The organism is Leuconostoc sp. S50, assembly GCF_016624925.1.
Lineage (GTDB): Bacteria > Bacillota > Bacilli > Lactobacillales > Lactobacillaceae > Leuconostoc > Leuconostoc pseudomesenteroides.
The window spans coordinates 1-57,671 of sequence record NZ_JACVUE010000011.1 but is presented as its reverse complement, the minus strand read 5'-3'; the positions used below and the strand labels follow the sequence as shown (position 1 = coordinate 57,671).

64 protein-coding genes and 2 tRNA genes (1 of these 66 running past the window's edge) are annotated in these 57,671 nt (G+C 39.4%); 57 read left to right on the top strand and 9 right to left on the bottom strand.

Annotation, left to right across the window (positions count from 1 at the left end; genetic code table 11):
• A protein-coding gene (locus tag IAE53_RS09125) for a Cna B-type domain-containing protein (protein ID WP_188353179.1) crosses the window boundary here: on the bottom strand, window positions 1–123 show its 5' end (the start). Its footprint begins 1,830 nt before the window's first position; the window shows 123 of its 1,953 coding nt (coding positions 1–123); the start codon lies at window positions 121–123; the stop codon falls past the left edge of the window.
• A gap of 608 nt (window positions 124–731) precedes the next feature.
• Between IAE53_RS09125 and tgt the strand changes: the two genes are divergently transcribed.
• From tgt to IAE53_RS09005, 24 genes are all read left to right on the top strand, one after another.
• Complete coding sequence (gene tgt / locus IAE53_RS09120) at window positions 732–1,952, top strand: tRNA guanosine(34) transglycosylase Tgt (RefSeq protein WP_010279975.1); 1,221 nt, start codon at window positions 732–734, stop codon at window positions 1,950–1,952.
• Between the two features lie 80 nt (window positions 1,953–2,032).
• The gene (yajC, locus tag IAE53_RS09115) at window positions 2,033–2,398 is read left to right on the top strand and encodes a preprotein translocase subunit YajC (protein WP_188353177.1); all 366 of its coding nucleotides are present in this window, start codon (window positions 2,033–2,035) and stop codon (window positions 2,396–2,398) included.
• Window positions 2,399–2,455: 57 nt separating this feature from the next.
• Entirely contained in the window at window positions 2,456–3,190 is a 735-nt protein-coding gene (locus tag IAE53_RS09110) for an alpha/beta fold hydrolase (RefSeq protein ID WP_188353176.1), read from the top strand.
• Window positions 3,177–5,729, top strand: a complete 2,553-nt coding sequence (gene mprF, locus IAE53_RS09105; RefSeq protein ID WP_200136328.1) for a bifunctional lysylphosphatidylglycerol flippase/synthetase MprF — start codon at window positions 3,177–3,179, stop codon at window positions 5,727–5,729. Before IAE53_RS09110 ends, mprF begins: the two co-directional genes overlap by 14 nt.
• A 3-nt stretch (window positions 5,730–5,732) precedes the next feature.
• On the top strand, window positions 5,733–6,395 hold the full coding sequence (locus IAE53_RS09100; protein WP_010279964.1) for a YfbR-like 5'-deoxynucleotidase: 663 nt from the start codon (window positions 5,733–5,735) through the stop codon (window positions 6,393–6,395).
• Window positions 6,396–6,422: 27 nt separating this feature from the next.
• Complete coding sequence (locus IAE53_RS09095) at window positions 6,423–7,082, top strand: histidine phosphatase family protein (RefSeq protein WP_188353173.1); 660 nt, start codon at window positions 6,423–6,425, stop codon at window positions 7,080–7,082.
• 192 nt (window positions 7,083–7,274) lie between these two features.
• A complete protein-coding gene (locus IAE53_RS09090; RefSeq protein WP_010279955.1) occupies window positions 7,275–8,465 on the top strand; it encodes an MFS transporter in 1,191 nt (396 codons plus the stop codon).
• Window positions 8,466–8,467: 2 nt separating this feature from the next.
• Window positions 8,468–9,940 carry a sucrose phosphorylase gene (gtfA, locus tag IAE53_RS09085; protein ID WP_188353172.1) on the top strand — a complete coding sequence of 491 codons (1,473 nt, stop codon included), beginning with the start codon at window positions 8,468–8,470 and terminating at the stop codon, window positions 9,938–9,940.
• Between the two features lie 172 nt (window positions 9,941–10,112).
• Complete coding sequence (locus IAE53_RS09080; RefSeq protein WP_188353171.1) at window positions 10,113–11,834, top strand: ABC transporter ATP-binding protein; 1,722 nt, start codon at window positions 10,113–10,115, stop codon at window positions 11,832–11,834.
• Window positions 11,831–13,612 (top strand): ABC transporter ATP-binding protein, encoded by a 1,782-nt coding sequence (locus IAE53_RS09075; protein ID WP_010279942.1) that lies wholly within the window; start codon window positions 11,831–11,833, stop codon window positions 13,610–13,612. Before IAE53_RS09080 ends, IAE53_RS09075 begins: the two co-directional genes overlap by 4 nt.
• Window positions 13,613–13,785: 173 nt before the next feature.
• Window positions 13,786–15,012 (top strand): glycosyltransferase family 4 protein, encoded by a 1,227-nt coding sequence (locus IAE53_RS09070; RefSeq protein ID WP_148423590.1) that lies wholly within the window; start codon window positions 13,786–13,788, stop codon window positions 15,010–15,012.
• Complete coding sequence (locus IAE53_RS09065) at window positions 15,013–16,020, top strand: glycosyltransferase family 4 protein (RefSeq protein ID WP_188353170.1); 1,008 nt, start codon at window positions 15,013–15,015, stop codon at window positions 16,018–16,020. It abuts the gene before it with no gap.
• Between the two features lie 9 nt (window positions 16,021–16,029).
• Window positions 16,030–17,055: a lysylphosphatidylglycerol synthase transmembrane domain-containing protein gene (locus tag IAE53_RS09060; protein WP_188353169.1), complete on the top strand. Its 1,026-nt coding sequence runs from the start codon at window positions 16,030–16,032 to the stop codon at window positions 17,053–17,055.
• Window positions 17,056–17,059: 4 nt separating this feature from the next.
• Window positions 17,060–17,323: a YkuJ family protein gene (locus IAE53_RS09055; RefSeq protein WP_010279928.1), complete on the top strand. Its 264-nt coding sequence runs from the start codon at window positions 17,060–17,062 to the stop codon at window positions 17,321–17,323.
• A 49-nt stretch (window positions 17,324–17,372) separates the two neighbouring features.
• Complete coding sequence (locus IAE53_RS09050) at window positions 17,373–19,505, top strand: LTA synthase family protein (RefSeq protein WP_200136329.1); 2,133 nt, start codon at window positions 17,373–17,375, stop codon at window positions 19,503–19,505.
• Between the two features lie 103 nt (window positions 19,506–19,608).
• Window positions 19,609–21,621, top strand: coding sequence for an excinuclease ABC subunit UvrB (gene uvrB / locus IAE53_RS09045; RefSeq protein ID WP_148423593.1), 2,013 nt, complete (start codon window positions 19,609–19,611; stop codon window positions 21,619–21,621).
• 35 nt (window positions 21,622–21,656) lie between these two features.
• Window positions 21,657–24,518 (top strand): excinuclease ABC subunit UvrA, encoded by a 2,862-nt coding sequence (gene uvrA / locus IAE53_RS09040; protein WP_200136330.1) that lies wholly within the window; start codon window positions 21,657–21,659, stop codon window positions 24,516–24,518.
• Window positions 24,519–24,640: 122 nt separating this feature from the next.
• The gene (locus IAE53_RS09035) at window positions 24,641–24,763 is read left to right on the top strand and encodes a putative metal homeostasis protein (RefSeq protein WP_004911390.1); all 123 of its coding nucleotides are present in this window, start codon (window positions 24,641–24,643) and stop codon (window positions 24,761–24,763) included.
• A gap of 76 nt (window positions 24,764–24,839) precedes the next feature.
• Window positions 24,840–25,808, top strand: coding sequence for a gluconeogenesis factor YvcK family protein (yvcK, locus tag IAE53_RS09030; protein WP_148423595.1), 969 nt, complete (start codon window positions 24,840–24,842; stop codon window positions 25,806–25,808).
• Window positions 25,809–26,753, top strand: a complete 945-nt coding sequence (whiA, locus tag IAE53_RS09025) for a DNA-binding protein WhiA (protein WP_010279917.1) — start codon at window positions 25,809–25,811, stop codon at window positions 26,751–26,753.
• Between the two features lie 86 nt (window positions 26,754–26,839).
• On the top strand, window positions 26,840–27,442 hold the full coding sequence (locus IAE53_RS09020; RefSeq protein ID WP_139968114.1) for an ATP-dependent Clp protease proteolytic subunit: 603 nt from the start codon (window positions 26,840–26,842) through the stop codon (window positions 27,440–27,442).
• Window positions 27,443–27,760: 318 nt separating this feature from the next.
• On the top strand, window positions 27,761–28,756 hold the full coding sequence (locus tag IAE53_RS09015) for a D-2-hydroxyacid dehydrogenase (protein ID WP_148423596.1): 996 nt from the start codon (window positions 27,761–27,763) through the stop codon (window positions 28,754–28,756).
• 177 nt (window positions 28,757–28,933) lie between these two features.
• The gene (locus IAE53_RS09010) at window positions 28,934–30,172 is read left to right on the top strand and encodes a PTS sugar transporter subunit IIC (RefSeq protein ID WP_148423597.1); all 1,239 of its coding nucleotides are present in this window, start codon (window positions 28,934–28,936) and stop codon (window positions 30,170–30,172) included.
• A gap of 45 nt (window positions 30,173–30,217) precedes the next feature.
• Window positions 30,218–30,288 (top strand) — tRNA-Ala (locus IAE53_RS09005).
• Between the two features lie 125 nt (window positions 30,289–30,413).
• Here IAE53_RS09005 and IAE53_RS09000 read toward each other — a convergent pair.
• The gene (locus IAE53_RS09000; protein WP_148423625.1) at window positions 30,414–31,256 is read right to left on the bottom strand and encodes a VOC family protein; all 843 of its coding nucleotides are present in this window, start codon (window positions 31,254–31,256) and stop codon (window positions 30,414–30,416) included.
• 403 nt (window positions 31,257–31,659) lie between these two features.
• On the opposite strand from IAE53_RS09000, the gene IAE53_RS08995 reads away from it, so the two are divergent.
• The 21 genes from IAE53_RS08995 (at window position 31,660) to IAE53_RS08895 (ending at window position 48,461) form a co-directional block, all read left to right on the top strand.
• Window positions 31,660–32,301 carry a peptidoglycan-binding protein gene (locus tag IAE53_RS08995; RefSeq protein ID WP_233610722.1) on the top strand — a complete coding sequence of 214 codons (642 nt, stop codon included), beginning with the start codon at window positions 31,660–31,662 and terminating at the stop codon, window positions 32,299–32,301.
• Between the two features lie 74 nt (window positions 32,302–32,375).
• On the top strand, window positions 32,376–32,912 hold the full coding sequence (locus IAE53_RS08990) for a YqeG family HAD IIIA-type phosphatase (RefSeq protein ID WP_031941039.1): 537 nt from the start codon (window positions 32,376–32,378) through the stop codon (window positions 32,910–32,912).
• Window positions 32,902–34,047, top strand: a complete 1,146-nt coding sequence (gene yqeH / locus IAE53_RS08985) for a ribosome biogenesis GTPase YqeH (RefSeq protein WP_148423626.1) — start codon at window positions 32,902–32,904, stop codon at window positions 34,045–34,047. The genes IAE53_RS08990 and yqeH overlap by 11 nt, the downstream gene beginning before the upstream one ends.
• Window positions 34,047–34,358 carry a ribosome assembly RNA-binding protein YhbY gene (yhbY, locus tag IAE53_RS08980; protein WP_148423627.1) on the top strand — a complete coding sequence of 104 codons (312 nt, stop codon included), beginning with the start codon at window positions 34,047–34,049 and terminating at the stop codon, window positions 34,356–34,358. The genes yqeH and yhbY overlap by 1 nt, the downstream gene beginning before the upstream one ends.
• Window positions 34,359–34,368: 10 nt before the next feature.
• Complete coding sequence (locus IAE53_RS08975) at window positions 34,369–35,007, top strand: nicotinate-nucleotide adenylyltransferase (protein WP_139968279.1); 639 nt, start codon at window positions 34,369–34,371, stop codon at window positions 35,005–35,007.
• Complete coding sequence (gene yqeK / locus IAE53_RS08970; RefSeq protein WP_148423628.1) at window positions 35,000–35,584, top strand: bis(5'-nucleosyl)-tetraphosphatase (symmetrical) YqeK; 585 nt, start codon at window positions 35,000–35,002, stop codon at window positions 35,582–35,584. Before IAE53_RS08975 ends, yqeK begins: the two co-directional genes overlap by 8 nt.
• A 3-nt stretch (window positions 35,585–35,587) precedes the next feature.
• A complete protein-coding gene (gene rsfS, locus IAE53_RS08965; RefSeq protein ID WP_148423629.1) occupies window positions 35,588–35,959 on the top strand; it encodes a ribosome silencing factor in 372 nt (123 codons plus the stop codon).
• 48 nt (window positions 35,960–36,007) lie between these two features.
• Entirely contained in the window at window positions 36,008–36,763 is a 756-nt protein-coding gene (locus IAE53_RS08960) for a class I SAM-dependent methyltransferase (protein ID WP_148423630.1), read from the top strand.
• Window positions 36,760–37,932, top strand: a complete 1,173-nt coding sequence (locus tag IAE53_RS08955) for a nucleotidyltransferase (RefSeq protein ID WP_188353166.1) — start codon at window positions 36,760–36,762, stop codon at window positions 37,930–37,932. Before IAE53_RS08960 ends, IAE53_RS08955 begins: the two co-directional genes overlap by 4 nt.
• 1 nt (window position 37,933) lies before the next feature.
• Complete coding sequence (locus IAE53_RS08950; protein WP_148423632.1) at window positions 37,934–38,479, top strand: DUF177 domain-containing protein; 546 nt, start codon at window positions 37,934–37,936, stop codon at window positions 38,477–38,479.
• Window positions 38,480–38,580: 101 nt separating this feature from the next.
• Entirely contained in the window at window positions 38,581–39,270 is a 690-nt protein-coding gene (locus IAE53_RS08945; RefSeq protein ID WP_004911968.1) for a response regulator transcription factor, read from the top strand.
• 16 nt (window positions 39,271–39,286) lie between these two features.
• Window positions 39,287–40,390 carry a cell wall metabolism sensor histidine kinase WalK gene (locus IAE53_RS08940; RefSeq protein WP_148423633.1) on the top strand — a complete coding sequence of 368 codons (1,104 nt, stop codon included), beginning with the start codon at window positions 39,287–39,289 and terminating at the stop codon, window positions 40,388–40,390.
• Entirely contained in the window at window positions 40,371–40,643 is a 273-nt protein-coding gene (locus IAE53_RS08935) for an acylphosphatase (protein WP_148423634.1), read from the top strand. The genes IAE53_RS08940 and IAE53_RS08935 overlap by 20 nt, the downstream gene beginning before the upstream one ends.
• A gap of 71 nt (window positions 40,644–40,714) precedes the next feature.
• The gene (gene yidC / locus IAE53_RS08930; RefSeq protein WP_148423635.1) at window positions 40,715–41,635 is read left to right on the top strand and encodes a membrane protein insertase YidC; all 921 of its coding nucleotides are present in this window, start codon (window positions 40,715–40,717) and stop codon (window positions 41,633–41,635) included.
• Between the two features lie 47 nt (window positions 41,636–41,682).
• The gene (locus tag IAE53_RS08925) at window positions 41,683–42,459 is read left to right on the top strand and encodes an RNA methyltransferase (protein ID WP_148423636.1); all 777 of its coding nucleotides are present in this window, start codon (window positions 41,683–41,685) and stop codon (window positions 42,457–42,459) included.
• Between the two features lie 79 nt (window positions 42,460–42,538).
• Window positions 42,539–42,775, top strand: coding sequence for a preprotein translocase subunit SecG (secG, locus tag IAE53_RS08920; protein ID WP_277873067.1), 237 nt, complete (start codon window positions 42,539–42,541; stop codon window positions 42,773–42,775).
• A 100-nt stretch (window positions 42,776–42,875) separates the two neighbouring features.
• The gene (gene rnr / locus IAE53_RS08915) at window positions 42,876–45,200 is read left to right on the top strand and encodes a ribonuclease R (protein ID WP_148423637.1); all 2,325 of its coding nucleotides are present in this window, start codon (window positions 42,876–42,878) and stop codon (window positions 45,198–45,200) included.
• A gap of 11 nt (window positions 45,201–45,211) precedes the next feature.
• Entirely contained in the window at window positions 45,212–45,673 is a 462-nt protein-coding gene (gene smpB / locus IAE53_RS08910; RefSeq protein WP_148423638.1) for an SsrA-binding protein SmpB, read from the top strand.
• 118 nt (window positions 45,674–45,791) lie between these two features.
• Window positions 45,792–47,348 carry a ribonuclease Y gene (gene rny / locus IAE53_RS08905; protein ID WP_148423639.1) on the top strand — a complete coding sequence of 519 codons (1,557 nt, stop codon included), beginning with the start codon at window positions 45,792–45,794 and terminating at the stop codon, window positions 47,346–47,348.
• 147 nt (window positions 47,349–47,495) lie between these two features.
• Window positions 47,496–47,897 (top strand): DUF948 domain-containing protein, encoded by a 402-nt coding sequence (locus tag IAE53_RS08900; RefSeq protein ID WP_010279847.1) that lies wholly within the window; start codon window positions 47,496–47,498, stop codon window positions 47,895–47,897.
• Window positions 47,898–47,900: 3 nt separating this feature from the next.
• Window positions 47,901–48,461, top strand: coding sequence for a hypothetical protein (locus IAE53_RS08895; protein ID WP_200136332.1), 561 nt, complete (start codon window positions 47,901–47,903; stop codon window positions 48,459–48,461).
• A gap of 18 nt (window positions 48,462–48,479) precedes the next feature.
• Here IAE53_RS08895 and rnhC read toward each other — a convergent pair whose 3' ends face one another.
• Window positions 48,480–49,385 carry a ribonuclease HIII gene (gene rnhC, locus IAE53_RS08890; RefSeq protein ID WP_148423641.1) on the bottom strand — a complete coding sequence of 302 codons (906 nt, stop codon included), beginning with the start codon at window positions 49,383–49,385 and terminating at the stop codon, window positions 48,480–48,482.
• 140 nt (window positions 49,386–49,525) lie between these two features.
• Between rnhC and IAE53_RS08885 the strand changes: the two genes are divergently transcribed.
• Window positions 49,526–49,597 (top strand) — tRNA-Glu (locus tag IAE53_RS08885).
• Window positions 49,598–49,748: 151 nt separating this feature from the next.
• Here IAE53_RS08885 and IAE53_RS08880 read toward each other — a convergent pair.
• The 6 genes from IAE53_RS08880 to IAE53_RS08855 all read right to left on the bottom strand — a co-directional run bounded on the left by IAE53_RS08880 (window position 49,749) and on the right by IAE53_RS08855 (window position 53,455).
• Entirely contained in the window at window positions 49,749–50,816 is a 1,068-nt protein-coding gene (locus tag IAE53_RS08880) for a site-specific integrase (RefSeq protein WP_200136333.1), read from the bottom strand.
• Window positions 50,817–50,952: 136 nt separating this feature from the next.
• The gene (locus IAE53_RS08875) at window positions 50,953–51,645 is read right to left on the bottom strand and encodes a hypothetical protein (protein ID WP_200136334.1); all 693 of its coding nucleotides are present in this window, start codon (window positions 51,643–51,645) and stop codon (window positions 50,953–50,955) included.
• 64 nt (window positions 51,646–51,709) lie between these two features.
• On the bottom strand, window positions 51,710–51,889 hold the full coding sequence (locus tag IAE53_RS08870) for a hypothetical protein (RefSeq protein ID WP_200136335.1): 180 nt from the start codon (window positions 51,887–51,889) through the stop codon (window positions 51,710–51,712).
• A 32-nt stretch (window positions 51,890–51,921) separates the two neighbouring features.
• Window positions 51,922–52,623, bottom strand: a complete 702-nt coding sequence (locus tag IAE53_RS08865) for a potassium channel family protein (RefSeq protein WP_200136336.1) — start codon at window positions 52,621–52,623, stop codon at window positions 51,922–51,924.
• Between the two features lie 47 nt (window positions 52,624–52,670).
• Window positions 52,671–53,105 (bottom strand): ImmA/IrrE family metallo-endopeptidase, encoded by a 435-nt coding sequence (locus IAE53_RS08860; protein WP_200136337.1) that lies wholly within the window; start codon window positions 53,103–53,105, stop codon window positions 52,671–52,673.
• Window positions 53,102–53,455, bottom strand: coding sequence for a helix-turn-helix domain-containing protein (locus IAE53_RS08855; protein WP_200136338.1), 354 nt, complete (start codon window positions 53,453–53,455; stop codon window positions 53,102–53,104). Before IAE53_RS08855 ends, IAE53_RS08860 begins: the two co-directional genes overlap by 4 nt.
• Before the next feature lie 266 nt (window positions 53,456–53,721).
• On the opposite strand from IAE53_RS08855, the gene IAE53_RS08850 reads away from it, so the two are divergent.
• The 11 genes from IAE53_RS08850 (at window position 53,722) to IAE53_RS08800 (ending at window position 57,586) form a co-directional block, all read left to right on the top strand.
• Window positions 53,722–53,946, top strand: a complete 225-nt coding sequence (locus IAE53_RS08850) for a hypothetical protein (RefSeq protein WP_010276515.1) — start codon at window positions 53,722–53,724, stop codon at window positions 53,944–53,946.
• Window positions 53,947–53,961: 15 nt separating this feature from the next.
• Window positions 53,962–54,156 carry a hypothetical protein gene (locus IAE53_RS08845; RefSeq protein ID WP_148423648.1) on the top strand — a complete coding sequence of 65 codons (195 nt, stop codon included), beginning with the start codon at window positions 53,962–53,964 and terminating at the stop codon, window positions 54,154–54,156.
• Between the two features lie 5 nt (window positions 54,157–54,161).
• A complete protein-coding gene (locus IAE53_RS08840) occupies window positions 54,162–54,317 on the top strand; it encodes a hypothetical protein (RefSeq protein ID WP_200136339.1) in 156 nt (51 codons plus the stop codon).
• Window positions 54,318–54,319: 2 nt separating this feature from the next.
• Entirely contained in the window at window positions 54,320–54,463 is a 144-nt protein-coding gene (locus tag IAE53_RS08835; protein ID WP_200136340.1) for a hypothetical protein, read from the top strand.
• On the top strand, window positions 54,460–54,684 hold the full coding sequence (locus IAE53_RS08830) for a hypothetical protein (RefSeq protein WP_200136341.1): 225 nt from the start codon (window positions 54,460–54,462) through the stop codon (window positions 54,682–54,684). The genes IAE53_RS08835 and IAE53_RS08830 overlap by 4 nt, the downstream gene beginning before the upstream one ends.
• Window positions 54,677–54,844, top strand: coding sequence for a hypothetical protein (locus IAE53_RS08825; protein ID WP_200136342.1), 168 nt, complete (start codon window positions 54,677–54,679; stop codon window positions 54,842–54,844). The genes IAE53_RS08830 and IAE53_RS08825 overlap by 8 nt, the downstream gene beginning before the upstream one ends.
• The gene (locus IAE53_RS08820) at window positions 54,834–55,031 is read left to right on the top strand and encodes a hypothetical protein (protein ID WP_234456356.1); all 198 of its coding nucleotides are present in this window, start codon (window positions 54,834–54,836) and stop codon (window positions 55,029–55,031) included. Before IAE53_RS08825 ends, IAE53_RS08820 begins: the two co-directional genes overlap by 11 nt.
• A gap of 51 nt (window positions 55,032–55,082) precedes the next feature.
• Window positions 55,083–55,385, top strand: a complete 303-nt coding sequence (locus tag IAE53_RS08815; protein WP_200136344.1) for a VRR-NUC domain-containing protein — start codon at window positions 55,083–55,085, stop codon at window positions 55,383–55,385.
• Window positions 55,366–56,523, top strand: coding sequence for a DEAD/DEAH box helicase family protein (locus IAE53_RS08810; RefSeq protein WP_200136345.1), 1,158 nt, complete (start codon window positions 55,366–55,368; stop codon window positions 56,521–56,523). Before IAE53_RS08815 ends, IAE53_RS08810 begins: the two co-directional genes overlap by 20 nt.
• A gap of 180 nt (window positions 56,524–56,703) precedes the next feature.
• Window positions 56,704–57,444 carry a PD-(D/E)XK nuclease-like domain-containing protein gene (locus IAE53_RS08805; RefSeq protein WP_200554215.1) on the top strand — a complete coding sequence of 247 codons (741 nt, stop codon included), beginning with the start codon at window positions 56,704–56,706 and terminating at the stop codon, window positions 57,442–57,444.
• Complete coding sequence (locus IAE53_RS08800) at window positions 57,437–57,586, top strand: hypothetical protein (RefSeq protein ID WP_200136525.1); 150 nt, start codon at window positions 57,437–57,439, stop codon at window positions 57,584–57,586. The genes IAE53_RS08805 and IAE53_RS08800 overlap by 8 nt, the downstream gene beginning before the upstream one ends.
• Window positions 57,587–57,671: the final 85 nt, after the last annotated feature.

The window sequence follows — 57,671 nt, the reverse complement described above, 5'->3', positions numbered from 1 at the left end:
GGTGCTTGATTGGGCAACTGGTGTTTCAGTTGTCGCACTTTGTGCGGCTGCAGCTATTGGGGTTGCAGCAAAAGTGCTCATCATGACCACTAAACTAAACAGCGTGGTAAATTTTTTGAACATGCTTTCTCTCCTTCTGTTATTCATTCGTTCATCAGACATTCTAACAGGAAACAACTTTATTTCATTCTCAAAATTTTAATTCAAAATCAAAAAAAAAAAAACACGACGATATACGTTATGGTCAAGGCGCTTGAGAGGATATATAGATTGTAGTAATAGGTTCAAAAAAGTCATAATCTCGCTGTTTTGTTCACAGTCAGTTCATTAGTTCTTCCGCAAAGCTTCACAACTTTTAGAGATAATAATTATGTGAATGAAATTCACATCTACATGGGAGGAATTTGGCTCATAGGCGTTTTAAAAGCTAAAAACACCTAGATTATAGGCCATTCTGAAAGCAATGGCGGTTGTGTTAAGATATAGGTATAAAATGTCTGCACAATCCCAACTTATTGCTAGTAGTGAAACAGCAAAACGGGGACATGCTTACCACAAGATATTTTGTGTGGTCTAGGTAGGAAAAAATGACGATTTCGTCGTTTTTTTTTAAAGCCTAAAATGAGCTTAGTTTGACAATGTTCGGATTTTTCACGTACAATAGTAAAGTAACTAATTAACTGAAAAGATTGATTTCTAGCAAGTTAACTTGCTAAATATGGAGAAATAACATGGCAAAATCAGAACATCCGGCAGTGTGGTATGAGCATCTGCATACCGAGAAGTACACTGGCGCAAGACGAGGCCGCATTCACACGCCGCACGGCACATTTGAGACGCCAATGTTCATGCCAGTTGGTACACAAGGAGCCGTCAAAGGCGTTGGCACGCGTGAATTAAAGGATATTGGGGCCCAATTTATTTTGAGCAATACTTATCACTTATGGGTTCGTCCTGGGGATGAGCTAATCGCGCAAGCTGGTGGTTTACACAAATATATGGGTTGGGACCAAGCCATTTTGACTGATTCAGGTGGCTTCCAAGTCTTCTCACTGGCTGACGCTCGTAAGCTCAAAGAAGAAGGCGTCACTTTCCAAAACCACGTCAATGGTGACAAGATGTTTCTATCACCTGAAGTGGCAATGAGAATTCAGAATAATTTGGGTTCAGATGTTATGATGCAACTGGACGAAGCCATTCCGTATTTTGAGACTTATGAATACATCAAGGAATCAATGCAACGGTCATTACGCTGGGCCGAACGCGCGCAAGTTGCTCACAAAAATCCTGACACTCAAGCTCTGTTTGGTATTGTACAGGGCGCTGGTTTTAAAGCATTACGTACGGAGTCTGCTAATGGCTTAGTTGGCATGGACTTGCCCGGTTATGCAGTCGGCGGCTTATCAGTTGGTGAATCTAAAAAAGAAATGAACCGCGTGCTTGATTTCACTATGCCACTGTTGCCAGAAGACAAGCCGCGCTATCTTATGGGCGTGGCAGCACCTGATTCATTGATTGACGGCGTTATTCGTGGAGTTGATATGTTTGACTCGGTCTTGCCCACTCGAATTGGCCGTAAAGGTACCTTAATGACACGCTTTGGTCGTGTCGTCATCAAAAATTCAAAGTACAAAAATGATTTCACGCCATTGGATCCAGATTTGAGCTATTACTCACCTAATCCAATTCGCCGTGATCAATTTGGCAACTTAGCACAATATGATTTGCCAGACTACAACCCATTCCAAAATCTGACACGCTCATACTTGCATCACTTGTTTAATGCCAATGAGTTATTGGGAGCGCAATTAGCTTCAGAGCACAATTTGCGCTTTCTGCTACAATTCATGGAAGATATGCGCACAGCGATTGAAAACGATGAGTTATTGGCTTTCCGTGAGACAGTCATGGAAGAATACGGTTACAACAAACCAAATGCACGTCTTTTTTAAATTTGGTACAATAGAGATACTAGTGAAATTGTGGGTTTTAGACAAAATATGCTCACAGAATGAAGAAAGTAGGATATAACATGTCTTGGAATTTGATTTTGCCATTGATAATTATTGTGGCAATGTTTTGGTTTATGTCACGTCAACAAAAAAAGCAACGTGAACAACAACAAACTATGCAAAATAGTTTGCAAAAAGGTAGTGAAGTTGTCACAATTGGTGGCTTACATGCCGTTGTTGACAGCGTCGACAACGCTGCAAAAACTGTTGATTTAGACGCTGAAGGCGTTATTTTGACATTTGAATTATCAGCAATTCGTACGATCAAGAACCCTGTTGCGCCTGTGGCAGACAAGCCAACAGTTGATGACTTGAAGCCAGCCGAAACAGTTGAAGAAACAGAAAAGATTACTGACGATACTGACAAGCCATCAGATAGCAAGTAAATTTTCTTAACGGTATAATAAAAGGGAGCGAAAGCTTCCTTTTATTTTGGAGAAAATATGAAAACACATGCATTAACCATGTCGGATGGTACAAAAATTGTTTATGATGAATATGGCGATGACACACTAACAACTGTTTTGTTGTTGCATGGTAACGGTAGTTCTGCGCGTCATTTTAAGCGACAATTGCCAACCTATGCCGCACACTTACATGTCATTGCGATTGATTCAAGAGGGCATGGTCGTTCTAATAATACACAAACGGATATTAAGATTACTGATTTAATTAGTGACATTGAACAAATTCGTATGACGTTACACGTTGATCAAGTCGTCATTTTGGGTTACAGTGATGGTGCCAACATCGCTATGAAATATGCCATAAAATATCCGCAACATGTGTCGCGTTTGGTACTTAATGCGCCTAATTTGACTTCAGAAGGCGTCTACAAAATTCTTTGGTGGGGAGATAATGTTGCACAAGTCGCGACTGCGGCAATGGCACCTTTCAGTGCTTATGCTAAGCGGCGCCATGAGCAATTGCATGTAATGAGCGAACCGCTCAATATTACTTGCCAGCAATTGTCAGATTTAATCATTCCTACTTTGCTAGTCATCGGTGAGTTTGATTTAGTCAAGCGGCGCCATATCGAGCATATTGCTGAAATAATGCCACATGCGCAAGTCATGATTTTAAAGGGACATGGGCATTTTGTTACTTACACCAACCCGCGCAAGTTTGCGCAATTGGTGGCACCATTTTTAATAGGGGGAAATGATGCAAAAATTTAAACACTTATTATTACGATTGGTTATTCCAACCATTACCTTGATTTTGGTGACACAACTAATCCTTATGACACGTGAAATTACCTGGCAGGCAATTTGGTCAAGTATTAACGACGTGGCATGCTGGCAAGCTGCTATCTTGATTTTGCTGGGTTTGTTGGCGGTGCTGCCAACTTTATATAATGACCAAATATTAAGTCGCTGGCAGGGGTATCAGCTGAGTAATAGCGAGTTATTACAACGTTCATGGCTCATTAATGTGATTAACCTTAACGTTGGTTTTTTTGGTGTCTTGAGCGTGTTGTTACGGCGCATTTTTTATAGTGACCAAGCGCGTAAGAATGGCGTGAAACCCTTCTTACAAATGTATTTTTTGGGACAAACTGGTTTACTGTTATCGGCAGTATTAGTTTTATTTGATTTGTTAGTTTGGCATAGTCACTATTTTTCCGATGAAATCGGTTGGTTGGCCATATTAATCATTGTTGGGATTACCGCTTTGGCAGTATCATTGAGTTCACGTTTGAAAGCTTGGGATGGACTGACTTGGCCAGTTGCTGGCAAATTAATGTTAAATGCTGTGGTTACTGTTAGTGCGCAAATGATTTTGTTTTTAATCATCGGCATTATCATTAATGTTAAATTAAGCTGGTTAAATATTTTAATTGTCTTCGTTATTGCTAGCACAATTGCCCTGATTTCAATGGCGCCGGGTACTTGGGGCGCGTTTGAAGTGGCGGTTTTATTGCTGATTAGTTTGTTTGGTATATCTCGTGTTGACGGTGTCATTTGGCTCATTTTGTATCGTGTGACCTTTAATTTAGTACCATTATTGAGTGCGCTGGGTTTGCTATTTTTCCGGCTATCAAAACAAATTAATCATAATTTTCGTGGCGTGCCACATTATGTTGCGCAAGCCGTGGTACATCGTTTGGTGACGATCGCGCTTTATTTATCTGGTATTTTACTGGTGTTATCTGGTACGATGCCTCAAATCGTTGAGCGAATACCATTATTTAACCAACTTAGATTGTGGCCGATTACTTATGCATTGGCTAATCAATTGCCTAGTATTCTATTAGGATTCTTAATTTTGATGAACGCACGTGGTGTGGCTAATCGTGTAGCGCGTGCTTATCAATCAACTATTATTGTTTTAAGTCTGACAGTCGTATATGTGCTATTTTTCTATCGCCATCTATTGCCACTGATTTTGATTGGCTTAGTATTAATGGCAGTTATTTTTAGCAAAAAAACATTATACCGCTCACAGTTTATACACGCTTGGGAAGAACAAACCATTGATGGTGTGATATGGGGCGCCCTGATTGCTGGTTACTTAATGTTAGGCTTCATACATGTGCCAAGTATTCATCGTCACTTCACACATGTTGGTCATTTACCATCTATTCATTGGTGGTGGCTAGGAGCCATTACGATAGCGATTGTCGCGATTTCTGTTTGGCTGTTAGCACAATTTTTGCATGCCAAACAACGGCCATTAGGCACTGAATTTGATGAAAAGCGTGTACAAGATATCTTATCAATTGGTGACAACCATTATACCAGCTTGATTTTTTTGGGCGATAAACGACTTTATTTTTATCAAGTTGAGGAACATGATGTTGTTGGTTTACAGTTTAGATTAGTCAATAATAAGGCTATGGTGATGGGTGATCCATTTGGGGAATCACGTTATTTTGCTGAAGCCATGCAAGATTTTGTTGAGGCGGCTGATCGACTCGGCTACGTACCTGTATTTTATGAGGTCAGTGAGCGTGTAGCGATGCTAGCTCATGAGTTTGGTTATGACTTTTTCAAACTAGGTGAAGAGGCGCATGTTAATCTTGCTGATTTTTCAACGGCTGGTAAAAAAATGCAGAATATTCGTTCAGAAATGAATCAAGCTGGTCGCGCTGGCTTTGAATTCAAAGTTTTGACACCACCATTCAGTCCAGACGTCATTGCGCAAATGCAGGCAATTAGTGATGAATGGTTAGCTGGTCGCGATGAAAAAGGTTACTCATTAGGTTTTTTTGACCCTAATTATTTGCAACGTGGCGAGGTGGCCATTTTGGAAAAAGATGATCGCATTGAGGCGTTTGCTTCATTGGTGGTTTCACACACAGAAAAGCAGATGGCAGTTGACTTAATGCGCTTCACCGCCTCAGCACCTAATGGGGTGATGGATGTTCTCTTTGTTAATGTCTTCAAGTATGCAAAGTCGCAAAACTATGAAACTTTTAATTTAGGCATGTCACCCTTAGCCAATGTTGGACTTCATCGGCAAAGCTTTGGACGCGAGCGATTAGCTAACTTAGTCTATCAATTCGGATCCAAAGTTTATTCCTTTGAAGGCTTACATCACTACAAAAATAAATTTTCTCCTAAGTGGCAGGCAATGTACATTGCCTATTCGAGAAAAAGCAGCATTATTGCTGTGATGATTGGACTACTGAAGGTTGATAATAAGGGAGTGGCTCATGCACCAGAAATAGATTTGCGTTATACTAAAGACAATTTGGATGAGGAGGGCAATTAAACAATGCCAATGCATGAATATTTTATGGGCATGACACAACTAGAGCTCATTAATCGCGCGCCGGGATTTTTCAAATATCAACCCCACAACGTAGCGGCGCACTCTTGGAAAGTGACGCAAATCGCGCAGTTTTTAGCGGATGTTGAGGAACAAAATGGTGCCAAAATTAATTGGCAATCGGTTTATGAAAAAGCCTTGAATCATGATTACACAGAACGATTTATCGGTGATATCAAAACACCCGTGAAATATGCGACCTCAACCTTACGGTCGATGTTAGCTGACGTAGAAGATTCAATGACCGAAAATTTTATCAAAACAGAAATCCCAACACAATTTCAAGCGGCCTACACACGAAGGCTTGGTGAAGGTAAAGACGACAGCATTGAAGGACAAATTTTGTCCATTGCAGATAAAATTGACCTGATGTATGAAGCGTATGGCGAACTTGAAAAGTTTAATCCAGAACCAGTCTATGTTTCAATTTTCCAAAGCAGTTTAGAAGCACTTTCTGAGTATCAATCGATGGCGAGTGTTAAGTATTTAGCCACTGAAATTTTACCAGACATTTTCCACGAAACTTTCATCCACAAAGCATTGTTATATGATCTAGCGAAAAGTCTACTACCTGATTTCGCTGCGAAAGTTAATAAGCCAACACAGTAAAATTTACCATTTAGAAAGGCAAATATAATGAAATTATATGTTGTACGTCACGGGCAAACCATCTTTAATCAACTCAACAAAGTACAAGGGTGGGCTGATACACCACTTACTAAAAAAGGTGAAGAAGATGGGAAAATGGCTGGTCAACGACTAAAAAATGTCAAATTCAATGCTGCTTATTCTTCAGATACGTCGCGTGCTATCCACACGGCTGAGTTTGTCTTGGCTGAAAACAATAATCCCACGCCACAGTTGAAGTTTATGCCTGAATGGCGTGAATATTTTTTCGGGAGCTTTGAAGGTGGTAGCAACGATATTATGTGGGGTGCTGTCGCTGATGCATTCGATGTTAGCGAAAAAACGCCTGATGCGATTGCTGAGTCAATACATGATATGACGGCTATCATGAACAAAATTCATGAAGTAGATCCGCAACATATTGGCGAAACTGCCGCTGATTTTTGGCAACGTATGTCGGGGGCATTGGACCACTTGAAAGCCAAGCATCAACCCAACGATAATATTCTAATTGTGACTCATGGACAACTGATCGGTAACTTGGCGCAACACTATGCTCATCTTAATGACGCCCAGCGTCCTCGTAATGGTGCTGTTGCCGTGTTTGATTTGGATGACAGTGGTTTGAGAGTGACTCATTTTAATGATTTGGAAACTAATTTCATCTAAAAATAGATGTATTTAAAAATTCTTTACTTTTACTAGCAAATAAAATAAACCTTTTAGCCATGATGTTTTCACAATTGTTTCTGAAAACATCATTGTTATTTTCTTCACAAAAATTTGATAAACGATTGACATTTTAGAGTGGAACCGGTTACAATATTATGGTAAGTGATTATCATAATTGAAGGAGATAACATGGTTAAACAAGATAGCCTGCTCACTAAGATTGCGTTTTTGGGCATTTCATTTGTCTTGACAAGTGCGTATGCTATTAACGGGGCATTGCCACAAATGACTGAGGCATTGCACATTTCATCGACAGAGGCGCAGGTTTTGGCAACAACACCATCCATTACGGTGACAGTTTTTGTCCTATTGAGCAGCTTTATAGCTGCAAAGCTAGGTGACAAGAACACTATCATTTTAGGTGTGACGTTAGTAGGGTTAGCTGGTATTGTGCCAATGTTCACTGACTCATACGTGATCATATTAGCATCACGGACAATACTGGGTGCTGGGTTAGGTATTTTTAATTCATTGGCAGTTTCTATGATTGCAGTGATGTACAATGGTAAAACACGTGCGGCGATGCTAGGATATCGCGCAGCTGCTGAACAAGTGGGGCAAGCCGTTTTGACTTTGCTAGCCGGCTTGTTACTGGCGTTTGGATGGCGCGCAACATTTTTGGTCTATTTGATTGCCTTTCCAATCTTATTCTTATTCATCAAACGCGTGCCTGATACCTCAGAGATGACGCCGTTACAATCGTCAAAATCTGAAAAGACAACAGTTGAAAAAATAACGCGAATTAGTCCCTTAGTGCTTGTCTTTACACTATTTGCTGCATTTTTAGTGATTGATTACATGGCCATCCAATTGAGCTTCCCTTTTATGGCAACTGAATTAAAAGGTGAAGGGTATAATACATCCCCAATCTTATCAGCGATGCTAATTGCTGCAACAGTTGGTGGCGTAACTTATGGCTGGTTTGTGGCGACTTTTGGTCGCTTCACACTGCAAATTGGTTTGGTATTGATGGCAGTCTCTAACTTCTTAGTGGCCTTTTCACATGGCAATTTCATCATGTTGATTGCAGGGGTACTACTGATTGGTTTCCCACTACAATTAATTTCACCATTCATTTTTAATCAATTACCAAAATTGGGACCAGTTGCGCGTCAATCGTTGATTACTTCAATCATTTTGATTGGGTTTAATGTTGGGGTCTTCGTTGAACCAATGTTTGTGGCGACTTTTGCCAGCTTGATTGGTCACGGTGGTGGCAGTGCTGCCGCATCAGCGTATGCTACAATTCCTTATTTGGGATTAGTACTGCTCATTATCGCAATCGTTACAGTTATTACTAGCAGAAAACAGGAGAAATAATAATGGAAATTCAAAACAAAGCAATGTTGATCACTTATGCTGATTCGTTGGGAAAAAACTTAAAAGATGTTCATCAAGTCTTGAAAGAAGATATTGGAGATGCGATTGGTGGGGTTCATTTGTTGCCTTTCTTCCCTTCAACAGGTGATCGCGGTTTTGCGCCAGCCGATTATACTCGTGTTGATGCCGCATTTGGTGATTGGGCAGATGTCGAAGCATTGGGTGAAGAATACTATTTGATGTTTGACTTCATGATTAACCATATTTCTCGTGAATCAGTGATGTATCAAGATTTTAAGAAGAACCATGACGATTCAAAGTATAAAGATTTCTTTATTCGTTGGGAAAAGTTCTGGGCAAAGGCCGGCGAAAACCGTCCAACACAAGCCGATGTTGACTTAATTTACAAGCGTAAAGATAAGGCACCAACACAAGAAATCACATTTGATGATGGCACAACAGAAAACTTGTGGAATACTTTTGGTGAAGAACAAATTGATATTGATGTTAATTCAGCGATTGCCAAAGAGTTTATTAAGACAACCCTTGAAGACATGGTAAAACATGGTGCTAACTTGATTCGTTTGGATGCCTTTGCGTATGCAGTTAAAAAAGTTGACACCAATGACTTCTTCGTTGAACCAGAAATTTGGGACACTTTGAATGAAGTACGTGAAATTTTGACACCATTAAAGGCTGAAATTTTGCCAGAAATTCATGAACATTACTCAATCCCTAAAAAGATCAATGATCATGGTTACTTCACCTATGACTTTGCATTACCAATGACAACGCTTTACACATTGTATTCAGGTAAGACAAATCAATTGGCAAAGTGGTTGAAGATGTCACCAATGAAGCAATTCACAACATTGGACACGCATGATGGTATTGGTGTCGTTGATGCCCGTGATATTCTAACTGATGATGAGATTGACTACGCTTCTGAACAACTTTACAAGGTTGGCGCGAATGTCAAAAAGACATATTCATCTGCTTCATATAACAACCTTGATATTTACCAAATTAACTCAACTTATTATTCAGCATTAGGGAATGATGATGCAGCCTACTTGTTGAGTCGTGTCTTCCAAGTCTTTGCGCCTGGAATTCCACAAATTTATTACGTTGGTTTGTTGGCAGGTGAAAATGATATCGCGCTTTTGGAGTCAACTAAAGAAGGTCGTAATATTAACCGTCATTACTATACACGTGAAGAAGTTAAGTCAGAAGTTAAGCGACCAGTTGTTGCTAACTTATTGAAGCTATTGTCATGGCGTAATGAAAGCCCTGCATTTGATTTGGCTGGCTCAATCACAGTCGACACGCCAACTGATACAACAATTGTGGTGACACGTCAAGATGAAAGCGGTCAAAACAAAGCTGTATTAACAGCCGATGCGGCCAACAAAACTTTTGAAATCGTTGAAAATGGTCAAACTGTTATGAGCAGTGATAATTTGACTCAGAACTAAACTATATTTGAATTAATTGCTAAGAACTGTTTCCTGAGGGAAGCAGTTTTTTTGCTGATAGTGGGAAATATTATATTGACAGACAAAGTAATTTATTTTATACTAAACTCACTGTTCAAAAGCTTTAAAAATTGTGCGCTGTCAATTACAGTGTGTTGAAAGAGGGAATGACATGCAAATTTTAAAAGAACATGCGAAACCATATTGGCGTGATATTACGTTTTCAATATTGGCGGTGATTGTCATGGCAGGTGCGTCGCTATGGCAACCGCGACTATTGCAGAATATCATGAAGGCAATTATTGCAGATAATCAAAGTCAAGTGATGCAATATGGTATTCAATTATTGGTACTAGCAGTGATTGGATTAGTTGCTGGTGTTATCAATACGATTTTCGCCGCAAAAGTCTCACAATCAATTGCAGCGGACGTTCGAGCAAACGAATACAAAAAAATTCAATCGTTTTCATTTGGTAATATCGAAAAATTCTCAGCAGGAAACTTGGTTGTTCGGATGACTAATGATGTCAACCAAGTGCAACAACTTGTCATGATGTTTTTACAATCATTGACGCGTATTCCTATTTTGTTTGTTGGGGCTTTCATCCTTGCGCTGATGACGTTACCACGTTTGTGGTGGATTGTGGTGTTGATGGTCATCTTGATTGCGCTATCATCACAAATTGTGTTCAAGCAGATGGGTAAATTTTTTACACGTATTCAAAAGTTGATTGACAAAACGAATACATTGGCTAAAGAAAACCTGCAGGGCGTTCGAGTAGTAAAATCGTTTAATCAAGAGCAAAATGAAACAACGCGTTTTACTGAAAATTCTGATGAATTAACACATGTTAACACGACGATTGGGTATTTATTTTCAACAATGATTCCCATGTTTATGTTAATTTCTTATGTGGCTATTGGTGCTGCTGTGTTATTTGTTGGTCGCGGCATTATCCAGCATCCAAGTGATTTAGCTGCAATTACATCATTTATTTCATATCTCATGCAGATTTTCTTTGCCATTATGATTGGTGGCATGATGTCAACATTTGCTTCGCGTGGATTTGTCTCGTTAGCGCGTATCAAAGAAGTGCTCGATACTGAACCTGATTTGACCTACGATGCTAATGCGGAAGAGCTTGACTTGAGCGGGGATGTCTCATTCAAAAATGTTGCCTTTACTTATCCCGGTGATCAAAAACCTGCCTTAGAAAATATTTCGTTTGATGTTAAGTCTGGTGAAATGATTGGTATCGTTGGTGCAACTGGTTCTGGAAAAACAACTTTAGCACAATTGATTGCTCGTTTGTATGATCCATCAGTAGGTGAAGTGACCGTTGGTGGTGTGAATTTGAAGCACGTGAATGAAAAATCACTGCGCCGTGCTGTTTCGTACGTACTGCAACGCGCTATCTTATTTAGTGGTACAATCGCTGGTAATTTAAGACAAGGTAATCAGGGCGCAAGCGAAACAGAATTACAAAAAGCTGCTGAAATTGCACAAGCTGCGGAGTTCGTTAACCGTTACGATGATAACTTTGAACACGAGGTTGAAGAACGTTCAGCCAATTTCTCCGGTGGTCAAAAACAACGACTCTCAATTGCGCGTGGCGTGGTCGGAAATCCTAAAATTTTGATTCTAGATGATTCAACATCCGCCTTGGATGCGCGATCTGAAAAACTAGTGCAAGAAGCGCTTGACCGTGATTTGAAAGGTACCACAACTTTTGTGATTGCTGAAAAAATTAGCTCCGTATTACACGCAGATCGGATTTTGGTGCTTGATGAAGGGCAACTTGTTGGTATTGGGTCACATCAAGAATTATTGCAAACATCTCCTATTTATACTGAAATCTACGAGACACAGAAAGCGAAAGGAGCGAACGCATGACTGATATTAAACGCGCGATTGTCTATTTCGCAAAATATCTTAAACGCTATTGGCTTAGTTTATCTTTTGTGACGGTTGTAACAGTTATTTCTATTTACTTTGAAGTGAAAGCGCCAGTTTATATGGGTCAAGCAATCACTGAATTGGCTAATTATGTTGGTCAATATATGAATCCACAGACCCAGCAAACTGCCAGTATGACGCCGTTTTACAAAGCGCTTGGCTTGATGATGTTGTTCTTCGTTGTGACTGCAATTACTATGTTCATTTCAAGTTTTATTTCCAGTCGTATTAGTGCGGAAGCTTCTGGGCGTATGCGAATTGGTTTGTTTGCCAAATTACAACGGATGACAATTAAGTATTTTGATACGCATCGAGACGGTGAAATTTTGTCATTGTTTACGTCTGACTTGGATAATATTTTCAACGCGATGAACCAAGCTATTTTCCAGTTATTGTCACAATTTGCCTTGTTTGTCGGTGTTATCTTGATGATGTTTAATCAAAATGTGAAACTTGCATTAGTGACGATGGCTTCAACGCCTGTTGCAATTATTGTTGCGTGGTTTGTCATTAGTCGTGCACGTCATTATATTGATCAACAACAAGATGCCACTGGTAAAATGAATGGTTACATCAACGAGCAAATTAACGGTGAAAAAATCATTATTACGCAAGGCCTGCAAAAGGAGTCGATTGCTGGATTTGCCCCACATAATGAAACTGTCAAACAAGCAACTTTTAGGGGTCAAGTATACTCAGGTATGTTGTTTCCTTTGATGCAAGGACTATCTTTGCTTAACTTGGCAATCGTGATATTCTTTGGCTCGTGGTTGGTTGTGCATGATGGTATGGATAAGTCGGTGGGCTTAGGCTTGATTGTAGTCTTCGTTAATTATTCACAGCAATATTATCAACCGATTACACAAATTACGTCGATTTACAACATGCTTCAATTGGCTGTTACTGGTGCCCGCCGTTTGAGTGATGTTGATGAACAAGTAGAAGAAATCTCACCAGTCAATGGTCAAAAACTGACTGGTGTATCATCAAACGTGACATTAAAAGATATTCATTTTGCCTATCAAGAAAATAAAGAAATCTTGCACGGTGTCTCAATTGATGTTCAAAAAGGTGAAATGGTTGCACTAGTTGGACCAACTGGTTCTGGTAAGACAACAGTGATGAATTTATTAAATCGCTTTTATGATGTGACAGGAGGTGCTGTTACATTTGATGGTGTTGATGTCCGTGACCTAGATCTCAAATCGTTGCGGGAGCATGTTGGCATTGTGTTACAAGATTCTGTGTTATTTAGTGGCACAATTGCTGATAATATTAAATTTGGGGATCCTGAAGCTAGTGATGAAGCGATGATTGATGCAGCTAAGCAAGCCAACATTCACGATTTTATTATGACCTTGCCTGATGCTTATCAAACCAAAGTAGACGACGAAAACTCGATATTTTCAACGGGTCAAAAACAGTTATTATCAATCGCAAGAACAATTTTGACAAATCCATCATTTTTAATTTTGGATGAAGCGACCTCAAACGTTGATACAGTTACAGAAGCAAGAATTCAAGCAGCAATGGATAATGTCATTGCTGGACGGACCAGTTTTGTGATTGCACATCGCTTGAAAACAATTTTGGGTGCAGATAAGATTGTGGTTTTGAAGGATGGTCAAGTTATTGAAGAAGGTTCCCACGAAGCACTAGTTGCTGAAGGTGGTTTTTACGCCGAACTGTATCATAATCAAATGGTATTTGAATAAATAATTTTAGCCACTAATTTCGAAAAATTAGTGGCTTTTCATTAGAAGAAAAAATGATAATAATCACTGCTAAAAAGCGGGCCGCTATTGGAAGGAAAACGCTTAAAATGTTATACTATTACTATTGCGTTTCGTATGCACGTTTAACGTGCGTTTAATTTTTGGAGGAGACAATGAACATTGGTTTGTTTACGGACACGTATTTCCCACAAGTCAGTGGGGTTGCGACCTCAATCAAAACTTTAAAAGAGGCATTAGAAGCTCAAGGACATCAGGTATACATATTTACTTCGACGGATCCAAAAGTGCCCAAAAATAAATTTGAACCACACATTTATCGTTTTTCAAGTGTGCCATATCTTGGCTTTAAAGACCGACGCTTGGCTTTTCGTGGCCTAATTCAAGCGGTTGAAATAGCTAAGTCAGTCCAGCTTGATATTGTACACACACAAACTGAATTTTCACTCGGTTTATTAGGTAAATTTGTGGCGCGACAACTCAAAATTCCGGCTGTTCATACGTATCATACGATGTATGAAGATTACACGCATTATTTTGCTAAAGGTATGCTGATTGGACCAAATGGTGTGGGTCGCATTATGAAGGCTTATATGATTGGTATGGCTGGTGTCATTGCGCCTTCTAAATTAGTGCAAGATACACTCATTCGTTATGGTATTACAGCGCCAATGCGTATCATACCAACAGGAGTATCCTTACCAAAACACCGTGCCACGCAGATTAATTTACGTCAAAACTATCATTTTTATGACACACAGCCAATTATTCTGTCTTTGGGTCGATTGGCTTTTGAAAAAAATGTTGCTATGACGATTTCGATGTTTTCGGAGTTGCTGCAAGTGATGCCGGATGCGCGTTTGGTCATTGCCGGTGATGGACCGGCTAGAAAATCTTTGTTTGAGCAAGTTGCGGAGCTTGAATTAGATGACAAAGTTATTTTTACAGGAATGGTTAATCACGAAGATATTGGTGATTATTACCAAATGGCAGATGTATTCGTCAGTTCATCGGACACAGAAACGCAAGGTTTGACATTTATTGAAGCCATGGCAGCCAATCGTCCTTTTGTGGCGATTCATTCCCCATATCTGGATAATTTAGTTGATAATGAAGCGATTGGAACCTTAGTCAGTGATTATGATGAATTGTTAGCAGCGGTTCAAAAATATCTTGAACGCCCGAATTCGTCGGCAGATGAGCAAGTACGTCAAGCCAAAATGAAAGATGTTGATGCGACAAAATTTGCGGAACGTGTTTTAGCGTTTTATCAAGATATTTTGGCCGACTACCATGCTGATGATGTCGATGATGAGTATCCCAATGATGAAGAGGTGGGATATATGAAGCGTATCTTACGCAATCCATTTAGGAGAAATTAATTGAAAGTTTTACTTTACTTTGAAAATCAAAAGTTAATTGCAAAATCTGGTATTGGTCGTGCCTTAAAGTTGCAACAAGAGGCGCTGTCACATACTGACGTGGTTGTCACAACTGACCCTAAATCAACAGATTATGATATTTTGCACATTAACACTTATGGTGTTGAGAGCCATCACATGGTTAATAAAGCGCATAAGTCAGGGAAAAAAGTGGTTTATCATGGTCACTCTACCTATGAAGATTTTCGTAATTCATTTATTGGCTCTAATATGATTGCGCCTCTGTTTAAGCGTTATCTTGTCTCGTTGTATTCCAAAGCTGATGCGATCATCACGCCAACACCTTATTCTAAGCAACTTTTGCGCGGCTATCGTCTGAGTCAACCCATTATGCCAATATCAAATGGCATAGCTCTTGAAAAATATGCACACGATGACGAAAAAATCCGTCAATTCAGAGATTACTTTGATCTATCGGATGAACAGAAAGTTGTCATGAGTGTTGGACTATTTTTTGAGCGAAAAGGTATTTTGGATTTTGTTGAATTAGCAAAGCGTCACCCTGAATATGTGTTCATTTGGTTTGGTTATACTGATTTGAGATTAGTCCCGGGCAAAATTAGTCGCCTCATTAAAGGCGATCATCCACGAAATTTAATTTTTCCAGGTTATATTACTGGTGATGTGATTCGTGGTGCCTTTCAAGGTGCTGATTTATTTTTATATCCATCCTATGAAGAAACTGAAGGCATTGTTGTGCTCGAAGCATTAGCTTCAAAGCAAAACGTATTGGTGCGCGACATTCCGGTTTATCACAATTGGCTACAAGATGGCAAAAATAGTTACAAAGCCCGCAATTTTGATGAGTTTGAATATAAAATGCAACAAATTTTAAATGGTGAATTAGCAGATTTGCGAGATGAGGGGTATCAATTAGCAAAAGCTCGTAATTTACCGGAAATTGGTCAACAGTTAAAAGCTGTTTACACGAGTTTATTGGGGAAGTGAGTCTTAACAATGTTAAAACGCGATAGATTATCAATCATTATTGTGACCGTTTTAACCGCGGGTGTCATCTATTTTTTAACGCGGGAATTACGTGGCAGAGGAAAGCAACTTGAAGAAGCATTGAAACATCTTGATTGGCGTTGGTTAGTGGGTGGTCTCTTGATGATGATCGTTTCAATTGCCTTTGAAGCCGCGGCAACAAGAGTGCTATTGAACAAAACAGACCGAAAAAACACTTCCTTTTTTGCTTTATTACGAGTGCCTTTATTGAACTTATTGGGTACAGGCGTGACGCCTTTTGCAACTGGTGGACAACCAGCACAATTGTATGGTTTAGCAAGAGCTGGTGTTGAATCTGGTCGGGCAATGTCTGTCATTTTGATGAAATTTTTAGTCTATCAAGTTGTTGTCGTGCTATTCTTTATAGTGGGTTATGTTGCAGCAGATACATTTATCTATTCACAAGTTGCGCCAACCTTTGCGACTTTCATTCCATTTGCGATTGCTATTCACGCGGTTGTTATTATGGGCATTGCCTTGGTGATGTTTTGGCCATCTTTGACTTTACGTCTAGTTGATTTTGTAGCTCCACTATTTAAGCGCATTATGTCAAAGCAACGGTTTGAGAGTGTTATTGCAACGACAAAACAAAAAATTGATAACTTTCATGAAGAGTCACGACGAGTTATTAGTAGTTGGCAATCATTAGTTGGTTCATCAATACTGACAATGATGCAGTTGATTGTTTTTTATTTAATTCCTTATTTTGTTATCCGTGCCTTTGGTTATGCGTCGGTAAATCCTTGGTTGATAGTCACTATGAACATCATGATTGTTATGGTGATTTCGTTGTTTCCTATTCCCGGTGGCGTTGGCGGCGCGGAATTGAGTTTTCAGTTATTGTTTTCACCATTCGTTAAAAATTCAGCAACATTGATTCTAGTCATTTTAATTTGGCGATTAATTACGTATTATTTTGGCATATTTGCTGGTATCATTGCATATATAATACCAGCACGAAAAAATGTGAGGTAAGAACATGGACAATGACGGACGTCATACAAGTGATTTGAAGCAAATCTTAAGTCGACTGCGAGCGATGATTGATTCAACCGATAATGCTGTTCAAATTCGTCGTTTTGACGCATTTGGCATTGAAGCGTTACAGGTCACTTATGACCAGTTAACACAAATATGGACAGTTCGAGAGCATCGAGAGGTGCGACAATTCCAATTTGATGATATTGATCTCGTAGCGATTGAAGTTTATGATGTGCTACATGATTTTAAACTAATTTATTAGGAGAGCACCAAGCAATTTTCTTAATTTAGCAAGGAGTGCGTTGACGACAATGAAACGTTTATTAAAATTAATTTCTAGTCCTAAAACATGGTGGCGACAAATAAAACGTACGATGGATACATCGGCACCCATCGTTTGGTTTTTTATTCTGAATGTGATGTTGGTTTGGCTGAAAATGTTTGCCGAGTATCATATGAACTTTAACTTGGGTGCGGAAGGCGCAACGCAGCAATTTTTGTTGTTTTTAAATCCAATTCCAACGGCTATTATCTTTATTAGTATCGCTCTCTATTTTCGTGGCGCATTGAGTTACTGGTTGGCGATTATTTTCAATTTAATTCAATCTGCTTGGCTGTTTGCAAACATGTTGTATTATCGAGAATTTTCTGACTTTCTATCGATGGGAATTTTAGGGTCGGGCAGTTCAACCGGGAATAATCTTGGTAAATCTATCGCTGCAATTATTCATTGGACGGATTATTTAGTTTTTATAGATATCATTATTTTGATTGCGCTGGTCATCTTTAAGCAGTTAACAATTGATCGAAAGGGTGTTCAGAAAAAATTTGCCATTTTGACAACACTTTTCGGTGTGATCTTAATGTTTGTTGACTATGGTATTGCGTCAACGAATCGTTCAGGATTATTGACGCGTTCGTTTGATAATAATTACATTGTTAAATATCTTGGGTTGAATGAATACGCTGTGTTCAATGCCGTTCAAACTTATAATCAGACAGAAAGTCGAAAGCGTGCTAAGCCAACCGATTTGGCAAAAGTTAAAAAGTTCGTTGCAACGCAAAAATTACCAGACAATATTCAATATTATGGCACGCAAAAAGGCAAAAATGTCTTTATGATTCATTTGGAGTCATTCCAACAATTTTTGATTGATTATAAAGTTGACGGTCAAGAAGTAACGCCTAATTTGAATAAGTTTTATCATGACCAAAATACGTTGAGTTTTGATAACTTTTATAATCAAGTGGGACAAGGTAAAACTTCTGATGCCGAAATGATGCAAGAGAATTCATTGTTTGGTTTGGCAACTGGTTCCGCAATGGTTAAATATGGTACTAATAATACGTTTGAGTCACTGCCAGCTATTTTGGGGCAACGTGGTTATACGACGGCTGCTTTCCATGGGGATGTTGCTAGTTTTTGGAACCGAGACAATACCTACAAGTCATTTGGCTATGATTATTTCTTTTCAAAATCTTATTACCCTAACGCCAACAAAGCAAATTATAATGTTGGTTACGGTATGAAGGATAAGATATTCTTAAGGGACAGTGCGCAATATATTGAACAATTACCACAACCATTTTATGCAAAGTTAATCACAGTTACTAATCATTATCCATACGATCTAGATAAGCAAAATATTGATTTTCCAGCTACCAAAACAGGAGATAACACGGTTGATGGTTATGTTCAAACCGCGCATTATTTGGATCAGTCCTTTGGTGAGTTAATGGCATACCTTAAGAAAGTTGGTCTCTACAATAATTCAGTGTTTGTGCTTTATGGTGATCACTATGGTATTTCCGAGAACCATCAGCCAGCAATTGCACAATTACTTGGCAAAGATAAGGTGACAAATTACGATTTAGCTAATTTCCAAAAGGTGCCATTTATGATTCATGCAACAGGTTTGAAAGGTGGCATTGATCATACCTATGGTGGTGAAATTGATATGATGCCAACTTTGCTGGACTTATTGGGTGTGCCAGATGATGGCATGACCATGTTTGGACAAGATATGTTATCGAATGATTATAAAGGCAAGGTTGTTTTCCGAGATGGTGATTGGATCACGCCAACTTATACCAAGTTTAATAATCAATATTTCAACACCCAAACAGGCCAGCAGGTGACAGAGAGTTCGGATAAGCAACTCAAAAAAGTTGCTAAAACAATGTCCGATTATGCTACGAAAGTGCTTGGCTATTCAGATGATGTTATTACTGGTGATTTGTTGCGATTTGATACATCGCGGTCAGACTTCCATGCGGTAAACAAAAAGGATTATAATTACAAGAAGTCTGCTGGTCTAGCAGCGTTGAAAAAGGCGCAAAAGAGTAATCCATCAAGTATTTTGGCCCAAAATAAGGGAAAATCAACATTAAGCGATTATGTCACAGATGCTCCTGAGTTAAAAAATGAGAGTTCAGATAAGTAAGAATGGCGAACAAGGTTCAACTAGAACATTTGTTCGTTTTTTGATATAATGAAACAAGATTGTCTCAAAAAATAGTGACAAGGTGACGAAAAGAGAAAATAATATGATTGAACACCAAACAGATCATGAATTTGAAGTGGTCTCAAAATATAAACCAACCGGTGATCAGCCGCAAGCCATCGAGCAGCTAGTCAGTGGCTTACATAATAATGTAAAGGAACAAATTCTACTTGGCGCTACGGGAACCGGTAAAACCTTTACTATTTCCAATGTTATTAAGGATGCGCAAAGACCAACATTAGTGCTCAGCCATAATAAAACATTGGCAGGACAACTTTATAGCGAATTAAAAGAATTTTTTCCAAATAATGCTGTTGAATATTTCGTATCCTACTATGATTATTATCAGCCGGAAGCTTATGTACCAAGTTCTGATACTTTTATTGAGAAAGATTCCGCTGTCAATGATGAGATTGATAAATTGCGTAACTCAGCAACAAGCGCACTGTTGGAACGACGCGATACCATTGTGGTGGCTTCTGTCAGTTCAATTTTCGGATTGGGAGATCCACATCAATATAAAGATCATGTGATTAGTTTACGGGTGGGCTATGAGTATGGTCGCGACCAGCTGATGCGTGACCTGATTGACGTTCAATTTACTCGTAATGATATTGATTTTCATCGTGGTACTTTCCGAGTGCGGGGTGATGTTGTCGAGATTTTCCCAGCCTCACAAGATGAGATGGCGTTACGCGTAGAATTTTTTGGGGATGAAGTTGATCGTATTCGAGAAATTAATTCCTTAACGGGTGAAACAGTGTCAGAACGTGAACATGTTGCTATTTTTCCTGCTAAGCACTTTATGACAGACGACGATCAAATGCGTGTCGCGCTTGAAGGCATTCGCCAAGAAATGAATGAACAAGTGACAAAATTTGAAAAAGAAGGCAAATTAATCGAGGCACAACGGATTAAACAGCGCACGGAATATGATTTAGCAATGCTTGAAGAAATGGGATTTGTTGGTGGTATTGAAAACTATTCACGTTGGATGGATGGTCGACAAGCTGGAGAACCGCCATTTACACTCCTAGATTTTTTCCCAGATGATTTTCTCATCGTAGTGGATGAAAGCCATGTGACAATGCCACAGGTGAGAGGCATGTTTAATGGTGACAAGGCACGTAAGGAGACATTGGTTAACTATGGTTTTCGATTGCCAAGTGCTTTAGATAATCGACCATTGACACTACCGGAATTTGAGCAACATGTTAATCAAATCATTTACATGTCAGCCACACCGGGTGATTATGAAATGAACCGTGTAGCACCAGAGCATATTGCACAGCAGATTATTCGCCCAACTGGTCTGCTCGATCCCGAGGTTGAAGTACGCCCAGTTATGGGTCAAATTGATGACTTAGTAGGCGAAATTAATTTGCGATCGAAACGTGATGAACGTGTTTTTATTACGACACTTACTAAGCGAATGGCAGAAGATTTAACTGATTACTTGAAAGATTTGGGCATTAAAGTTGCATACTTACATGCCGACATCAAGACGTTAGAGAGAACAGAAATTATTCGTGATTTGCGTTTAGGAAAGTACGATGTTTTAATTGGTATTAACTTGTTACGTGAAGGTATTGACGTGCCTGAAGTGTCCTTGGTGGCCATTTTAGATGCGGATAAGGAAGGCTTTTTGCGTAATCCACGCTCATTGATTCAAACTATTGGTCGTGCAGCACGTAACGAAAATGGTCATGTCATCATGTATGCCGATAAAACCACCGCGTCGATGGCAGAGGCAATGGCAGAAACAAGTCGACGTCGTGAGATACAGATGGCATATAATGAAGCGCATGGTATTACGCCAAAGACCATTAAAAAGGAAATTAGGGATCTGATTTCGATTACGCATGCTGCTGTTTCGGATGACAAAGCAGTTGATTTGACGCAAGTGGCATTTGATGATTTGCCAGCAGATGAGCAACAGGCTATTATTGATAATTTGACGGCACAAATGAAAGCAGCTGCTAAAGCGCTGGACTTTGAAGAAGCCGCACAATTGCGTGATAGTGTCATGACATTAAAAACACGTGCTGGTCATTAACCAACACCATTTAAATGAATTTAAAGAGAAAAAGAATGGCAAAAACACAAATAGAAATTCGCGGTGCACGGGCACACAATCTAAAAAACATTGATGTTGATATACCAAAAGATCGTTTGACTGTTGTCACGGGTTTGTCGGGATCTGGCAAATCATCGTTGGCATTTGATACTTTATATGCCGAAGGGCAGCGTCGTTATGTGGAAAGTCTAAGCTCTTATGCTCGCCAGTTTTTAGGTCAAATGGATAAACCAGATGTTGACTCAATTGATGGGCTATCACCTGCGATTTCAATCGATCAAAAAACAACCTCCAATAATCCAAGATCAACGGTTGGCACTGTTACAGAAATTAATGATTATTTTAGATTGTTATATGCGCGAGTTGGTCGCCCGGGTGATCCGGATGATGGCACAAAAATTATGTATACAATTGATCAAATGGTCAATGACGTACTCGAGCGGCTGCCGGAGGGGAGCCGATTACAGGTGTTTGCACCAATCATTCAGCAGCAGCGCGGCTCCCATGCTTCAGCATTTGATGTGATGCGAAAACAAGGCTACATTCGCGCCCGTGTTGATGGTGATTTGATTGAGTTAGACTCAGACAATGAGACATTAGATAAAAATGAAGCACACGATATTGATGTTATGGTTGACCGCATTGTTTTACGTGATAATTCTCGATCACGTTTATATGATTCAATTGAGTCAGCAGTACGTCTCGCGGCTGGGCGCGTGACAATTGAGGTCGTGTCACGAGATGACAAATCAGAATCAATTGTTTTAAGGTATTCTGATCATTACCTTGGCGAATTAAAAGATTTTCGTGTTGGTCGGCTAGAACCACGACTGTTTAGTTTTAATGCACCACTAGGTGCTTGTGAATTTTGCCAAGGATTAGGCGTTACCCGTGAGGTTGATATCGATTTGGTTATTCCAGATCGGCACAAATCGCTTAACGAAGGGGTCATCGTACCGTGGAATCCTATTTCATCTAACTATTATCCTGAAATGCTAAAGCAGTTTGCCGAACAATTCAAAATTGATATGGACAAACCGTTTGAGAAACTAACTGCTAAACAACAAACACTCATCTTAAATGGCTCTGGCGATAAAGATTTTCATTTCCATTATGAAAATGATTTTGGTGGTGTTCGTGATGTTGACATACCATTCGAAGGTGTGATTAACAACATTTCTCGTCGTTTTAACGAAACTAATTCTGACTTTACACGGGATCAGATGGCCAACTATATGACAGAGTTAACTTGTAAAGCATGTGGTGGATATCGTTTGAACCCGGCAGCCTTATCAGTGAAAATTTCGGGTAAGCATATTGGTGAAGTTTCTGAAATGCCTGTTGACCAAGAACTTAATTTTTTTAATGGTATCAGCTTGGGTCAACAAGATACAGAAATCGCGGCGCCAATTATTAAAGAAATTAAAGATCGTTTGGGATTTTTGGAAAGTGTTGGATTGAAATATTTAACACTTTCTCGTTCTGCTCGGACACTTTCTGGCGGTGAATCTCAGCGTATTCGACTAGCTACACAAATTGGTTCCAACTTGTCTGGCGTGCTTTACGTTTTAGATGAACCTTCTATTGGGTTGCATCAAAGAGATAATGACATGCTTTTGGCATCATTGCAACGTATGCGTGATTTAGGCAATACGTTAGTCGTTGTCGAACACGATGAAGACACGATGCGCGCTGCTGATTACTTAATTGATGTTGGTCCTGGTGCCGGTGCCCTTGGTGGGAAAATTGTTGCTAGTGGTACACCAGCTGTCGTTGAAGCTAACCCTAACTCCTTAACAGGGCAATATTTATCTGGTAAAAAGTATATTCCTGTGCCTACTAAACGGCGATCAGGAAATGGTGAATTTATTACCATTAAGGGTGGTAAGGAAAACAACCTTAAAAATGTGACTGTGAAGTTTCCTTTGGGGAAGTTTATCGCTGTCACTGGTGTTTCGGGTTCAGGGAAATCAACGTTAGTTAACGCGATTTTAAAACGAGCCCTCAAGCAAAAATTAAACAATAATTCTGAAAAACCTGGTCGTTTTCGTGCCATTGAAGGTGTTGACAATATCGAACAAGTTGTTGACATTGATCAATCACCAATCGGACGAACACCACGTTCAAATCCTGCCACTTATACTGGTGTATTTGATGACATTCGTGATTTATTTGCACAGACAAATGAAGCCAAAATGCGTGGCTATAATAAGGGAAGGTTTTCATTTAATACTAAAGGCGGTCGCTGTGAAAATTGTCGTGGTGATGGTGTCATCAAAATTGAAATGAACTTTTTGCCAGATGTTTATGTGGCATGTGAGGTATGTGGTGGCACACGTTATAATTCTGAGACACTTGAAGTGAGCTACAAAGGCAAAAATATTTCACAAGTACTGAATATGACAGCAACTGAAGCCCTTGATTTTTTTGCGCCAATTCCTAAAATAGCCCGAAAGTTGCAAACTATTAACGATGTTGGATTAGGGTATGTCAAATTAGGTCAATCAGCCACAACACTTTCTGGTGGTGAGGCCCAGAGAATGAAGCTGGCATCTGAATTGCATCGTCGTACTAATGGTAAAACAATGTATATTTTGGATGAACCAACCACGGGACTTCATACAGATGATATTGCGCGTCTACTGCAAGTTCTTGAACGATTGGTTGATGCTGGTAATACAGTGGTTGTGATTGAGCATAATTTGGACGTGATTAAATCTGCTGATTGGCTGATTGATATGGGACCTGAAGGTGGTGCAGGCGGCGGTGAAGTATTAGTCACGGGCACACCCGAAAAAGTCATGAAAACAGAGCAGTCCTATACTGGACGTTATCTCAAAACAATTATTGAACGTGACTTAGATCGCGCTAAATAGTTGCATTTCCATTAAAACGTGGTATAGTTATTAAATGTAAGTAAGATTGCTAGAGTAATTAATTGAAAAATATTGATTACCCCGTCCCTATTTGCAAAAAAACAAATTGGAGATCTCATACAATGACAGAAAAATTAGACATTGCCTCAGCGGCTCGCAAGTTGAAAAGTCCTAATATTAAGACACGTAAGCGTGCTCTAAAGGCAATTCATGACCTTGCCCGTCAAAAAACAGTTTCTAAGTAACAGTTAGTCGTCCTACAAAATTGTGGGGCGACTTTTTGTGTTAAAATGAAGTTAGTTTTTGGAAAGGTTGAAAAATATGAACCCTAAAATCGTGATTATTGGTGGCGGTTCCGGTTTGCCAGTTATCATTAAGCCTCTAGTCAGAGAAGCGGTTGATTTATCGGCCGTGGTGACTGTTGCTGATGATGGTGGATCGAGCGGACTGCTAAGAGATTACATTAATATCGTGCCACCAGGTGATATTCGTAATATTTTGGTGGCAATGGCCGATGTCGATCCAGAAATATTAAAGCTCCTGCAATATCGTTTTCATGCAGAAGATGAATTCTTCGCTGAACATGCTGTGGGTAATTTAATTATTGCTGCGATGACGGAAATGCAGGGTAACATTTTTGATGCTGTGCAACGGTTAGCGACGTTTTTGAACGTCTGTGGTCACGTCTATCCTGTTTCAAATGAGCCATTAGTTTTACATGCAGAATTTAAAAATGGATCGACTTTGGCGGGTGAGTCTGAAATTACGCATGCGCATCAAACAATTGATCATGTGTGGGTCACTGGTGATGAACCAGGCGAGGAACCGAAAGCAGCACCGGAGGTTGTGACAGCAATTATGAACGCTGACATGGTAGTGTACGGGCCGGGTAGCTTGTTTACTTCGATTTTACCAAATGTCGTGGTGCCAGAAGTGAGACAAGCTCTCCAGCAAACGTCAGCCAAACAAGTCTATATTGCTAATATCATGACGCAAAAAGGCGAAACAGATGCCTATACAGATGCACAACATTTGCTAGCCCTTAATGCACATATTGGTGCACCCGTTGTTAATTATGTTGTTTCAAATAGTAAAAAGGTACCAGACGATTTCGTTGATTTTCAGAAGTGGAATGAGATTTCAAAACAAGTTAAACTTGATGAATCAGCTGTAAAGGTTCAGGGCGCTCAGCAAATTGCTGGTGATTTTTTGCAATTACGTGATGCTGGGGCCTTTCATGATGGTCAAAAGATTGCTGATAAGTTGATGGAAATTTTAGGAAAAAAATAGATGTCTTACGCTGCTGAAGTAAAAAAGGAACTAACTGGTTTGATTGTTCATGGCGGTAATGCCAAGGCAGAGTTATCGGCACTTATGCGCATGAATGGCGTCAGCACACTCGGGTTAGATCAAAGCATTCGCGTTCAGACCGAAAATGCGGCAATTGCTAGACGCATTTACACGCTTTTAAAACAAAGTTATGATAATGTTGAGGTCGAAGTGACAGTCAGTGATCACAACCATTTGTCTCGACATAAGTCATACGGTGTATTGTTGAAAAGCCAGATCGATGATGTGCTAAATGACCTTGGGGTTGATCCTTTTGGTCTTCATCCAGAGATTCCGTCGCGCCTTCTAAATCAAGTCGATAAAAAAAGATCGTTTTTACGTGGCGCTTTTTTGGCGACGGGTTCTGTCAATTCGCCCGAAAAAGCAAATTATCATTTAGAAATCTATACGACACATGAAGAACTAGGCGAGCAACTTTTGATCATGATGTCTGGGTTTGATTTACCAGCCAAAATGACCGATCGCGGTAATGGTTTCATTGTCTATTTAAAACGTGCTGAGAAAATTGTTGATTTTTTACAAACTATCGGTGCAACGCAATCCATGCTGAGATTTGAAGACATTAGAATGATGCGTGATATGAGAAATTCGGTGAATCGGTTAGTCAATGCTGAAACGGCCAACATGCAAAAAACGGCGATTGCCGCTAATAAGCAGGTGTCCCAAATTCAGACGATTGCAAAGCAAATCGGTGGTTTGGATTTTCTGCCACAAAAGCTTCGAGAAGTGGCACAGGCGAGACTAGATAATCCGGATGAATCATTGGCAGAGCTAGGTGAAATGTTAGAAATTAGTAAATCAGGTGTTAATCATCGTATGCGAAAATTAAAACAATTGGCAGAAATGATTGAAGCTGGTGAAGCGTATGATTTGACTAAATTGTAAATTTTTAGCACTCACGCTATTAATGTGCTAAAATAATAATAAGTTAATTATTTGAATTAACCAAGCTAGGATACGAGGTAAAATTTATGTGGCCCGGAGTTATTGAACAAACTGCAAATGGACGTGAAAACTATGATTTACCATCACGTTTATTAAAAGATCGTATTATTTTGGTTCAAGGAGAAGTCGAAGATAGTATGGCAACCTCTATTGTTGCTCAGTTACTATTTTTGGAAGCTCAAGATCCAAACAAAGAAATTTCAATGTATATCAACTCACCAGGTGGTTCTGTTACAGCGGGATTATCAATTACTGACACAATGAACTTTATTAAAGCACCTGTCACAACAATTGTGATGGGCCTTGCGGCATCAATGGGTACTATTATTGCTGCTTCAGGTGAAAAAGGTCATCGTTATATGTTGCCAAACGCCGAGTATTTAATTCATCAGCCAATGGGCGGTGCTGCCGGTGGGACGCAACAGACAGATATGGCAATTATTGCTGAACAATTGACCAAAACACGTGCAAAGTTGAACAAAATTTTGGCGGATGCTTCAGATAAGGACTTGGACCAAATTGCACACGACACTGAACGTGATAACTGGATGAGTGCTGAAGAGACCTTGGAATATGGTTTCATTGATGGTATTTTGACTAAATCTGGCGATAAGCCTATCTCAAAATAAAAGCAACCGAATGGTTGCTTTTTTACTACAGAAAAAAAGCAGCTTCATCACGGCTGCTTTCATGAATTTAGATGTTGCGGGCATCTAAAAAATTCGAAGGAGAGTCATCTAGCGATGACGTTATTTAGGAGAGTTTCCAGCGCGTGTTGCTCTGGAATATCTATAATATTACAGCCTAATTGTGAATAATGTGTGTTTTTAGTTTAAGCATTTTGAGAACAAATTATGAGAAAAATGTTGATTACTGATAATTAAATGTCGTGCTTTCATTAGTGAAATAGGGTACAATGTAAATGTAATAAAATTTTGGAGGAACTCATGAAGATTTTTGCTTACGGTATTCGTGATGATGAAAAGCCATCACTTGAAGAATGGAAGGCTGCCAACCCAGAGGTTGAAGTTGACTATACACAAGATTTGTTGACGCCTGAAACAGCTAAATTAGCTGAAGGGGCTGATTCAGCTGTTGTTTATCAACAATTGGATTACACTCGTGAAACATTGACTGCTTTAGCCAATGTTGGGGTTACTAACTTGTCTTTGCGTAACGTTGGTACAGATAATATTGATTTTGATGCTGCGCGTGAATTTAATTTTAACATTTCAAATGTCCCAGTTTATTCACCAAATGCAATTGCTGAACATTCAATGATCCAATTGTCACGTTTGCTACGTCGCACAAAGGCTTTGGATGCAAAAATTGCCAAGCATGACTTGCGTTGGGCACCAACAATTGGGCGCGAAATGCGTATGCAAACGGTTGGTGTTATTGGTACAGGTCATATTGGTCGTGTTGCCATTAACATTTTGAAGGGATTTGGCGCAAAAGTAATTGCTTATGACAAGTTCCCAAACGCTGAATTGCAAGCTGAAGGTTTGTATGTTGACACGCTGGACGAATTGTATGCGCAAGCAGATGCTATCTCACTCTACGTGCCAGGTGTTCCTGAAAACCACCATTTGATTAACGCTGATGCGATTTCAAAGATGAAGGATGGTGTCGTTATCATGAACGCTGCTCGTGGTAACTTGATGGACATTGATGCTGTGATTGATGGCTTGAATTCTGGTAAAATTTCCGACTTTGGGATGGATGTTTACGAAAATGAAGTTGGTTTGTTCAACGAAGACTGGTCAGATAAGGAATTTCCAGATCCAAAGATTGCCGATTTGATTGCCCGTGAAAATGTTTTGGTTACACCACACACGGCTTTTTATACAACAAAGGCTGTCTTAGAAATGGTTCACCAATCATTTGATGCCGCTGTTGCGTTTGCTAATGGTGAAACGCCAGCTATTGCAGTTAAATATTAATTGAGCATTTTTTTACAAATACAACTATTAAATTCCCAGACTAGACCTCTGGGAATTTTTATGCGGAGTACTTGTGAAATAATAATCAAGTGATATAATTGTTAGTGTAATATATTTATGTGCTGTGATGTTGAGATAGTGGGAGACATCACAAGCGTTGGAAAGAGGAAGTTTGATATGACTATCAAAGCAGACGGCCAGAAATGGTCATCGAAAGCGTCGCAGGAAGTTCGGAATGAAGCTTATGCACGCAAAGCCAAAGAAAATGCGCCCGTAGCATTTAGCGGCCAAACAAATTTACATTTAAAGGATTTTTTCTTTAAAGTACTATCTGGATCAGCCCAAGGAATTTTGATTGGTGTTTTGCCATCAGCTGTGATGAAGTACATTATTCAGTATTCAGGTTTAGGGACAACTGCTTTTGGTGCTAACTTGAGTGCTATTCTAACTTTGTTTACATCGTTGATTCCGTTCTTAATTGGTATGGCTGTTGCTTTACAATTTAAGATGAAGAGTTTGGATGTTGGTGTTGTGGCTATTGCAACGGCGGTGGCATCTGGTTCAATCAAGTGGGCAGTTGCACCAACAGGGTTTGTTAATCCAGTCACTGGCTTGAAATCGGTTGCACCGGCAAACGTATACATCGCCAGTGGTGCTGGTGATGTTATCAATGCTATGATTGTGTCTGCGATTGCTGTTTTTGTGACATGGTTGGTAGCCCGCTATTTGAAAGGATTTGGTTCAGTCGCCATCATTTTGAGCCCAATTATTGTTGGCGGTGGTGTTGGATTAATTGGAAAATCAATTGCACCATACGTTGGTGATATTACGACTTGGATTGGTAACTTGGTTGAAACATTTACCAAGTTAGCCCCAATCCCAATGGCGATGTTAATTGCAATGGCGTTCGCCATTATCATCATCACACCTGTGTCAACTGTTGGTATTGCTTTGGCAATTAGTTTGTCTGGTATTGGTTCTGGTGCCGCTGCAATGGGAGTTGTTGCTACGACTATTGTCTTGCTAATTAATTCTTGGAAGGTGAACAAGCCTGGTGTGACGGTTGCAATTGCTTTGGGTGCTATGAAAGGTATGATGCCTTCTGTATTTGCTAAGCCTGTGACAATGTTGCCATTCTTATTGACGGCGGCAATTTCAGGTATTCCAGTAGCGCTATTTAATATTCAAGGCACACCAACAACCGCTGGATTTGGTTACATTGGTTTGGTTTCACCAATTCAATCAATGGTTAAAGATGCTGCAGTGCCATCATCAGTGATGAATAACTTTATCAATCCGTTTGTGGCAATTATTGCATGGTTAGTCATTCCAGTGATTGCAGGGTTCATTGCACAATTTGTCTTCAGTAAGTTATTGAAATTATATACACCTATGGATTTCCAACAAGATTTATAATTTACAATAAAAAAATACAATGATTTAGCAAAGTCATTGTATTTTGGGGCTATAGTATAGAGGGAGTACGGCTGGTTCGCAATCAGCAAACACGGGTTCGATTCCCGTTAGCTCCAATTAAATTAGGCTGTTTTACCGCAATTGTCGGTAAGCAGCTTTTTTGATTGTCAAACATTGATTCGATTGAAATCCAATACTGTAGTATTAATCTTGCTAAAAAAAGGAATGGCACTGCTTGATTTCACATCTGTTTGGCATAGTCTTCATTGATCAATAATCGGCTACCAAAAGGATCTACCAAACAAATCTGACTTGGTTGCGTTGAGTGATTTTGGTCGTGGAGCGAATGTTGTAATATTGTAAAAAGTTGTTTGTCAACTAAAATTGTCCAATCGACTAAACCATTTTCATCAGAGCGTCGTCGTGCCACGTTGGGTCCAAACCATGTATTATAGGCGTGGTGATGGTGATAGGCATTGTGAGCGTAAAAGTGTGCGCTCTCCGTTATTTTTGCAGTTAATGACATTTGCAACATAGTGATAAAAAACGCATCACCTTTATGAACACTATCTCCCACGAAGTGTAGGTGACCAATTGTCATACCAACAGGAAATTCCGACCAAGCGCCTTGTTTAGTCTGTAATAGGCTGAAGACATCTACTGCTTTCGTACCCATTTTGACGAACCCTTGGTCCCATTCCCACAGTTCTGTCGGTCTATCGTGATAGAGTTCAATGCCGTTGCCATTGGGATCATTTAAATAGAATGCTTCACTAACATCGTGGTCTCCCGTGCCTAACGGATATTCAGACAAAATTAACCGTTCTATCAAACTTGCTAAACTCGCTTTATCTGGGAAAAGCAACGCAAAATGATACAATCCTTGTCGTTGCTGTGATGGCTTACGTCCGGTAAATGTTAAGGTTAGGAAAGGCTGATCTTGACTGGTGAAGGCATAAGAAAACTGATTTTGCGCTTTCTTTCGTTCGACAAGTCCTAACATGTCACGATAAAAGCTACGCATATGTTGTTCATCATCTGCCAATAGGGTGATGTGAGCAATTTTATAATTTACGTTAAACATATAATCTCCTGCCACTTACTATTTATTAGTATAATAATATAACTAATTAATTTTGTCTAGGTTTTAAGAGATTTAACCATTAACCTGCGAACAAATAAAAAATTAAATTAGGTCTTGACGGAAATAAAATGACTGTTATAATAATATTGTAAGCGTTTTCATGTGTGATTCGTTTATAGTCTGATACCGTACAATCAGATTACTCCTTAAACAGCACAATACTGTGCAAATAGATCAACAATGAGACTGACAAAGTCATTGTTGATTTTTTATTTTTAAAATAATCGTTATTTTTTCTTTTTAATATACAAATCATTGTTTGTTGTTTATTATGTATTTTTGGTCTACGTTTTTGTTAATTTTCGTAACGTCCATGTAACATAAACAAGGCACAATGGAAGACATGATAAAGAGAATATTGATTGCAAGCGCTACAATGACGGGAGTTGCATTGGGTGCATTGGGAACACAACTACAAACAGAAAATCAGCCAACTGATGCTGCAAGTCTTGACCAAAAAGTCGACGTCAAAGCAGTTGATGCAGCTGCTGAATCATTGGCTGATGTTAAGATGATTTCATTGCCTAAGGCACAAGTGCCAAAGTCTTCAGAAAAAGTTGACGACAAGACTGAAGATCAGCCAGTGGCTGCATCTGAAACAGCAACGGCTCAAAGTGACGCTAATCAGGCACCAACAGTAACTGAGGTTAGCACTAATGCTAATACAAACAACACGGATAATGTCTCATCAGTCGCTAATAGTCAAGCCACAGTGACAGCGGTATCGCAACCCGCTACGCCAGCAGTATCCGCCGACATTCAGTGGTTGATTCAACGCGAAAGTGGCGGCAATCCAAATGCTCAAAACGGTCCATATTATGGTATTGGTCAATTAACTGAAGCATATTACGCGCAATATGTTCCTGGTCAAGATTACCGTGGTAATTACGCTGTTCAGTTAGAAGCTATGCAAAAATACATTGCCGATCGATATGGTTTAGTAGCTAATGCAATTGCACATTGGCAAGCCAATAATTGGTATTAATAAACGTGTAACCCGTCTTACGGGTTTTTTTGTTATAATAGATAAAGAAACAAACGAGATGAAAGATGGATACGATGCGCTTAGAACACTTTACACCGACATATATGGTCGAACGAATATATGATTTAACAGTCGATGATTTAAAGGCGCATGGGATTAAAACTGTGCTCGCAGATTTAGACAATACATTGCTGGCATGGAACAATCCTGAGGGTACGCCCGAATTACGTCAATGGTTACAGGACCTACGTGATGGCGGTATTGAACTAATTGTAGTATCAAACAATACAACAAAACGAGTGGCTAAAGCAGTTGCACCATTGAACGTAAATTTTGTTTCATGGTCGCTAAAGCCATTGCCGCGTGGCATACTACACATACTAAGAACTCATCATCTTAAGCGCGACGAAGTAATTATGGTTGGCGATCAAATGCTAACTGACGTTTGGGCTGCACACAGTGCTGGCATTAGAAGTGTTTTAGTTCAACGTCTAATCGAGTCGGATATGTGGCAAACATGGCTTAATCGCAGTATTGAAAAGTACATTAAGAAAATTGTCTTTAAAGCACATCCATATTTGAAATGGGAGAAAACATTACGTGACAACTGAAATCACTGACGACTACGTTCAAACACAATTAAATGAAGGCTTACGCTGTATTGGCTGTGGAGCTTTAATGCAAATTACTAGCCCAGAAAAAGCTGGATATTTGCCATTAAGCGCCTTAAAAAAAGCCATTGATAGCGATGCGCTTTTCTGTCAGCGCTGTTTTAGGCTACGTCATTATAACGAAATTCAACCAGTCGAATTAACTGACGATGACTTTGCCAGATTATTGCATCAAATTTCTGAGACAAAAGCGTTGATTGTCTACGTAGTGGATTTATTTGATGTGACGGGGTCTGAAATTGCTGGGTTGCCACGTTTTGTAGGTGACAACAACCCTATTTTAGTGGTGGGAAATAAAGTAGATTTGCTTCCTAAGCTATTGAATCAGAATCGACTAAAACAATGGTTGCAGGCAATGCTTAAAGCTCAAGGGATTAAGCCAGCTGACATTTTTTTGACTTCTGCGACACATCCTAAAAACTTAGACGAATTACTTGAACGTGTCGACCAATTAAGATTGGATCGTGATGTTTACGTAGTGGGTGTGACTAATGTCGGTAAATCAACACTGATTAATCAAATTATCAAGTCACGGACTGGTGTTCAGGATTTGATAACAACTTCACGTTTTCCAGGGACTACATTGGACCGCATTGAAATTCCGTTAGCAGATGGTCATCAATTAATTGACACCCCGGGCATTATCAAACGTGAGCAAATGGCACATGTTATTGCTGATAAAGATTTAAAGTATGCGCTGCCGAAGAAAGAAATCAAGCCACGTACTTATCAGCTCAATCCGGAACAAACATTGTTCTTAGGTGGATTGGCTAGGTTTGATTTTCTGAGTGGTGAACGGACGGCTGTCACAGCTTATTTTGAAAATAATTTAAATATCCACCGCACTAAATTAAACGGCGCAGATGAATTTTATAATCGACATGTTGGGGAATTACTAACACCAGCGCCACTGAATTTGACGACTTCACCACTTGTCAAACGTGAATTCAATATCATTGAAAAAAGTGATCTCGTTTTTGCTGGATTAGGTTGGATTACCGTGCCAGCGGGCATTAAAGTTGCCGGATGGGTACCAGAGGGCGTTGACGTTCTAATTAGAAAGGCTATGATTTAATGACACTTACAGGAAAACAAAAGCGTTTCTTACGCTCACAGGCAAACACTCTATCGCCAATTTTTTCAGTCGGTAAAAATGGGTTGACGACAACTTGGCTAGAGGAATTAGTGATGGCGATTGCAAAGCGTGAACTGATCAAGATCAGTTTGCAACAAGGATCTGAGGAAACGATTGATTCAGTTGCCGACTATATCGAGACGCACTCAAATATTTCAGTTGTTCAAACGATTGGCCGGACAATCGTCTTATATTTACCAGCAGTAGAAGAAAAATATCAGAAAGTTTCAGTTGCTTTAGAAAAAATCTAAGGGTGTCAATATGCGAGAAACAGTAACCATTGCGCCACAAGTCCAAACGGAAACAGCGCCTCAGAAAGAAAAAAAACGAATAGGTATTTTTGGTGGGACGTTTAATCCACCGCATATCGGACAACTCGTTTTAGCTGAAAGTGTGGGGCGACAATTAGGCCTTGAAAAAGTTTATTGGATGCCGAATGCTCAACCCGTTGATGGCACACATGCCAGTGCTATTGCACCATCATATCGTATGCAAATGGTTCACTTGGCAATTACTGACAATGCTTTTTTTGACATAGAACTTTTGGAAATTCGCAATGGTGGTGAGTCGCATACTTTCAATACGATGCGCGAATTAGTCTCATTGCATCCTGAAAATGAATACTATTTTATTTTGGGTGCAGAAAAGATCAAAACATTAGCAACTTGGGACCATATAGATGAGCTGAGTCAACTGGTTACTTTTGCTGCTGGTGTGCGTGAAGGGCAATCTACTTCATCAGATTACCCAGTATTGTGGTTTAACGTGCCGGATATTCGCGTCAGTGCATCAGAAATACGAACTAGAATTAGAATGAATCAAAGTATTAATTATTTAGTACCAGAACGCGTGGCCCTATTTATGCAAGAATATAATTTATATCGAGGATTTTATGACTAAATATTTTGATGGCAGTATTGCTCAACTCGAAGAAAAAGTTGAGGCTCAGTTATCAGATTACCGTTTTCAACATGTACGTCGTGTACGGGATTATGCGGTTCAATTAGCGGAAGCAAATGGTGTTGATCCCGATCAAGCAGAGGTAGCGGCATTAGTTCATGACTATGCTAAAGAACGCTCAGATAGTGACTTTATAGCTGTTATCAAACGCAAAAAAATGGATCCCGATTTATTGAATTGGGGCAATTATATTTGGCACGGTGTCATTGGTGCTGAAATGATTCATGATGAACTAGGCATTACGGACCCTGATATTTTAACGGCTGTGCGTGAGCATACCACTGGTGCTGGAGCGACGATGAGTAAGCTTTCACAAGTGATTTTCATGGCAGACTATTTGGAAGTGGGCCGTGATTTTGACGGTGTTCAAGTGGCAAGAGATATTACTAAACAGTCCCTTGAGCAGGGTGTAAAATATCAAATTGTGCATACATTGGCACGTCTGGTTCAAAAAGAAACGCCGATTTATCCAAAATCGTTGGAAACTTATAATTATTGGGTTAGGAAAGAAAACTAAAATATGACAACAACTTTAAATGCGAACACAGTTTTGGAAACAGCAGTTGCGGCAGTTGATGCGAAAAAAGCTAATAATATTGTAGCGCTTGACATGCGTGAAGTGAGTTTAATGGCTGACTACTTTGTAATTGCTGATGCTGCTTCTACTAGACAAGTACAAGCTATTGCGACAGAAGTGAAAGATAAAATTGAAGCTGCCGGTGGTGAAGTACGATTTACAGAAGGTTTTCGAGAAGGTCAATGGGTATTGATGGACTTAGGTGACGTTATCGTACACATCTTTGATACTGAAAGTCGTGATTTTTATAACTTGGAACGATTGTGGCATGATGCACCATATGTTGATTTGACAAGTTTATTAGTAGAGGATTAAGAAGGCTGGGACAACTTGTGCCAGTTTTTTTATGTTAAAATTGAGAATATGACTAAGAACATTAACGATAATTACACAACTTTTGCTGCTAAATATGACCGATTATTTGATTCGGACATGTACCAGGATTGGCTATCCTATGTCACCCAATACACCACTCCGACAAATGTACTCGATCTGGGTGGTGGTGCTGGACGGCTAGGTGTTTTGTTAGCAGAACATCAATATCAGGTCACAGTTTTAGATTTGTCACCAGATATGTTATCTTTAGCTCAGACACATGCAAGTCATGCTAACGTTGATTTGACACTTTTACAGGCAGATATGCGTGAATTTAGTGATTGGTCAACGACATATCCGTTGATTGTTAGCTTTGCAGATGCGTTGAACTATTTACCAAATATTGATGATTTAGAGGCTGCGTTGATCCAGGTTTTTGATCATTTAACTGATGGTGGCATGTTCCTGTTTGATGTGATTACACCTTATCAGATTGATGTTGGTTATGACAATTACTACTATAATAATGATGATGATCCAGAAAATATTTTAATGTGGACTAGTTTTGCTGGAGATGAAATGAACAGCGTCGATCACGATCTTAAATTTTTTGTTTATGATGAAACGATTGACGGTTTTAAAATTATGCGTGAAATTCATCATGAACAAACATACAGTTTAGCGACCTATGAACAGTTGTTAGCAAAAGTCGGTTTTCAAAACATTGACGTTAGTGCAAATTTTGGTCGTGATGACATTCAAGAAGATACAACGCGTTGGTTCTTTAAGGCGGTGAAACCATGAAAGCAGTTGGCTTAGTCACGGAGTATAATCCTTTTCATAACGGACATATTTACCATATTGAAGCAGCCAAAGCTGCAACAGGTGCTGACGTTGTTGTCGCTGTCATGTCTGGCAATTTTGTTCAACGCGGTGAACCAGCACTTATGGATAAATGGCATCGAGCACAATTAGCTTTGTCGCATGGTGTTGATCTGGTCATCGAGTTACCAACGTTTTTTGCAGTACAGCCAAGTCATTTATTTGCTGATGGCGCGATTCAACTGCTAACCGCCTTAAATGTGAAACAAGTTGTGTTTGGGAGCGAACATGCTGATGTTGATTTTTTATCTTTGGCACAACAGGCACCAGACGTTAATCAAAATGATCAATTTAAGCAACATAATCAAACGTTCGCAAGCGTATACGCACAACAACTTTCAGACAAAACTGGTTTTGAGCTAAAGGAACCCAACGATATCTTGGCGTTGGGATATGCAACAGCTGTTTTAAAGCAACAGTCACCGATTGAACTGATACCGATTCAACGCGTAGCTGCAGGATATCATGAATTACATTTTTCAGAAACACAAGAAATTGCGTCTGCTTCTGCCATTCGTCTGGCCCTCCACAAAGATCGTGCAGAAAAAATCAAAAATGTGGTACCGAATGATGTTTATCAAACTTTGACATCTGAAGCCTCCACAATTAATTTTGAGGAAAAGTTTTGGCCCCTGCTGAAGTATCGTATTACAACAGATACGGTTGGTCAGCTAGGGCAAGTCTACCAAATGGCGGAAGGATTGGAACATCGTTTGGCCTCAGTTATGTTAACAGAACCAGCACCTACGAATTACCAAAATTTTATTAAAAGAACTAAATCAAAACGTTATACGTTTGCACGAATGCAACGCACATTATTGTACACGTTGCTGAATGTTAAGGTTGACCAAATGCAGGCCGCAATGCAAGACCCATATTTGAGAGTTTTGGGTTTCACACCGAATGGGCAACAGTATTTGAATGAAATCAAAAGAGAAGTAACTTTACCATTGATCAGTAAAGTTGACAGTAACTTAGCAAGAGCGCAATTGCGTTTAGACTATAAAGCCGGTAAACTATGGCAACTCCTTGCCAACAATGCGACTGAACAACAAGATGTGACACGCGCGCCAATATTTGTGGAGAAATAAAATGAAATTTGCAAAGAACCAATTATTAAAATATCGTCAAAAGCCCATGCTGTTGGCTGAACAGATAAATCTTGAACCTATTGCCAAAGAACGTTTCCCTGAGACCGTTTTAGCGTTGTCACCTTTAGAAGTTGCGGGGCAAATCAGTTATTTAGATAATGAAGATATCATTTTAAAAGTGACGGTTAAAGGCACAATTACCGTACCCTCGTCACGTTCTTTGGATGCTGTTAAACTGCCAATTAATGTGACATTTGAGGAACGATACATTGAAGAAGTGACGCGCTTATCCGAATTTGAAGAAACAGACGCCGTATTTGTCCTTGAAAACGATGTATTGAATGTGGATGATGCTATTTTAGATAATATTATTGCTAATTTGCCGCTACAAATTTTAACGACTGAAGAAGAAAATAGTGATATTTTGCCTTCAGGCAACGATTGGCATGTCATCAGTGAAGAAACATATAAAAATGAGAAAATGAGTGATAATAGCGATAAATTAGACCCTCGTTTAGCAAAATTAGATGATTTTTTCAAAGAATGAGAAAACACTTGCAAAAAATATCAAAATCATCTAAACTAAAGTGAGTAATAGAATATAATATAGACTCGGTTTAAACCGATTTAAAATGTTGAGGACAAAAAATGAGTAAAGTATTGATTGTTGAAGATGAGGAAAACTTGGCAAAGTTTGTTGGTCTTGAACTTAAGCATGAAGGATATGAAGTTGAAACGGTTCATGATGGCCGTTCAGGTTTAGATTTGGCATTAGAAAATGATTATGATGTTATTTTGCTTGATTTGATGTTGCCTGAGTTAAATGGTTTGGAAGTAGCGCGTCGTCTGCGTGAAGCAAAGAAAACGCCAATTATCATGATGACAGCTCGGGATTCAGTGATTGATCGCGTCTCTGGTTTGGATTATGGTGCTGACGATTACTTGGTTAAGCCTTTCGCTATTGAAGAACTTTTGGCTCGAATTCGCTCCCTTTTGCGTCGTATTGCCATTGAGACGGAAGTGAACGATAAGCACCGTTCAATCATTAATTTTAAAGATTTGCGCATCGAAAAGGAAAATCGTATCGCACGTCGAGATGATCAAATTATCAACTTGACAAAACGTGAGTACGATTTGTTATTGACGCTCGTTGAAAATATCAACGTTGTACAGTCTCGTGAGCAATTGCTTAAAGAAGTTTGGGGATTCGACTCAGAAGTTGAAACAAACGTTGTTGATGTTTATATCCGATATCTTCGCAATAAGATTGATGACCCAGAAAGCAAAGCGTCATATATCCAAACAGTACGTGGTACCGGTTATGTTATGCGTAGCTGATTTTAGGAACTAAAATATGGATCATGATAGAAACACAACTGAAAAAGCCGCACGTCGCTTCTCACTGCGTTGGCAGTTAGCAATTGGAATGGCGTCTGGCTTTTTTGTTATCTTTATTATTTTTGCACTCATTGTGACGGCATTAGTTCAAAAGTATTATGGTAATCCGCCAGATGCGATGGTTCTTTGGTTGTGGGCGATTGTTATTCTGGGTGGATTTGCTATTTTCATTTTTGCTTTTTTGTTGACACGATTAATTTTGAGACCAGTCACATCGATAGAAAGTACAATTGAGGCGTTTGAAGATGATCCAATGACGGACGTGCGTGTTAGTGAAGTAGGTGCTAATGACGAATTTTCGGATTTAACACGAATTTTAAATCGTACGATTGATCGATTACAAGGTTTAATTGGCGCGCAACAACAATTTGTGTCGGATGTTTCACATGAGTTGCGGACACCTGTTGCCATTGTTAAAGGACATATGGAACTGCTGAACCGTTGGGGTAAAGACGATCCGGAGGTACTTGATGATTCGATAAAGTCATCTCTGGCTGAAGTACAACGGATGGAGACACTCATCAATGAAATGTTAAATTTGACACGAGCAGAACAAATTCCAATCGAGAATATCAAAGAAATCACTGATGTTGGTGGTACCGTTCATCGCGTGTATGATAATTTCAAATTGATACATCCGGATTTTATTTTTACACTTGACGACGATTTATCTCAGCAAGCTGAAGTTAAAATTCGTCAGGACCATATGGAACAAATTTTGATTATTTTAGCAGACAACGCGGTCAAATATTCGTTAGACCGAAGAGAAATTCATTTTGCCTTGTCTCAAACAGCTAATCGTGTGGAAATTGGTGTGCAGGATTTCGGTGAAGGCCTTTCTGCTAAAGACTCTCAACGTGTGTTTGATCGCTTTTATCGAGTTGATAAGGCTAGATCTCGCGCCAAAGGCGGTAACGGGCTTGGGTTGAGCATAGCCCAGCGATTAGTAGAAGCTTATGGCGGTGAAATTGCCTTGGAAAGTGCTGAAGGGTCAGGTTCGATTTTTACAATTCATCTCCCTTTGTACAATGAGGATGACAATGAAAACGCTGGAAGTTAACGTATTTGGTGTTGTACAAGGTGTTGGCTTTAGATGGTTTGCGCAACAGACGGCACAAAAAAATAATATCGTTGGTTGGGTGCGCAACCGAAAAGATGGCTCGGTGACAATACAAGCCCAAGGGACAGAAGAAAACATGGCTAATTTTTTAACCACTATCAAAAAGGGACCGGGATTTTATAGTCGCGTTGATGACGTTGAAATTGAATCAATTGCACCATTTGAATCAAATGTTTTTGCTATTCGATACTAATTCTTGGTATAATTATAATTTGTAATTATACGATGATTTTTAAACACGGTTTTCGAGGAGAAACTTTGATTATGAAACAACTAAAGCGCGTTTTAACTATTGCGTTTGTGATTTTAGATATTGTGTTATTGACGGGCGGTTATGATCAAAATAGTCGTATGTATCGTTGGATTGGTCATCCGCTTGCTGAAGTAATGACCAACATTGCCCACTTTATTGGTGGGGTTGACGGCATTGGTTGGGCGATTGTGATTATCACAGCCATTCTACGTTTGATTTTGTTACCGTTTTTCTTGAATCAACAAGTGAATACAACAATTAATCAAATCAAGATGCAGACACTGAAACCTGAAATTGACAAATTACAGGCCATTTCGCGTAAAGCTGGTACACCAGAAGAACAACAAAAGGCTAGTATGTCAATGATGTCACTCTATCGAGAAAACGATGTCAGTGTCATGGGTGGCATGTCCTTTTTGACAATGGCGATGCAACTGCCAGTTTTTTCAGGCTTGTATTCAGCCATTTTGCATGCGCCAGCCCTAAAGGGGGCATCTTTTTTCAATTTTGATCTTGGGAAACCACAACTTGTCTTTGCGATTATCGCCGGTATTATTTATTTAGCTCAAGCGTGGTTAATGATGCAACACATGCCACAAGAGCAGCGTAAAACGTCAGCAGCTATGATGTTTATTAGTCCAATCATGATTTTTGGTTTTGCGATGATTGCAAGTGGCGCGATTGGTCTTTACTTTGTGGTTGGTGGTATTTTTGCTTTGATTCAATCGTTGATTCAGCATTTGCAACGCCCAGGTCTCGAAAAGCGCGTGGCTGGTGAATTTAAGATTAAAAAAACTGCTGATGATTTAATGGCTGAAGCGGCGACTGCACCAACTAATCCATCAATTCTTAATAACGCTCAAGCGTCGAGAAAGCCTTCTCAGACCAATCAAAACAAAAAAGGACGTAATGCCGGTAAACAAAAACGCTAGAATTAGAGTAAATTTTGCGTTTCAACATTCATAGAAAGAAAAAGTACATGGAAAGAATTATTTCAAATCAAAATTCACGTGTCAAAGCATGGGCAAAATTATCGTCAAAAAAAGGTCGATTAGAAAATCATACTTATTTGCTTGATGGCTGGCACTTGGTCGAAGAAGCGGTTAAGGCGAACGCTAAGTTTCATGCAGTCATGGCAACATCATCACAAATGGCACTACATTTACCAGAAGTACCACATGGTGTACCCGCTTTTGAAATCAGTGAAGAAGTTGCTAAGCATATTGCTGGCACTAATACACCACAAGGGATTTTTGCAGAGATCAGTTTACCTGAAAAAACATTCGATCCCGCATACGTTCACGATGGTGCGTGGTTATTGCTTGACCAAATTCAAGATCCCGGGAACGTTGGAACATTAGTTAGAACAGCTGATGCTGCTGGCTTTAAAGGTGTTGTACTAGGTGAAGGCACTGCAGACGCTTTTGCGCCTAAAGTAGTACGAGCTATGCAAGGCTCTCAATTTCACTTAGAAGTTCTAAATGGTGATCTCAATCAATGGGTTGATGCGTTGACAAATAACGGTTTGCCAGTATATGGTTCTCAGTTGAATGAAGCAGCGCAATCATATCGTGATATTGAGCCAAGCACACAGTTTGGTTTGATTTTAGGAAACGAAGGGCAAGGCATGTCAGATGAATTGGCAGCTAACACAACAGCTAATTTGTATATTCCAATTCAGGGACAAGCAGAAAGCTTAAATGTCGCGATAGCTGGTGGTATTCTCATGTTCAGCTTGTCTCTAGGCAATGAATGAGCGACGGTTTCTCCAATACTAGCGATTTAGGGATAGATTTGCTATAATAGAAATATCGATTTAAGTAGAGGTTATGATTGTGGAAAAGACACTCACCGTTGCTTTGATTGTCGTAGGCTTCATGCTTATCGTCACAGTCATGATGCAACCTAGTAAACAACAGGACGCGTTATCAGCTTTATCCGGTGGTGCTGGCGATTTGTTCGCTGAGCGCAAGTCTCGAGGATTTGAAGCGGTTATGCGCCGTGCAACGTCTGTTCTTGGGGCGCTATGGTTCATTATTGGTTTTGCGCTGATGTACGTCTCAGCTCATTAAAAAACGAATTGGTCAGTTTACGCTTTTTTCGTAGACTGACTTTTTTTGTAGCAAACGTTGCGTTATTAAAAAGAAAATACTTAATTTAAAAGGAAAACACATGCATTTAGAAGAATTAAAAGCACAGCTGAATGGCTTTTTAAAGGCCAATTCAGCACAGTCCTTTTCAGCTCAAAATCTAGCTGATGGTCTACGTATGAATGATAGTGCTGGCTATAAACAAGTGGTTAATGCGTTGAACGCGCTTGTCCGAAGTGGCGATGCACTTGATCGTGAACAACAATATCAGTATAACCCGAATGCGGGCTACACACTTGGTGAGTACCGTGCTAATGACAAAGGCTTTGGCTTTGTCAAGTATGATGATGAATTGCCAGACTTTTTTATCAATCCTGAAAACACACTGCAAGCAATGCAAGGTGATCATGTTCGAGTTGAAACGATTAAACCTTCGCCTTCTCCAGACCGTGGTCCTGAAGGTAAAGTAGTTGAAATATTAGAGCATGCTTACGAGAGAATTGTGGGTACTTTTTCGCTTGGCTCTGATGCCAAGGAAATGATTGGGGAACTTGCCATTAGCGATAAAAAAGCGATGAGTTTCAAAGTCTTGGTTAATGGGGAAGGCTTGAAGCCAAATGATGGTCAGGTTGTGGTGGCTGAAGTTGTACGCTTTCCCGACCAAATTCACCCCAAAGAGCTCGTAGCAACCGTCACTGAAACGCTTGGTTACAAAGATGAACCAGGAATGGATATTTTGCAGATTGTTTACAGCAAAAAAGTTCCCAATGAGTTTCCTGCTGATGTGTTAGCGGATGCTGGTAAAATACCAACAGACGTACCAGATTCTGAATGGGCTGGTCGTGAGGATATCACCGAGCAAACATTGGTGACCATTGATGGTGCAGATACTAAAGATATTGATGATGCGGTTGTTGCTTGGAAGTTAGACAATGGTAATTATCATTTAGGCGTTCATATTGCTGACGTTTCCCATTACGTGACGGAAGGTTCGAGCATTGATCGCGAAGCATATAATCGTGGTACATCAGTGTATCTGACGGATCGTGTCATTCCAATGTTGCCGCGTAATATTTCTAACGGTATTGCGTCACTTAATCCCAATGTTGTCCGTTTAGCAATGTCAGCTGAAATGGAAATTAATCCACAAGGTAAAGTTGTTAATCATCGCTTACATACTTCTGTTATGAAGTCGCATGCTCGCATGACGTATGATGCAGTGAATAAAATTCTCGAAGGGGATGTTTTTGTTCAAGAAGAGTATGCAAACTTAGTACCTATGTTCAAAGTGATGGGTGAGTTGCATGATATTTTGTACAATATGCGTAAGCAGCGTGGTGCGATTGAGTTTGACGCACCAGAGGCGCAAATCATTGTTGACGACGAGGGTAAAGCCGTCGATATTAAGCTGCGCGAACGTGGCACAGCTGAGCGTATGATTGAATCCTTTATGTTGGTAGCTAACGAAACTGTTGCTGAGCATTTTGACAAATTAGAAGTACCATTTTTATATCGTATTCATGAAACACCAGACGCAGAACGTGCCAAATCATTTTTTGAATTTTCAAAAGCTTTAGGACATCCAGTGATTGGAGATCCAAATAAAGTGACACCAATTATGCTGCAAAAACTAATGAATGATGTTGCCGGTGACCCTGCTGAACAAATGATTTCGACAATGATGTTGCGTGCGATGAAGCAAGCTAAATATTCACCGGATCCAGTTGGGCACTTTGGTTTGGGCGCTGATTTTTATACACATTTTACCTCGCCAATCCGACGCTATCCCGATTTAACTGTGCACCGATTGATTAAATGGTACGCTAAAAATGGTTATGGTGTATCAGCACAAGAAAAGTATGCCAGCCATCTTGGTCAAATCGGTGAAGATACCAGTACTCGTGAGCGTCGCGCCATTGATACAGAACGTGATGTTGACGCACTCAAAAAAGCTGAATATATGCTTGATAAGATAGGACTAGAGTTTGACGGTGTTGTCAATTCGGCACTGAAATTTGGTCTGTTTATTAGTCTAGAAAATACTGTTGAAGGACTGGTGCATATATCAAATCTGACAGATGATCATTATGAGTACGATGAGTCACACGCAGCACTGATTGGGCGATCGAAACACCGCATTTTCCAGATTGGTCAAAAGGTTCGTGTCAAAGTGATTCGAGTGAATAAAGATGAGCGTACAGTTGACTTTATGTTGGTCAATCCGCAAGATGCACCAACCACTACTATCCGCGTTGCTTCTCAATCGCATGGCAAATTTGGGAAGGGACGTAACCGCGATGAACGTCGTAAAAATGAACGACGTGGCAAGTCAGAAGGTCCAAAAACTAAGCGAGGACCATTGGACAGCAAACAAGGGCACAAACGAGATAGTAAACGTAATTTCTAAGGTGGTTTTGAATGGCAAAGAAAAAACAGAATGAACAATATCTTGCTCAAAATCGAAAAGCTAGGTTTAATTATGCAATTTCAGAAACCTTTGAGGCGGGTATTTCGCTGACGGGGACAGAAATCAAGTCAGTGCGTGCCTCACGAATTACAATTAGTGACGGATTCGTTACCATACACGATGGTAATGCGCTGCTAACGAATGTCAATATTGCTTCTTATGCGCAGGGTAATCAATTTAATGTTGACCCCTTACGTACTCGGCAACTTTTACTTCACAAGCGAGAAATCCGCACGTTAGCGAAAGCTGCACAAGAACAGGGTGTGACAATTGTACCGCTCAAAGTGTATATGAAACATGGTTTTGCTAAAGTCTTGATCGGCATTGGTCGTGGCAAAAAGAAGTACGATAAGCGCACTGATATTAAAAAACGTGATCAAGAAAGAGAACTAGCGCGACGGTTTAAAAATTAAATTTAATCTGTAATCATAACCGTTTAGTCACTATCCTCACTATTGACCGGAACTCTAATAATCGCTATACTTAATGTATGTGAAAATAGAGTTTCACAAGCTGAAAGGAAATGCTAACATGGTAGTTACAGTCATTTCAGCGCTCTTCGCAATTGTGATTGGTTATGGCATTGGCTACTATATGCGTAAATCTCAAGATGCACGCCAAGTAGCTTCTACTAAACAAATTGCAGCTAACATTCTTGAACAAGCAAATAAAGAAGCTAAAAGTTTAAAACGTGCAGCTGAAGTTGATGCCAAAGATTTGGCACAGACTTATCGTAACAAGGTCGATGATGCATTCAAAGACCGGCAAACGCAGTTGCAACAACAAGAACAAAGGCTTGAAGACCGTATCAGTAACCTCGATAAAAAAGATGCGGCCCTCAATCAACGTGATGCTTCTCTGATTCAAAAAGAAAATCAGGTCCAGACACGTTTGGACGATGCAGAAAAGAAACACACGGTTGCCCAGAATTTGATGGTATCACAACAGGAAAAGTTGGAAGAAATTGCTCAACTTTCTCCAGATGATGCTAAAGAACAAATTTTAAGTAAAACAAAGACAACACTTGTTCGTCAGCGTGCCGCACTGATTAAGGAAGCGCAGGACGACGCAACGAGCGAAGCTGAAAAACGAGCACGTAATATCGTCGTGCAAGCGATTCAGCGGTCGGCAGCAGACTCGGTGGCTGATGTTACTGTATCTGTTGTGAACCTACCAAGTGAAGATATGAAAGGTCGAATTATTGGTCGTGAAGGCCGCAATATTCGAACACTTGAGTCTTTGACTGGTATTGATTTGATCATTGATGATACACCTGAGTCGGTTGTCTTGAGTGGATTTGACCCTGTTCGTCGAGAAATTGCCAAAATGGCCCTTGACGCATTAGTGGCAGACGGTCGAATCAATCCGTCTCGTATTGAAGAGATGGTTGAAAAATCAAGACGCCAAATGGATGAAACCATTCGTGAAAAAGGTGAACAGACTGTATTTGAATTGGGTCTACGTGGTATTCACCCTGATTTGATCAAAATGATTGGACGTATGAATTATCGAACTTCATACGGACAAAATGTGCTCCAACATTCAATCGAGGTCGCAAAACTTGCGGGAATGATGGCAGCAGAGCTTAAAATGGATGTCGCGCTTGCGAAGCGCGCTGGTTTATTACACGATATTGGAAAAGCAGTTGATGCTGAAGTTGAAGGATCACATGTTGAGTTAGGTGTTCGATTGGCTGAAAAGTTTGAAGAAAAGCCGATTGTTATCAATGCAATAGCTTCTCATCATGGTGACGTTGAGTCGATTTCTCCAATTTCAGATTTGGTTGCTGCAGCTGATGGCATTAGTGCAGCTCGACCTGGGGCTCGTAGTGAGTCACTAGAAAATTATGTACAGCGTTTAAAGGATTTGGAAGCTATTGCTAACAATTATCCTGGCGTGCATACTGCTTATGCGATTCAAGCAGGACGAGAAATTCGCGTCATTGTTGAACCTACCAGAGTCAATGATTTGCAGGCCACAGTATTGGCACATGATATTAAATCTACTGTTGAAGAAAAGTTGGACTATCCTGGTCACGTTAAGATTACGATTATTCGTGAAACGCGTGCTGTGGATTATGCCCACTGATATAACAAATTGAAGTGTAAGATCAAGTTTAAAAAAAGTCGTTCATTGAACGATTTTTTTTGTTATAATTAACCTAATTGAAAACGTTTTATTTTTCATAAAAGTTTAACAAAACGTGATTCTACTAGCATCAACAAGGAGGAGTATATGGAACCTGGACAACTTGCTTTACTGATTTTCGCCGTTGCATTTTTAATTTTGGTGATTTTTATCGGTATTTTCCTGATGCGTTTAACACGCTCTCTAGGTGTTATTACGCTGGACGTCGATACAATTGCAAGATCAAGTAATGAAATACTCGGTAATGCTAACACATTGTTGAACGATGTGAACGGCAAAGTTAAAAAACTTGACCCGACTGTTCAAGCGATGGCTGATCTGTCGGAAACGGTATCACATCTCAATAGTTCGGTGCAAAATGTTACGAACCGATTCTCTAGTGCAAAAGCTACTGCGAGTGCTGGAGCTGGTGGTGTGGCGGCTGTGGTTGCAAAAAAAGCAACATCAGCTGCAATGAACAAATTCAAATCCAAAAAGACGGAGGTCTAACACATGTCAAAAGCAAAAGGTTTATTTTTTGGAATTTTAGCTGGGGCGGCAGCGGTTGTTGCTTTTAAAGCTTTACCTAAAACTAAGCAGGATAAACTCACTGAAAAAGCACAAGAAACTGGTGTTCTGTTGCGTGACAAAGCCTATGATGCTGCTTATGCTGCTGCGGATTTAGCGGGAGACGTCACTGAAAAAGCTAAAGCTAAAGCCACAGAACTAAAGTCACAAAGCCAAGAAAAATATGGTGATCAGTTAGATTCAGCTTCTGGTAAGCTCAAGGAAATCACCGATCAAGCAGCACCGTACGTTGATAAGGCGAAAGACTTTGTATCGCCTTATGTTGCCAAAACACAGGATGCAATTGCTGATTTACGTGACAAGTTTGCCAGTGAGGATATCGAATTAACGCAGGATGATGTTGATCTGGAAGCTGCACTAGCTGATTTGGCTGATGAGGAAAAATCAGATGAGACAGTTGCAGCAGAGTCTACTGCTGATGTAGAAGAAGTTTCTGCTGAAAAAGCTGTTGACGAATTAACAGATGATAAGCCAAAAGAAAACTAATTTAAAAAGCTGAACACTTTATACAAGGTGTTCAGCTTTTTTTGTGTTGGCGAAATGTAATTTGGCAAATTGACTAAGGTCTTTGCCGTTGCGTAGTAGTTGAGCGGCAACTTCGTCAACCGCGTGACCAGCGCCAATAGGCAGTGTCACACCGGCGTCTTTGCTGAGTTGTTTGAGTGTGTTCAGCTCTACGACTCTAGCTAGAATTGAAGCTGCGGCAACGCTTAAGTGGTATTGCTCGCCTTTCGTCGTGAAATAAACATTTTCTGAGATAATACGCGGTTGGTGTGATCTACTAAGATAACGATAGTAGGTATCGCGTTGTGCAAATTGATCGATTAAAATTGCTCGTGGTTTTGCAGGTGCAATTTTGTCAAGCACTTTTGCCAACGCAAAATTGTGCGAAATTGCTTTTAGTTGATTGACATTATTATTTGGTTGCAGTTGATTGTACTTTTCTGGCATCAAATTGACGACATGATGTGGTAGACGTGCGATTATTTCTGGTGCAATGGCTCTCATTTTTTGATCGGTTAACGTTTTTGAATCCGCAATACCTAATTGACGTACCCAGTCAAGATCGTCCTCACTAACAAAAACTGCTGCAGTTGTTAGTGGACCAAAATACGCACCGGCACCAACTTCGTCAGATCCTAATACAGACCAATTTTTAAAATCAATTGGTATACTGTCTGAATTGTGTTTTGCTTTACTTGCAGGTGTCAGAGTTTGCCATTTGGCTGCTTCAAGACTATGTCCTTTACCTTGAAACATAACTTTGCCCGATTGGTAACCTGTAATGTGTGCGGTTGGGGTGCGGGCTGAAAAAATAGCACCGTTGGGAATCACATTGCCGCTATACTTGGCATAGTATTGCACCATCTTTTGTAATTGTCCGGAAGTAACTTGAATAACTGTTTGCATATTAGCAAGTATAGCAGTTTTTGAGGGTGAGGTCGATAACATGTGTTGCCGATTAGCCTGTCTAAGCGTCGTGACGAAGTCGAGACTTGAAAAACATGTTGACGAGAGGCATTTTTTTCGGTATACTTAATATTTGTTATGGCGCTATGGTCAAGTGGTTAAGACGTCGGCTTCTCAGGCCGAAATCGAGGGTTCGACTCCCTCTAGCGCTATTCTAGCCGTTCTATCAAATTTCTTGATAGGACGGTTTTTATTTGCTCATGAGTTGATGTATCAACGTTTATAAGACGTTTGATAGCTCTTTTATAATCGATCAAAATCTTTTAAATTCTTATTTTTTTGCTACCATTTGCTACAAATTTGCTACAAATTTTTAAGTACATCTAAAGTCTTGGTTGTTTCGGCAGTTCGTTTCTTTTCGAGTAAGTGGGCATATGTTGAAAGGGTAATATTTACGTCAGCATGACCTAATCTTTCACTAACGTATTGAATGGCAATATCTTGTGATAATAGATAGCTAGCATGCGTGTGTCTCAATCCATGGAATGTAATAAGCTTACTATTTCTTTTTTCAAGATAACGCCTTAATTGCTTGTTGACGGCATTATTAGTAGGTGGTAGACCAGTTAGGCTCTCAAAGGCGTATCGTTTACCAAACTTCCATTTTTTAACGCTCATCATAAAATCAGATGGTAAATCAACGATACGATTAGAAGTCTTGGTTTTGGTGTCTTTAAATTCTTTATCAGAGCTTTGCCATGATTTATTGATGTTGATCGTGTTATTAACAAAATCAAAGTCTTTTTCTGTTAATCCTGCTATTTCCGAATATCTTGCACCAGAATATATAGCCATTAAAATCATGTGACTTGTTACGGCATCACTATTAGAAACATCCTTGACTAGCAATTCTAATTCGTTGTTTTCTAAAAATTTTAAGTCTCTATCTTTACTATCTTTAGCAGAGAATGTTTTGACATTTCGAGCAAAGTCTTTGTATATAAAATCTTCATCTACTGCATAACGAACAAATGAGCTAATGATATTTTTAATGTGGGAAACTGATGACTTTACGTGTGTTTTTCCATACTCGTTGATTAGTTTTTGAAAGTCAACTGTCGATATATCGGAAATACGTTTGTTTGGCCATTTTTCACGTAGTAACTTTGAAATAACCTTGTACCATGCTTTACTCTTGGTTTCCAGCAGTGGCTCCTTAAATACTTCATACCAATCATCAAACATATCAGCAATAATTCCGTTGCCCTTGGATAAGGTATCATTTATTTTCTGATTTTCAACTTCGATTGACCATTTTTTAGCTTCACTTTTTGTTATAAAACCAGATTTTGTTTTCTTTTTATATGTTCCATTAATGTTAATAGAAACACTAGCAGTCCATTTTGAACCACGTTTGTATATCGAAGCCATAATAAAAACCTCCTTTAAAAAGGGGGCTTATATCTGTTATAATCTAATAGAACGCCCCGTGCGTTTACAATATTTTGTTTAGCACACCCATTGAACTTTCGCAGGTTAGGGTGTGCTTTTTTTGGTAATAATTGTATTAACGTTCCGACTTTCTGTAACCTGCGGCTTGCGCTTCCGCTTCGCTGCTAAAATATACAGCATTAGCCGAATTCATATGATAACCAGCTTGTCCGGGAACATGATATATATGTGATCTGGAATTACCAATTATTTGTTGACTTGAACCAGTATAAGTTTGCGTCGCTGTAGTAACACTTTGCTGTTGGGCTACTGCTAGTGATGATGATTCAGCCGCGGAACGCGACGCAGCAGCTACAGAACTTTCCGATACGGCACGCGACTGAGATTGTGCTAAGGAAATTGATTGCGCCTCACTAGAACTTTTTGCGGCTGATGAAGCAGATATGCTTGCTGCTTCAGAGCTTGCTTTTTTTGAAGCGGCAAGTCTAGATTGCTCCGCTTTTGAACTAGAGGCTTTTGCTGCTTTTGAAGCCTTAATCGATTGACTAGCTGCTTTTTTCGAACTTTCTTCTTTATTCTTTTTTTCACTGCTAAGACTAGATGCTTTGCTGATAGAGTCGCTATTTGAAGTTGATGAGGTTGTACCAAACCCAAAAAGACTAATAACCAAAACAATAAACGATCCTAAAATAATTTTTTTAAGGTTTGGAAAGGGTTTGTGTCTAATCTTTTTGACAATCCAGATAATTGGACTCACTATACATGAAAAGAAAGCAACAAAAAACAACAAAGCAAAAAAATCACTCATCTCTATAATCTCCTAAAGCCTTTTAATGTGATTACTTGGCACATCTTGCCGTTGAAAATTAATTTTAACGTTCTTTCTTTTCTTCTTGTGAACCGATAATATAGAAAAATATTAACGCACCAATGACAATGGCAACCCAGACAAAATAATCTAGGAATAAACTAATTATGCTGGTTACTATAACTGCTAATATAAGCCAAGGTATTAAACGCACTAATCCTACAAATGCGAACCATATTAACATAATTATTCCGACAATACCGATTAAAAACATTGTTATTCACTTCCATTCAGTTGATCTTTGATTTCTTGCAAGTCATTTTTGATTTGCTTAAGCTCATTTTTCAACTCATCATTTTCTTTATCATTCTTTTCATCAACGAAGAATGCAGTGACTGTACTTGTAACACTTCCAATTAGTCCGATACCCAATATCATCAAAACTACGGCAACGGTTCTACCAATTTCAGTGTGAGGAGATATATCACCATAACCGACTGTTGTAGTCGTAGCAATAGCCCACCACAATGAATTCATATAGCTGGCGTTTTCAGCAACAGAATATATCTCGGCAGCAATTAGGATTAGTATGACTGTGGTAATTACAAGATAAATAAATCCATTTGTTCCAAAAAACCTTTTGATACTTTTTTGAATTTTCCCTGTAAAGCCAACAATACGAATCAAACGTAAAAGTTTTATAACACGTAGTACTCTGAAAGCCCTGAAAAAATAGAATATTGAATCAAATGGAATGATGGCAAGCAGATCAAAAATATTCTGTTTGAAGAACAGCTTTTTATTATCAGCTTGATAAAATCTAGCAATATAGTCTATCCAAAAAAATATTAGAATACCTCTATCAGCGTAATTATATGGATAAAGGTTAATGTTAATAACATTTGAGATGTCTAAAAGCGCCAATATGATAGATGAAATTGAAAGCAGCAGAACGGCAGAATAATAAAGTCTTTTCATAAAAAATTTTCTTGTAGCTTTTTAAGGTGGACGCTTATCACATAAACCTATTCTACAACACTGAGAGACTTAAATGTTTCGTTAGCATATTGTTCAAGCCAAGAGGGAACGCGATAATATTCCATAAAACCGTTAACGGTCGTTGGCATCTCGATAGACATTAACATTTTGATAGCGTTTCTATGAGCAAGTAGTTCTTCTCCACGCTTGCCAAACTCGCTAAATTGATAAACTGCTTGCGCTTCATGATCGCCATACAATATGTGGCTTAGTTCGTGTGATAATCGATAACAATAATCAACCCCGATATCGAAATTAGCATTCATTATAATGGCACGACTTTTAACCAAGGCTGTGTCAGGTACGTGAGAAAGTAAATTATCAGCTAGTATAACAATTACGTTGTTTTTACGAGCTATTGATTCAACGTTTTGAACTATTTCAGGATATAGTTGCTCACTGTAATTGTAAAACTCTGTCATTTATTCTCCTTCTCACGTAAGGAAATAATATAACGTGCATAATCGCGTAACTTCTCTTTTTCAGATTCTTCTATTTCCATACCATCGAAAGCAAGAATGGTTTCGTCATCTAAAATATCAACTGTTTGGTCTTTGGTTGAATTTTTAGACTGCAATACGTCACTTCTCCCTAAAAGGTAATCAGTAGAAACGTTAAGTACATCTGCTACTTTTTGAAGGGTTGCCACCGTGGGTTCTCTTTTATTCCATGAATAAATTGATTTCTCACCAATTCCTGCTTTAATTGCAAGTTCTGTTAATGATAATCCGTTCTTTTTTGAAACTTCTTTGACTCTGTCAATTAGCGCCATTTCTATGTTTTCTCCTTGTATAGACAAGAAAAGTACTGCATATAGTAAAAGAGTGTTGACAAGTACTGCATGAGGTACTATACTAATTCTTGTAAGTTAAAAGTGCAAACAAAAAACAGTAATAACATTATCAATCTTGGCGGAGGGATATGTTGATACTTTGCTTTGTTTAGCTGTCTTTACTATGCAATTATAGTACTTCATACGATACTTGTAAAGTAAAACTTACAAACATTTTTACAGTAAGTAATACTAAGGAGGAAATTATGAGTGTGCAGGAAGCGATTCAAACACTTGAAGAAGAACAATTTAAGTTCTCACTTCATTTGAAAAAGAAGCGGTTGAAGCCTCGTATGCTTGCGCCGGTTATAGGAAAGTCTGAATCATATGTACGTCAACTACTATCTGGTGCAGCAAAAGGCGAAGCGGCTAAAGAACACTTAGCAACGCTGTTCAAGTTCACGGACTATGACGGCGAAAGTTGGTTGTAAGAAGGAGGCAAACAAATGTCATTTGATGCAACTAAGAACTATCTGCAAAAAGAAATTCAAATTGAACTGAAAGGCATCACGTCAGAAACGTTCAACAAGCATTTCCGCAGTGATAAGAATTTCCCCAAACCAATCTTAGATACACCACGCAAGAAGATTTGGGACGGACGAGCATTAGTGTGGTACTTCGATAAGAAGTCAGGAAGGTAAGCAATATGGAAAATCAACAGGTTAGATATGCGACTTGGTTAGAGGAGTTCATTAATTCACACGAAGATTTGAAAAAGTCTTGGGCTAACTTTGACAAAGAAGTACGTCATGAAAATCAACAACAAATCGCTCGTTCGATTCGTGGATTTGGAGGTAGATGAAAATGTGGTTTTTACAATTAGTTGTGCTAGTCGTTCTAGTGGGCGGTGCATTCCTAATGGGTGCATCAGTCGGTGAAAAGCAAGAACGCAAGCAACAAGAGAGAATCAAGTGGTATCAGGACAGACAACGAGGAGGTAACAGATGATAGTACCGGATTCGTTAAAAGCATTAGGCGGTGATATTCAACAAGAGCCGATTGGTTACGAAGTTCAATTGTATGATTTGAGCGGTTGTGGTTATTACAAACAAAAATTTGACAGTGAAGTAAAAGCAGACAATGCCATTGCAGAAAACGTTGATGAATTGAATGAGATAGCCATAGCTTTGGACACACAGCAGAAAGAGCAAGTGTACAAGTATGACTGACCGTGATTTGATTGCAAAGATTGAACGCCTAAAAGGTGATGTGATCAATATCAATACCGAAATTCCATCAAGTCAAAAGATGGTCAAACAGTACGGAAAAGACGTTGTGGTCATGTTGAATATCATGATTGGTAGGTTAAGCAATGTACATGAATTATGACGTGATGATAGCCAACATGGAAGCAGAAAGTAACAAGGCAAATGATGACTTGCAATATTATCGCCGGTTCACATCACCAATGCATAACGGCTTTACACGTAAGCAGATGATACGCCAGTTGACTAATCGTAAACGAATGTTGGACGCACGTATCAGACGTTTAATTGAACAAAAAAACGCCCAATAACGACTGCAATCGCTTGGACGTAAGAAAAATAGGATAGGTACATTATAGCACATGAAAGAGGAAGCTAAGCTACAAACAAAAATCATCAAGTTTCTAAGGCATGAGGGACGATTTGTGATTAAGACACAAGGCGGCACACCTGGAACAGATACAGGAACGCCTGACATAATCACGATTTATCCAGATGGACGGCTTATTGGTTTAGAAATTAAGCGACCTGATGGAGGTGGCATTGTCAGTCCTGAACAGAAGGCTATCGGTAAGCAAATCAACCGCAACAACGGTTTATGGTATGTGATTGATAGCTGGGAAAAGTTTGAGGAGGTCTGGCGAGATGTCACAACCCTCATTTAAATTATATGACGCACAACGTGAACAGGTTGAAAAATCGCAGCCAACCTATTACTACATCATGAAAATGGGAACTGGTAAGACAGTAGTTGGCTTATTGCACGCCATGAAATGGTTCCCTGATAAAGATGTGATAGTGGTTGCGCCACGTCAAGTTGTCAATGCCGAATCATGGATGAAGGATGCCGTACTTGTTGGTTTTAGAAACAATTTGAAAGTTGTCACAACAGATGGTGTTAAGAAATTAACCACTGATGAAGTGATGGGCAAGGTTTTGATTATTGATGAAGCTCACAAGTTCAAAAATAATTCAGCACGATCTAAACGACTGCAAGAACTATTGAGGTTATCAGCTGGATTTGTGTTTCTATCAGGAACACCGACAAATGGTAAGAGTGATGACCTCGAAATGTACGCCTTGTACTTTAGACATGTTAGAACACGTAAGCAATTTAAAGACTTGTACAAGGTAGCAGAGACGCCACATTGGAGTAAATATCCTATTTGGCACGTTGGTAAGAATGAACAGCAGTTGATTGACTGGTTTAAGTCGATTACATCAGATGTCGTGACTTTAGATGATATTGCGGAACTACCTGATGTGATTGAGAACGTTATCGACTTTGATCCAGACCGTGAATACAAAAAAACTAAAATGTCGTATCGAAAAGACGACAAGATTATCTTTGCTAATCCAACAGCAAGACGTGTGTATCAAAGACAAAATCAAAACAACAAAGCAAAACTTGAATGGCTTGATAGTGTCAAAGAAGAGTACGCCAAAGACAAAACAATCATCTTTTACACGTATGATAACGAACTTGATTTGTTGAATGAAGCGTTGAAAGATTACACGGTTGGTCATGTCAACGGTCATGAGTACACACCCGGTGGCGACTTCACGTTGATTCAAATCACAAGTGGTTCAGGGTTGACGTTGAACGAGTATAAACACGCAATATGGTGGTCGTTGCCTGATAGCTTCATTGACTTTGATCAGTCAAAATATCGCAATTATCGTATCGGTCAAGACACTAAAATCACACGTGATTATCTAGTGGTTCATGGCACGATTGACGACAATATATGGGACGCATTGGAGTTGAAACAGAACTTCAATGCAGAAATGTTTGAGGACTAAAGCATGACAGACGAACAACGAATATTACTAGAAAACCTATGAGAGGCACTTGAGAGTCAACCAGAAGAGCCGAATTATGATGACGTAGACAATGGTCTGATGTCACATGATGAATACAACGACCAGTACCATGAGTGGAATTTAGTGGAACGAATTAAAGAATTTTTGTGAGGAAGTATAATGACAATTCACATGAGCCCGACAAGGGCATTGAAGTTTAACAAAAACCCATTGCGTGCCTTAGAAGATTATCTAGGTATCAACAAGTGGTGGGAGGGCAACGACGACGCCTTGCATTATGGCAATATCGTTCACAACCTAGCAGAGGGGCGACGAGTGCTACAAGGTTTCACAGATGATGACAAGAAAACAATTATCTCATCAACTGGTAAGACTAAAGGTCAACTGAAGTCAACCTACAAGGACGCCATTACTGTTGGTAATAAGTTACGTAATTATGTCCTGAAAGTATCACAAGGTGGTTTAGCACAGTTTGAAGTATCAATTGATGAAATGGTTGATATGGACGATTTACATTTTAACGCTACTGGCCGTGCAGATATGATCACACGTGATGCGGTTTACGATTTCAAAACAGTATCACCGAAAGAATTTGACAGCTTCATTTTTTATAAAAGCTTTCGAGATGGTCGTGAAAAAGATTATCTCAAACAGGTTGCATACTACGCCTTGATGTTTGATAAGAACGAAGCACATGTTTTGTACATCAAAAAAGACCAGAAGACGCCGTTTATTTATGACTATCAATTATCGAAAGTTGAAATCAACGCTTATGGTCACGAAATGATGGACGAAATTGAAAAAGCTGTCGGCATCGTAGCTGACCAAACACAAGCAATGGCAGTTAATGATGGCAGTCAGTGGGCATACAAGCACTTTGGAGGTGTGATTGATGACTGATGAAGAAAAAATAAAGTTGTTGTCTGAATATGCAAGTTGGCTCGAAGGGGAATATCTTGGATATCCGGCATTAGGAAAGTTCAATAATCAAATATGCGAATCTGCAATTCAGTTTGTGAAGGAGGAAAACAATGACAATTAAGGTAAGCAAGTTCCAAGAAGTAAAGTTACAAAAGCCAGCGCCTAAAGGTATCGCAGTTTATGGTGAGCCAATGGCGGGTAAGACA

Bases quoted from the DNA above. Each gene is read 5' to 3' on its own strand.
- tgt (WP_010279975.1), top strand. From the start codon at position 732: ATGGCAAAATCAGAACATCCGGCAGTGTGGTATGAGCATCTGCATACC.
- yajC (WP_188353177.1), top strand. From the start codon at position 2,033: ATGTCTTGGAATTTGATTTTGCCATTGATAATTATTGTGGCAATGTTT.
- IAE53_RS09110 (WP_188353176.1), top strand. From the start codon at position 2,456: ATGAAAACACATGCATTAACCATGTCGGATGGTACAAAAATTGTTTAT.
- mprF (WP_200136328.1), top strand. From the start codon at position 3,177: ATGCAAAAATTTAAACACTTATTATTACGATTGGTTATTCCAACCATT.
- IAE53_RS09100 (WP_010279964.1), top strand. From the start codon at position 5,733: ATGCCAATGCATGAATATTTTATGGGCATGACACAACTAGAGCTCATT.
- IAE53_RS09095 (WP_188353173.1), top strand. From the start codon at position 6,423: ATGAAATTATATGTTGTACGTCACGGGCAAACCATCTTTAATCAACTC.
- IAE53_RS09090 (WP_010279955.1), top strand. From the start codon at position 7,275: ATGGTTAAACAAGATAGCCTGCTCACTAAGATTGCGTTTTTGGGCATT.
- gtfA (WP_188353172.1), top strand. From the start codon at position 8,468: ATGGAAATTCAAAACAAAGCAATGTTGATCACTTATGCTGATTCGTTG.
- IAE53_RS09080 (WP_188353171.1), top strand. From the start codon at position 10,113: ATGCAAATTTTAAAAGAACATGCGAAACCATATTGGCGTGATATTACG.
- IAE53_RS09075 (WP_010279942.1), top strand. From the start codon at position 11,831: ATGACTGATATTAAACGCGCGATTGTCTATTTCGCAAAATATCTTAAA.
- IAE53_RS09070 (WP_148423590.1), top strand. From the start codon at position 13,786: ATGAACATTGGTTTGTTTACGGACACGTATTTCCCACAAGTCAGTGGG.
- IAE53_RS09060 (WP_188353169.1), top strand. From the start codon at position 16,030: ATGTTAAAACGCGATAGATTATCAATCATTATTGTGACCGTTTTAACC.
- IAE53_RS09055 (WP_010279928.1), top strand. From the start codon at position 17,060: ATGGACAATGACGGACGTCATACAAGTGATTTGAAGCAAATCTTAAGT.
- IAE53_RS09050 (WP_200136329.1), top strand. From the start codon at position 17,373: ATGAAACGTTTATTAAAATTAATTTCTAGTCCTAAAACATGGTGGCGA.
- uvrB (WP_148423593.1), top strand. From the start codon at position 19,609: ATGATTGAACACCAAACAGATCATGAATTTGAAGTGGTCTCAAAATAT.
- uvrA (WP_200136330.1), top strand. From the start codon at position 21,657: ATGGCAAAAACACAAATAGAAATTCGCGGTGCACGGGCACACAATCTA.
- IAE53_RS09035 (WP_004911390.1), top strand. From the start codon at position 24,641: ATGACAGAAAAATTAGACATTGCCTCAGCGGCTCGCAAGTTGAAAAGT.
- yvcK (WP_148423595.1), top strand. From the start codon at position 24,840: ATGAACCCTAAAATCGTGATTATTGGTGGCGGTTCCGGTTTGCCAGTT.
- whiA (WP_010279917.1), top strand. From the start codon at position 25,809: ATGTCTTACGCTGCTGAAGTAAAAAAGGAACTAACTGGTTTGATTGTT.
- IAE53_RS09020 (WP_139968114.1), top strand. From the start codon at position 26,840: ATGTGGCCCGGAGTTATTGAACAAACTGCAAATGGACGTGAAAACTAT.
- IAE53_RS09015 (WP_148423596.1), top strand. From the start codon at position 27,761: ATGAAGATTTTTGCTTACGGTATTCGTGATGATGAAAAGCCATCACTT.
- IAE53_RS09010 (WP_148423597.1), top strand. From the start codon at position 28,934: ATGACTATCAAAGCAGACGGCCAGAAATGGTCATCGAAAGCGTCGCAG.
- IAE53_RS09000 (WP_148423625.1), bottom strand. From the start codon at position 31,256: ATGTTTAACGTAAATTATAAAATTGCTCACATCACCCTATTGGCAGAT.
- IAE53_RS08995 (WP_233610722.1), top strand. From the start codon at position 31,660: ATGATAAAGAGAATATTGATTGCAAGCGCTACAATGACGGGAGTTGCA.
- IAE53_RS08990 (WP_031941039.1), top strand. From the start codon at position 32,376: ATGCGCTTAGAACACTTTACACCGACATATATGGTCGAACGAATATAT.
- yhbY (WP_148423627.1), top strand. From the start codon at position 34,047: ATGACACTTACAGGAAAACAAAAGCGTTTCTTACGCTCACAGGCAAAC.
- IAE53_RS08975 (WP_139968279.1), top strand. From the start codon at position 34,369: ATGCGAGAAACAGTAACCATTGCGCCACAAGTCCAAACGGAAACAGCG.
- yqeK (WP_148423628.1), top strand. From the start codon at position 35,000: ATGACTAAATATTTTGATGGCAGTATTGCTCAACTCGAAGAAAAAGTT.
- rsfS (WP_148423629.1), top strand. From the start codon at position 35,588: ATGACAACAACTTTAAATGCGAACACAGTTTTGGAAACAGCAGTTGCG.
- IAE53_RS08960 (WP_148423630.1), top strand. From the start codon at position 36,008: ATGACTAAGAACATTAACGATAATTACACAACTTTTGCTGCTAAATAT.
- IAE53_RS08955 (WP_188353166.1), top strand. From the start codon at position 36,760: ATGAAAGCAGTTGGCTTAGTCACGGAGTATAATCCTTTTCATAACGGA.
- IAE53_RS08950 (WP_148423632.1), top strand. From the start codon at position 37,934: ATGAAATTTGCAAAGAACCAATTATTAAAATATCGTCAAAAGCCCATG.
- IAE53_RS08945 (WP_004911968.1), top strand. From the start codon at position 38,581: ATGAGTAAAGTATTGATTGTTGAAGATGAGGAAAACTTGGCAAAGTTT.
- IAE53_RS08940 (WP_148423633.1), top strand. From the start codon at position 39,287: ATGGATCATGATAGAAACACAACTGAAAAAGCCGCACGTCGCTTCTCA.
- IAE53_RS08935 (WP_148423634.1), top strand. From the start codon at position 40,371: ATGAAAACGCTGGAAGTTAACGTATTTGGTGTTGTACAAGGTGTTGGC.
- yidC (WP_148423635.1), top strand. From the start codon at position 40,715: ATGAAACAACTAAAGCGCGTTTTAACTATTGCGTTTGTGATTTTAGAT.
- IAE53_RS08925 (WP_148423636.1), top strand. From the start codon at position 41,683: ATGGAAAGAATTATTTCAAATCAAAATTCACGTGTCAAAGCATGGGCA.
- rnr (WP_148423637.1), top strand. From the start codon at position 42,876: ATGCATTTAGAAGAATTAAAAGCACAGCTGAATGGCTTTTTAAAGGCC.
- smpB (WP_148423638.1), top strand. From the start codon at position 45,212: ATGGCAAAGAAAAAACAGAATGAACAATATCTTGCTCAAAATCGAAAA.
- rny (WP_148423639.1), top strand. From the start codon at position 45,792: ATGGTAGTTACAGTCATTTCAGCGCTCTTCGCAATTGTGATTGGTTAT.
- IAE53_RS08900 (WP_010279847.1), top strand. From the start codon at position 47,496: ATGGAACCTGGACAACTTGCTTTACTGATTTTCGCCGTTGCATTTTTA.
- IAE53_RS08895 (WP_200136332.1), top strand. From the start codon at position 47,901: ATGTCAAAAGCAAAAGGTTTATTTTTTGGAATTTTAGCTGGGGCGGCA.
- rnhC (WP_148423641.1), bottom strand. From the start codon at position 49,385: ATGCAAACAGTTATTCAAGTTACTTCCGGACAATTACAAAAGATGGTG.
- IAE53_RS08880 (WP_200136333.1), bottom strand. From the start codon at position 50,816: ATGGCTTCGATATACAAACGTGGTTCAAAATGGACTGCTAGTGTTTCT.
- IAE53_RS08875 (WP_200136334.1), bottom strand. From the start codon at position 51,645: ATGAGTGATTTTTTTGCTTTGTTGTTTTTTGTTGCTTTCTTTTCATGT.
- IAE53_RS08870 (WP_200136335.1), bottom strand. From the start codon at position 51,889: ATGTTAATATGGTTCGCATTTGTAGGATTAGTGCGTTTAATACCTTGG.
- IAE53_RS08865 (WP_200136336.1), bottom strand. From the start codon at position 52,623: ATGAAAAGACTTTATTATTCTGCCGTTCTGCTGCTTTCAATTTCATCT.
- IAE53_RS08860 (WP_200136337.1), bottom strand. From the start codon at position 53,105: ATGACAGAGTTTTACAATTACAGTGAGCAACTATATCCTGAAATAGTT.
- IAE53_RS08855 (WP_200136338.1), bottom strand. From the start codon at position 53,455: ATGGCGCTAATTGACAGAGTCAAAGAAGTTTCAAAAAAGAACGGATTA.
- IAE53_RS08850 (WP_010276515.1), top strand. From the start codon at position 53,722: ATGAGTGTGCAGGAAGCGATTCAAACACTTGAAGAAGAACAATTTAAG.
- IAE53_RS08845 (WP_148423648.1), top strand. From the start codon at position 53,962: ATGTCATTTGATGCAACTAAGAACTATCTGCAAAAAGAAATTCAAATT.
- IAE53_RS08840 (WP_200136339.1), top strand. From the start codon at position 54,162: ATGGAAAATCAACAGGTTAGATATGCGACTTGGTTAGAGGAGTTCATT.
- IAE53_RS08835 (WP_200136340.1), top strand. From the start codon at position 54,320: ATGTGGTTTTTACAATTAGTTGTGCTAGTCGTTCTAGTGGGCGGTGCA.
- IAE53_RS08830 (WP_200136341.1), top strand. From the start codon at position 54,460: ATGATAGTACCGGATTCGTTAAAAGCATTAGGCGGTGATATTCAACAA.
- IAE53_RS08825 (WP_200136342.1), top strand. From the start codon at position 54,677: ATGACTGACCGTGATTTGATTGCAAAGATTGAACGCCTAAAAGGTGAT.
- IAE53_RS08820 (WP_234456356.1), top strand. From the start codon at position 54,834: ATGAATTATGACGTGATGATAGCCAACATGGAAGCAGAAAGTAACAAG.
- IAE53_RS08815 (WP_200136344.1), top strand. From the start codon at position 55,083: ATGAAAGAGGAAGCTAAGCTACAAACAAAAATCATCAAGTTTCTAAGG.
- IAE53_RS08810 (WP_200136345.1), top strand. From the start codon at position 55,366: ATGTCACAACCCTCATTTAAATTATATGACGCACAACGTGAACAGGTT.
- IAE53_RS08805 (WP_200554215.1), top strand. From the start codon at position 56,704: ATGACAATTCACATGAGCCCGACAAGGGCATTGAAGTTTAACAAAAAC.
- IAE53_RS08800 (WP_200136525.1), top strand. From the start codon at position 57,437: ATGACTGATGAAGAAAAAATAAAGTTGTTGTCTGAATATGCAAGTTGG.